Origin of the sequence: Nocardia sp. JMUB6875 (genome assembly GCF_041154655.1) — a bacterium.
Lineage (GTDB): Bacteria > Actinomycetota > Actinomycetes > Mycobacteriales > Mycobacteriaceae > Nocardia.
Window position 1 is genome coordinate 1 of the sequence record NZ_BAAFGR010000009.1, and the last position, 57,671, is coordinate 57,671.

General features: G+C 67.7%; 52 protein-coding genes, 1 tRNA gene and 1 pseudogene (1 of these 54 running past the window's edge). 37 read left to right on the plus strand and 17 right to left on the minus strand.

The window, feature by feature from the left end:
• Positions 1–763, plus strand: a 763-nt coding sequence (locus tag ACAM49_RS03810) for an SDR family NAD(P)-dependent oxidoreductase (protein WP_369634053.1), incomplete at its 5' end; no start/stop codon positions are given.
• A gap of 60 nt (positions 764–823) precedes the next feature.
• On the opposite strand, the gene ACAM49_RS03815 is transcribed toward ACAM49_RS03810, so the two are convergent.
• On the minus strand, positions 824–2,305 hold the full coding sequence (locus tag ACAM49_RS03815; RefSeq protein ID WP_369634054.1) for a trehalose-6-phosphate synthase: 1,482 nt from the start codon (positions 2,303–2,305) through the stop codon (positions 824–826).
• Positions 2,306–2,309: 4 nt separating this feature from the next.
• Positions 2,310–2,477, minus strand: coding sequence for a hypothetical protein (locus tag ACAM49_RS03820; protein WP_162958162.1), 168 nt, complete (start codon positions 2,475–2,477; stop codon positions 2,310–2,312).
• A gap of 190 nt (positions 2,478–2,667) precedes the next feature.
• Here ACAM49_RS03820 and ACAM49_RS03825 point away from each other — a divergent pair, with 190 nt between their 5' ends.
• The 5 genes from ACAM49_RS03825 to ACAM49_RS03845 all read left to right on the plus strand — a co-directional run bounded on the left by ACAM49_RS03825 (position 2,668) and on the right by ACAM49_RS03845 (position 6,436).
• Positions 2,668–3,501 carry an alpha/beta fold hydrolase gene (locus ACAM49_RS03825; protein WP_369634055.1) on the plus strand — a complete coding sequence of 278 codons (834 nt, stop codon included), beginning with the start codon at positions 2,668–2,670 and terminating at the stop codon, positions 3,499–3,501.
• Positions 3,502–3,654: 153 nt separating this feature from the next.
• The gene (locus tag ACAM49_RS03830) at positions 3,655–3,897 is read left to right on the plus strand and encodes an MbtH family protein (protein ID WP_019931522.1); all 243 of its coding nucleotides are present in this window, start codon (positions 3,655–3,657) and stop codon (positions 3,895–3,897) included.
• A gap of 167 nt (positions 3,898–4,064) precedes the next feature.
• Positions 4,065–4,136 (plus strand) — tRNA-Thr (locus tag ACAM49_RS03835).
• A 117-nt stretch (positions 4,137–4,253) separates the two neighbouring features.
• Positions 4,254–4,991: a response regulator transcription factor gene (locus tag ACAM49_RS03840; RefSeq protein ID WP_369634056.1), complete on the plus strand. Its 738-nt coding sequence runs from the start codon at positions 4,254–4,256 to the stop codon at positions 4,989–4,991.
• A complete protein-coding gene (locus tag ACAM49_RS03845; RefSeq protein ID WP_369634057.1) occupies positions 4,988–6,436 on the plus strand; it encodes a sensor histidine kinase in 1,449 nt (482 codons plus the stop codon). Before ACAM49_RS03840 ends, ACAM49_RS03845 begins: the two co-directional genes overlap by 4 nt.
• A 47-nt stretch (positions 6,437–6,483) precedes the next feature.
• Here ACAM49_RS03845 and ACAM49_RS03850 read toward each other — a convergent pair whose 3' ends face one another.
• On the minus strand, positions 6,484–6,909 hold the full coding sequence (locus tag ACAM49_RS03850; RefSeq protein WP_040803202.1) for an HIT family protein: 426 nt from the start codon (positions 6,907–6,909) through the stop codon (positions 6,484–6,486).
• A 92-nt stretch (positions 6,910–7,001) separates the two neighbouring features.
• On the opposite strand from ACAM49_RS03850, the gene purD reads away from it, so the two are divergent.
• Complete coding sequence (gene purD, locus ACAM49_RS03855; RefSeq protein WP_369634058.1) at positions 7,002–8,282, plus strand: phosphoribosylamine--glycine ligase; 1,281 nt, start codon at positions 7,002–7,004, stop codon at positions 8,280–8,282.
• Between the two features lie 166 nt (positions 8,283–8,448).
• On the opposite strand, the gene ACAM49_RS03860 is transcribed toward purD, so the two are convergent.
• Positions 8,449–9,513: a M23 family metallopeptidase gene (locus ACAM49_RS03860; RefSeq protein WP_369634059.1), complete on the minus strand. Its 1,065-nt coding sequence runs from the start codon at positions 9,511–9,513 to the stop codon at positions 8,449–8,451.
• Positions 9,514–9,584: 71 nt separating this feature from the next.
• Here ACAM49_RS03860 and ACAM49_RS03865 point away from each other — a divergent pair, with 71 nt between their 5' ends.
• From ACAM49_RS03865 to ACAM49_RS03885, 5 genes are all read left to right on the plus strand, one after another.
• Entirely contained in the window at positions 9,585–10,742 is a 1,158-nt protein-coding gene (locus ACAM49_RS03865; protein WP_369634060.1) for a pyridoxal phosphate-dependent aminotransferase, read from the plus strand.
• Positions 10,743–10,811: 69 nt separating this feature from the next.
• Positions 10,812–11,417 (plus strand): TetR/AcrR family transcriptional regulator, encoded by a 606-nt coding sequence (locus ACAM49_RS03870; RefSeq protein WP_369634061.1) that lies wholly within the window; start codon positions 10,812–10,814, stop codon positions 11,415–11,417.
• A gap of 32 nt (positions 11,418–11,449) precedes the next feature.
• The gene (gene purB / locus ACAM49_RS03875; RefSeq protein WP_369634062.1) at positions 11,450–12,871 is read left to right on the plus strand and encodes an adenylosuccinate lyase; all 1,422 of its coding nucleotides are present in this window, start codon (positions 11,450–11,452) and stop codon (positions 12,869–12,871) included.
• Between the two features lie 90 nt (positions 12,872–12,961).
• Positions 12,962–13,399: an HIT family protein gene (locus tag ACAM49_RS03880; RefSeq protein WP_369634063.1), complete on the plus strand. Its 438-nt coding sequence runs from the start codon at positions 12,962–12,964 to the stop codon at positions 13,397–13,399.
• A 128-nt stretch (positions 13,400–13,527) separates the two neighbouring features.
• Positions 13,528–14,487, plus strand: a complete 960-nt coding sequence (locus tag ACAM49_RS03885; RefSeq protein WP_369634064.1) for an alpha/beta hydrolase — start codon at positions 13,528–13,530, stop codon at positions 14,485–14,487.
• A 93-nt stretch (positions 14,488–14,580) separates the two neighbouring features.
• Here the strand turns inward: ACAM49_RS03885 and ACAM49_RS03890 are convergent, their stop codons facing one another.
• Entirely contained in the window at positions 14,581–14,796 is a 216-nt protein-coding gene (locus tag ACAM49_RS03890) for a DUF397 domain-containing protein (protein WP_040803226.1), read from the minus strand.
• A 215-nt stretch (positions 14,797–15,011) separates the two neighbouring features.
• Between ACAM49_RS03890 and ACAM49_RS03895 the strand changes: the two genes are divergently transcribed.
• Positions 15,012–15,167 carry a hypothetical protein gene (locus tag ACAM49_RS03895; protein WP_369634065.1) on the plus strand — a complete coding sequence of 52 codons (156 nt, stop codon included), beginning with the start codon at positions 15,012–15,014 and terminating at the stop codon, positions 15,165–15,167.
• A gap of 15 nt (positions 15,168–15,182) precedes the next feature.
• On the opposite strand, the pseudogene ACAM49_RS03900 reads toward ACAM49_RS03895, so the two are convergent.
• A pseudogene (locus ACAM49_RS03900) lies at positions 15,183–15,941 on the minus strand (DUF2330 domain-containing protein); the annotation flags it as partial.
• Positions 15,942–16,049: 108 nt separating this feature from the next.
• Here ACAM49_RS03900 and ACAM49_RS03905 point away from each other — a divergent pair.
• Together ACAM49_RS03905 and ACAM49_RS03910 are read left to right on the plus strand one after the other, a co-directional pair.
• Positions 16,050–18,206, plus strand: coding sequence for a S9 family peptidase (locus ACAM49_RS03905; protein ID WP_369634066.1), 2,157 nt, complete (start codon positions 16,050–16,052; stop codon positions 18,204–18,206).
• Positions 18,207–18,208: 2 nt separating this feature from the next.
• Positions 18,209–18,913, plus strand: coding sequence for a Type 1 glutamine amidotransferase-like domain-containing protein (locus tag ACAM49_RS03910; protein WP_369634067.1), 705 nt, complete (start codon positions 18,209–18,211; stop codon positions 18,911–18,913).
• A 52-nt stretch (positions 18,914–18,965) separates the two neighbouring features.
• Here the strand turns inward: ACAM49_RS03910 and ACAM49_RS03915 are convergent, their stop codons facing one another.
• Complete coding sequence (locus tag ACAM49_RS03915) at positions 18,966–20,534, minus strand: amino acid permease (protein ID WP_369634068.1); 1,569 nt, start codon at positions 20,532–20,534, stop codon at positions 18,966–18,968.
• Positions 20,531–22,021 carry a glutamate decarboxylase gene (locus ACAM49_RS03920; protein WP_369634069.1) on the minus strand — a complete coding sequence of 497 codons (1,491 nt, stop codon included), beginning with the start codon at positions 22,019–22,021 and terminating at the stop codon, positions 20,531–20,533. Before ACAM49_RS03920 ends, ACAM49_RS03915 begins: the two co-directional genes overlap by 4 nt.
• Before the next feature lie 131 nt (positions 22,022–22,152).
• Between ACAM49_RS03920 and ACAM49_RS03925 the strand changes: the two genes are divergently transcribed.
• The 7 genes from ACAM49_RS03925 (at position 22,153) to ACAM49_RS03955 (ending at position 31,127) form a co-directional block, all read left to right on the plus strand.
• Positions 22,153–23,064 carry a glutaminase gene (locus ACAM49_RS03925; protein ID WP_369634070.1) on the plus strand — a complete coding sequence of 304 codons (912 nt, stop codon included), beginning with the start codon at positions 22,153–22,155 and terminating at the stop codon, positions 23,062–23,064.
• Between the two features lie 17 nt (positions 23,065–23,081).
• Positions 23,082–24,506 (plus strand): APC family permease, encoded by a 1,425-nt coding sequence (locus ACAM49_RS03930; protein ID WP_369634071.1) that lies wholly within the window; start codon positions 23,082–23,084, stop codon positions 24,504–24,506.
• Complete coding sequence (locus tag ACAM49_RS03935) at positions 24,503–24,967, plus strand: hypothetical protein (RefSeq protein WP_369634072.1); 465 nt, start codon at positions 24,503–24,505, stop codon at positions 24,965–24,967. The genes ACAM49_RS03930 and ACAM49_RS03935 overlap by 4 nt, the downstream gene beginning before the upstream one ends.
• Before the next feature lie 13 nt (positions 24,968–24,980).
• On the plus strand, positions 24,981–26,366 hold the full coding sequence (locus ACAM49_RS03940; RefSeq protein ID WP_369634073.1) for a dipeptidase: 1,386 nt from the start codon (positions 24,981–24,983) through the stop codon (positions 26,364–26,366).
• 230 nt (positions 26,367–26,596) lie between these two features.
• Positions 26,597–28,906, plus strand: coding sequence for an MMPL family transporter (locus ACAM49_RS03945; RefSeq protein WP_369634074.1), 2,310 nt, complete (start codon positions 26,597–26,599; stop codon positions 28,904–28,906).
• Positions 28,907–28,964: 58 nt separating this feature from the next.
• On the plus strand, positions 28,965–29,591 hold the full coding sequence (locus ACAM49_RS03950; protein WP_369634075.1) for a hypothetical protein: 627 nt from the start codon (positions 28,965–28,967) through the stop codon (positions 29,589–29,591).
• Positions 29,592–31,127, plus strand: coding sequence for a hypothetical protein (locus tag ACAM49_RS03955; protein WP_369634076.1), 1,536 nt, complete (start codon positions 29,592–29,594; stop codon positions 31,125–31,127).
• A gap of 10 nt (positions 31,128–31,137) precedes the next feature.
• On the opposite strand, the gene ACAM49_RS03960 is transcribed toward ACAM49_RS03955, so the two are convergent.
• Positions 31,138–31,782 (minus strand): MBL fold metallo-hydrolase, encoded by a 645-nt coding sequence (locus tag ACAM49_RS03960; protein WP_369634077.1) that lies wholly within the window; start codon positions 31,780–31,782, stop codon positions 31,138–31,140.
• Between the two features lie 190 nt (positions 31,783–31,972).
• On the opposite strand from ACAM49_RS03960, the gene purS reads away from it, so the two are divergent.
• Together purS and purQ are read left to right on the plus strand one after the other, a co-directional pair.
• A complete protein-coding gene (gene purS / locus ACAM49_RS03965) occupies positions 31,973–32,206 on the plus strand; it encodes a phosphoribosylformylglycinamidine synthase subunit PurS (RefSeq protein ID WP_040803258.1) in 234 nt (77 codons plus the stop codon).
• Positions 32,203–32,880, plus strand: coding sequence for a phosphoribosylformylglycinamidine synthase subunit PurQ (gene purQ, locus ACAM49_RS03970; protein ID WP_369634078.1), 678 nt, complete (start codon positions 32,203–32,205; stop codon positions 32,878–32,880). Before purS ends, purQ begins: the two co-directional genes overlap by 4 nt.
• Positions 32,881–32,889: 9 nt before the next feature.
• Here the strand turns inward: purQ and ACAM49_RS03975 are convergent, their stop codons facing one another.
• Positions 32,890–33,957, minus strand: a complete 1,068-nt coding sequence (locus ACAM49_RS03975; RefSeq protein ID WP_369634079.1) for a substrate-binding domain-containing protein — start codon at positions 33,955–33,957, stop codon at positions 32,890–32,892.
• Between the two features lie 47 nt (positions 33,958–34,004).
• Between ACAM49_RS03975 and ACAM49_RS03980 the strand changes: the two genes are divergently transcribed.
• Positions 34,005–34,442: a MarR family winged helix-turn-helix transcriptional regulator gene (locus ACAM49_RS03980; RefSeq protein WP_369634080.1), complete on the plus strand. Its 438-nt coding sequence runs from the start codon at positions 34,005–34,007 to the stop codon at positions 34,440–34,442.
• A 24-nt stretch (positions 34,443–34,466) separates the two neighbouring features.
• Positions 34,467–35,786, plus strand: a complete 1,320-nt coding sequence (locus ACAM49_RS03985; RefSeq protein WP_369634081.1) for a M18 family aminopeptidase — start codon at positions 34,467–34,469, stop codon at positions 35,784–35,786.
• Positions 35,787–35,822: 36 nt separating this feature from the next.
• On the opposite strand, the gene ACAM49_RS03990 is transcribed toward ACAM49_RS03985, so the two are convergent.
• Positions 35,823–37,079, minus strand: a complete 1,257-nt coding sequence (locus tag ACAM49_RS03990) for a glycosyltransferase 87 family protein (protein ID WP_369634082.1) — start codon at positions 37,077–37,079, stop codon at positions 35,823–35,825.
• A gap of 216 nt (positions 37,080–37,295) precedes the next feature.
• Here ACAM49_RS03990 and purL point away from each other — a divergent pair, with 216 nt between their 5' ends.
• Entirely contained in the window at positions 37,296–39,590 is a 2,295-nt protein-coding gene (gene purL / locus ACAM49_RS03995; protein WP_369634083.1) for a phosphoribosylformylglycinamidine synthase subunit PurL, read from the plus strand.
• A 98-nt stretch (positions 39,591–39,688) separates the two neighbouring features.
• On the opposite strand, the gene ACAM49_RS04000 is transcribed toward purL, so the two are convergent.
• A complete protein-coding gene (locus ACAM49_RS04000; RefSeq protein ID WP_369634084.1) occupies positions 39,689–39,976 on the minus strand; it encodes a YiaA/YiaB family inner membrane protein in 288 nt (95 codons plus the stop codon).
• A 151-nt stretch (positions 39,977–40,127) separates the two neighbouring features.
• On the opposite strand from ACAM49_RS04000, the gene ACAM49_RS04005 reads away from it, so the two are divergent.
• The 3 genes from ACAM49_RS04005 to ACAM49_RS04015 are packed head-to-tail and all read left to right on the plus strand — an operon-like array spanning position 40,128 to position 42,961.
• A complete protein-coding gene (locus ACAM49_RS04005; RefSeq protein ID WP_369634085.1) occupies positions 40,128–41,930 on the plus strand; it encodes an alpha/beta hydrolase in 1,803 nt (600 codons plus the stop codon).
• Between the two features lie 8 nt (positions 41,931–41,938).
• Positions 41,939–42,565 carry a CPBP family glutamic-type intramembrane protease gene (locus ACAM49_RS04010; protein ID WP_369634086.1) on the plus strand — a complete coding sequence of 209 codons (627 nt, stop codon included), beginning with the start codon at positions 41,939–41,941 and terminating at the stop codon, positions 42,563–42,565.
• 9 nt (positions 42,566–42,574) lie between these two features.
• On the plus strand, positions 42,575–42,961 hold the full coding sequence (locus tag ACAM49_RS04015) for a sterol carrier family protein (protein ID WP_369634087.1): 387 nt from the start codon (positions 42,575–42,577) through the stop codon (positions 42,959–42,961).
• A 1-nt stretch (position 42,962) separates the two neighbouring features.
• On the opposite strand, the gene ACAM49_RS04020 is transcribed toward ACAM49_RS04015, so the two are convergent.
• The gene (locus tag ACAM49_RS04020) at positions 42,963–44,327 is read right to left on the minus strand and encodes a YhgE/Pip domain-containing protein (protein ID WP_369634088.1); all 1,365 of its coding nucleotides are present in this window, start codon (positions 44,325–44,327) and stop codon (positions 42,963–42,965) included.
• A 113-nt stretch (positions 44,328–44,440) separates the two neighbouring features.
• On the opposite strand from ACAM49_RS04020, the gene purF reads away from it, so the two are divergent.
• The 7 genes from purF (at position 44,441) to purM (ending at position 54,740) form a co-directional block, all read left to right on the plus strand.
• Positions 44,441–46,006: an amidophosphoribosyltransferase gene (purF, locus tag ACAM49_RS04025; protein ID WP_369634089.1), complete on the plus strand. Its 1,566-nt coding sequence runs from the start codon at positions 44,441–44,443 to the stop codon at positions 46,004–46,006.
• Between the two features lie 257 nt (positions 46,007–46,263).
• A complete protein-coding gene (locus ACAM49_RS04030; protein WP_369634090.1) occupies positions 46,264–47,847 on the plus strand; it encodes an ABC transporter substrate-binding protein in 1,584 nt (527 codons plus the stop codon).
• A gap of 265 nt (positions 47,848–48,112) precedes the next feature.
• On the plus strand, positions 48,113–49,711 hold the full coding sequence (locus ACAM49_RS04035; protein WP_369634091.1) for an ABC transporter substrate-binding protein: 1,599 nt from the start codon (positions 48,113–48,115) through the stop codon (positions 49,709–49,711).
• An 86-nt stretch (positions 49,712–49,797) separates the two neighbouring features.
• Positions 49,798–50,808: an ABC transporter permease gene (locus ACAM49_RS04040; protein WP_369634116.1), complete on the plus strand. Its 1,011-nt coding sequence runs from the start codon at positions 49,798–49,800 to the stop codon at positions 50,806–50,808.
• Positions 50,808–51,845, plus strand: a complete 1,038-nt coding sequence (locus tag ACAM49_RS04045) for an ABC transporter permease (RefSeq protein ID WP_369634092.1) — start codon at positions 50,808–50,810, stop codon at positions 51,843–51,845. Before ACAM49_RS04040 ends, ACAM49_RS04045 begins: the two co-directional genes overlap by 1 nt.
• On the plus strand, positions 51,838–53,562 hold the full coding sequence (locus ACAM49_RS04050; protein ID WP_369634093.1) for an ABC transporter ATP-binding protein: 1,725 nt from the start codon (positions 51,838–51,840) through the stop codon (positions 53,560–53,562). The genes ACAM49_RS04045 and ACAM49_RS04050 overlap by 8 nt, the downstream gene beginning before the upstream one ends.
• A 98-nt stretch (positions 53,563–53,660) precedes the next feature.
• Positions 53,661–54,740, plus strand: a complete 1,080-nt coding sequence (purM, locus tag ACAM49_RS04055; protein ID WP_040803287.1) for a phosphoribosylformylglycinamidine cyclo-ligase — start codon at positions 53,661–53,663, stop codon at positions 54,738–54,740.
• Positions 54,741–54,978: 238 nt separating this feature from the next.
• On the opposite strand, the gene ACAM49_RS04060 is transcribed toward purM, so the two are convergent.
• From ACAM49_RS04060 to ACAM49_RS04075, 4 genes are all read right to left on the minus strand, one after another.
• Positions 54,979–55,191, minus strand: a complete 213-nt coding sequence (locus ACAM49_RS04060; RefSeq protein WP_083913120.1) for a DUF3073 domain-containing protein — start codon at positions 55,189–55,191, stop codon at positions 54,979–54,981.
• A gap of 187 nt (positions 55,192–55,378) precedes the next feature.
• A complete protein-coding gene (locus tag ACAM49_RS04065; RefSeq protein WP_369634117.1) occupies positions 55,379–56,341 on the minus strand; it encodes an asparaginase in 963 nt (320 codons plus the stop codon).
• A 29-nt stretch (positions 56,342–56,370) separates the two neighbouring features.
• On the minus strand, positions 56,371–57,063 hold the full coding sequence (locus ACAM49_RS04070; protein WP_369634094.1) for an MOSC domain-containing protein: 693 nt from the start codon (positions 57,061–57,063) through the stop codon (positions 56,371–56,373).
• Positions 57,060–57,671 carry the 3' portion of a folate-binding protein YgfZ gene (locus tag ACAM49_RS04075; RefSeq protein ID WP_369634095.1) on the minus strand. 504 nt of this gene lie beyond the right edge of the window, so the window shows 612 of its 1,116 coding nt (coding positions 505–1,116); its start codon lies beyond the right edge, outside the window; its stop codon occupies positions 57,060–57,062. The genes ACAM49_RS04070 and ACAM49_RS04075 overlap by 4 nt, the downstream gene beginning before the upstream one ends.

Sequence of the window (57,671 nt, forward strand, 5' to 3'; positions counted from 1 at the left end):
GATTCGGGCGGGGGTGCCGGGGGCCGAATTGCCGTTCGTGGAGCTGGATTTGGCTTCGATGGAGTCGGTGCGGAAGGCCGCGGTGCGGGTGCACGACGAGTTCGAGTCGATCGATCTGCTGGTGAACAATGCGGGGACGTTCTCGCGGACGCGGAGTGTGACCGGGGACGGGTTCGAAACCGTTTTCGGCACAAACCATCTCGGGCCGTTCGCGTTCACGGGGCTGGTGCTGGATCTGCTGCGGGCCGCGCCGCGGGGGCGGGTGGTGGCGGTGACCACCGGGTTCGCCTCGAAGAAGGAGGTGGAGCTCGAGCTCGACGACCTGTTCTTCGAGCGTAGGCCGTACAAGGGATTCGGGGCGTACGGGCAGTCCAAGCTGGCGAACGCGCTGTTCGCGCTCGAGCTGCAGCGGCGGCTCAATGGGACAGGTACGGAACTGATTTCGGTGGTGGCACATCCGGGGGCCGCCGAGTCGGACTTCGCGCAGAACCTCGGTCCCGCCATCGCCTTCCTGGCGCGGCCCTCGCTGCGCTGGATGTTCCGGATGTTCATGCAGACCGTCGAGATGGGTGCGCTCCCGATGCTGCGGGCGGGCACCGATCCGGCGGTGCGCGGCGGAGACTTCTTCGGGCCCAGCGGGTTCAGCAAGGGGTATCCGGTCCCGAACGAATTCAGCGAGCAGGCGCGCGATCCCGAGCTGGCGGGGAAGCTATGGGTGGAGTCGGAGCGGCTCACCGGCGTCACCTATCGATTCGACGACTGACAGCCCCGGAAAACGAAAACGCCCCCGGCGGAAAATGCCGGGGGCGTTCACGTTTCGCGATCAGCGGCTCAGGTCCGGATCCACATCGTCGTCGCTGAGCAGTGCGCTGCCCGCGACCCGGTCGGTGGCCAGGGCGTCGAGGAAGGCGCGCGCCCACCGGTCGACGTCGTGGGTCAGCACCTGGCGGCGCAGGGAGCGCATGCGGCGGCGACGGGTGTCGCGGTCATCGTCGATGGCGCCGATCAGGGCGTCCTTGACGCTGTCGAGGTCGTGCGGGTTGCACAGGTAGGCCTGTCGCAATTCCGCTGCCGCACCGGTGAATTCGGACAGCACCAGCGCGCCGTTGAGGCCGCCCTGGCAGGCCACGTACTCCTTGGCCACCAGGTTCATGCCGTCGCGCAGCGGGGTCACCACCATGACGTCGGCGGCCACGAAGAACGAGATCAGCTCGTCACGCGGGATCGGGCGGTGCAGGTAGTGCACCACCGGGTAGCCCACCCGCGAGTACTCGCCGTTGATCCGCCCCACCTGGCGTTCGATATCGCCGCGCATCTGCTTGTAGGACTCGACCCGCTCCCGGCTCGGCGTCGCCAGCTGCACCATGACGGTGTCGGCCGGATCGACGCGGCCCTCGTGCAGCAGCTCCTCGAGCGCGGCCAGGCGGATATCGATGCCCTTGGTGTAGTCCAGGCGGTCCACACCGAGCAGGATCGTCTTCGGATTGCCAAGCTCCGCACGGATTTTCGCGGCCCGCTCCCGCACCCCGCGGCGGCGCGAGTACTCGTCCAGCTCCGTGGAGGTGATGGAGATCGGGAACGCGCCCACCCGCACGGTGCGGAAACCCACCTGCACCACACCGAGTTTCGAGCGCACGCCCACATTGCCGCGCGAAGTCGGCTGTCCGGCAAGACGTCTGGCCAGATACAGGAAGTTCTGCGCGCCGCCGGGCAGGTGGAAGCCGATCAGGTCGGCGCCCAGCAGGCCCTCGACGATCTCGGTGCGCCACGGCATCTGCATGAACAGTTCCACCGGCGGGAACGGAATGTGCAGGAAGAAGCCGATGGTCAGATCCGGGCGCAGCATGCGCAGCATCTTGGGCACCAGCTGCAGCTGGTAGTCCTGCACCCACACCGTCGCGCCCTCGGCCGCCACCTTCGCGGTGTACTCGGCGAAGCGGCGGTTCACCTGCACGTACGCCTGCCACCACTGGCGGTCGTAGACCGGCCGCACGATCACGTCGTGATACAGCGGCCACAGCGTCGCGTTGGAGAAGCCCTCGTAGTAGTCGGAGACCTCGTCACTGGTCAGCGGCACCGGATGCAACTCCAGGCCGTCCTCGACGATCGGATCCAGGTCCACGTCCGGCACACCGGCCCAGCCGACCCACGCCCCCTTGTTATTGCGCAGCACCGGCTCCAGCGCGGTCACCAGGCCGCCGGGGCTGCGCTTCCAACGGGTGGTGCCATCGGGTAGTCGCTCCAGGTCGACCGGGAGCCGGTTCGCGACGACGACAAAACCGGAACCGGAACTGTCCGGCTGCACGGTCTTATTCGCCTCGCGTCGGACCGATGCCCAGCATCGACAGCAGCATGCGGCATTCGTCCGCGTCGGTGGCGTAGGCGGCCACGACGCGCTGGGCCTGACGAGCGGTTTCGTCGGCGAGGGGTTCCAGGTCGTCGTCCGCGATGTCGTTCGCGCCGGTCTTCGCGGCCATATCGGTGTCCTCTCGGGGAAAGTCAACTCTCTGCGAGGAGTCCATCGTATCTGCCAGAAAAGTCGGGCCTGATCGCTGCGTGCATTGCGAACCCGAACCGCAATGGTGAAGGGCCGAAACGTTCCGGTCTCCGATACCTATACGGTGGACGAAAGCACGAGTCGAAACACCTGATGAAGGGGTCGCAAGCATGCCGTTGGCGACGGTGAACGGAATCTCGTTGAACTACCAGGTCAAGGGAGACCGATCCAAGGGCACCGACGTGAAGGGCTCGGCGCCGCTGGTCGTCATGATCATGGGCACCGGCAGCGGCGGCCGGGTGTGGGAACTGCACCAGGTGCCCGCGCTGGTCGCGGCCGGCTACCGGGTCTGCACCTTCGACAATCGCGGCATCGCACCGTCCTTCGAATCCCCGGACGGGATCACCATCGAGGACCTGGTGCGCGACACCGCCGCCCTCATCGAATTCCTCGGCGAGGGACCGGCCCTGGTGGTCGGCCAGTCCATGGGCTCGCGGGTGGCGCAGGAACTCGCGCTGACCCGCCCCGACCTGGTGCGCAAGGCCGTGTTCATGGCCGGACACGCCCGGCTCGACCAGTTCCAGAAGACGCTGTCGCTCGGCGAGCACGAACTCGACGCCGCGGGGACCAAGCTGCCGGCCAAGTACGAGGCCGCCTTGACCGCCGTCATGAACCTGAGCCCCGCGACCATGGCCGACCCGCACGCCGCGCGCGACTGGCTCGACCTCTTCGAATTCACCGGCGGCCCGGTCACACCCGGCATCCGGGCGCAGCGGCGCATGGACCACGACTTCGACCGCACCGCGGCCTACAAGGCCATCAGCGTGCCGTGCCTGTCGATCGGTTTCGCCGATGATCGGCTGATTCCGGCCTATCTTTCCCGCGAGGTCGCCGATATCATTCCGGGAGCCCGATACCAGGAGGTTCCCGACGCCGGGCACTTCGGCTACCTGGAGCAGCCGGAGGCCGTCAACAAGATCCTGCTCGAATTCTTCGCGGCCTGAACACTGACCGTTCAAGGAAGTGCAGGTAACCGCCCAGCGGTAACACCTGCCTTGCTAGGGTCGAATCAACGTCGGGGGCTCGTTCCATCACTGCGGTGATCGGATGATCCGTCTACGTACTCCGTACACAGCGCCAGTATCCAGTGAGGTGAAATGAGCACCAATCCCTTCGATGACGAAGACGGCCGGTTCTTCGTCCTGGTCAACGATGAGGAACAGCACTCCCTGTGGCCCGCCTTCGCCGAGGTTCCGGCGGGTTGGCGAGTCGTATTCGGCGAGGACAGCCGCGCCGCGTGCGTCGAGTATGTCGAGAAGAACTGGACGGATATGCGTCCGAAGAGCCTGCGCGACGCCATGGCGGCGGACGACGCGGCACGTCAGGCGGCTCAGTCCTGACACACTGCGGTTAGTCCGATACTGCGCGAACGGCTTCCGAACGCGGCCGGGTGACGCCACAAGCACCCACCCGGCCGTGCTCCGGTCTTCCCGCGGCATCGTTCCGACCGGGACGTCGGCTTTTCCGCGCAGCCGACGACCCCGGTTATGATGGGCACCGCATTTCCGCCTCCTTAGCTCAGTGGTAGAGCACCGCTCTTGTAAAGCGAAGGTCGTCAGTTCAATCCTGACAGGGGGCTCGTGGACGTAGGGCCGAGGGAAACCTCGGCCCTACGTCTTTTCGCGGGGTGACCGTTCCCAGGAAACTCCCAGGGAAGGGCCAGGTTGTTCGCGGGGCGGGCGCAGAATATGAGGCCATGACAGGTGTGCCCGCACAGACGCGTGAACCCGAGGCCAGGGTTTTGGTCGTCGACGATGAGCCGATGATCGTGGAGCTGCTGTCGGTGAGCCTGCGGTATCAGGGGTTCGAGGTGTCCACCGCGGCGAGCGGCACCGAGGGGCTGGACAAGGCCAAGACGTTCCGGCCGGACGCGCTGATCATCGACGTGATGATGCCGGGGATGGACGGGTTCGGACTGTTGCGGCGGCTGCGGGCCGACGGGATCGATGCGCCGGTGCTGTTCCTGACGGCCCGGGACGATGTGGACGACAAGATCACCGGATTGACCCTCGGGGCCGACGATTACGTCACCAAGCCGTTCAGCCTCGAGGAAGTGGTGGCCCGGTTACGGGTGATTCTGCGCCGGGCCGGGCGGGCCGCGCCGGAGACGAAATCCTCGCGGCTGCGCTTCGCCGATATCGAGCTCGACGACGATACGCACGAGGTGTGGAAGGCGGGGGAGCCGGTTTCATTGTCGCCCACCGAGTTCACGCTGCTGCGGTACTTCCTGGTCAACGCGGGCACGGTGCTCAGCAAGCCGCGGATTCTGGATCATGTGTGGCGCTACGACTTCGGCGGTGAGGTCGGGGTGGTCGAGACCTATGTGTCGTATCTGCGCAAGAAGGTGGACACCGGGCCGGATCGGCTCATCCACACGCTGCGCGGGGTCGGATACGTGATGCGGGAGCCGCGCGGTAAAACGGCGGCCACGTGAGCACCAGCCTGCGGGGGCGGGTCGCCGATCGGCTCGCGGCGGTGCCACTGCGCACCACGCTGGTGCTGGCCCTGGTCTCGCTGGTGGGATTCGGGCTGCTGGTCTCCGGCGTCGCGGTCACCTCGCTCATGCGGAATGTGCTGGTGGAGCGCATCGATCGGCAGCTCTACGATGCCGCGCACAGCTGGGCCGCGCCCGGCGCGCAACGACCCGAGCCGCTGCCCACCGTGCGCGGGCGGGAACGTCCGCCGCATCTGTACTGGGTGCAGGTGCAGGACCCCAACGGCCAGATCACGCTGAGGCTCACCGCGGGCGTGCAGCAGCCGGAGCTGCCAGCGGATCTGGGCACCCGGCCGCGAACCGTCGGCTCGGTCGGCGCGGCCACCGAGGAATGGCGGGTGCTGCGGACCGTCAACGAATACGGCACCAGCACCATCGCTTTGCGCATGGACGAGACCAATTCGCTGCTGGACAAGCTGATCGTGCTGCAGCTGGTGATCGGGGTGCTGGTGCTGGCCGCCCTGGCCGCGGTGGCGCGCATCGTGATCCGGCGCAGCCTGCGGCCGCTGCGGGAGGTCGAGCGCACCGCGGCCGCCATCGCGGGCGGGGATCTGCATCAGCGAGTTCCGGTGCGCGGCACCGACACCGAGGTCGATCACCTCTCGCAGTCGTTGAACACCATGCTGACCCAGATCCAGCAGGCCTTCGCCGCCACCGAGGCCTCCGAGGAGGCGGCGCGGCGCTCCGAGGCCAAGATGCGGCAGTTCGTCGCCGACGCCAGCCACGAACTGCGTACCCCGCTGACCAGTATCAAGGGCTTCTCCGAGCTGTACCGGCAGGGCGCGATCACCGATCCGGAGATGCTGATGGATCGCATCGAACGCGAATCCAAGCGAATGGGACTGCTGGTCGAGGATCTGCTCATGCTGGCCCGGCTGGATGCCCAGCGGCCGGTCGAGCGGCGGCCGGTGGATCTGCTCATGCTGGCCAGCGATGCCGTGCACAGCGCCCGCGCGCTGGCGGCGGCCGAGCGGGTGGACGGGCCCGAACGGCGGATCGATCTGGAGATCCGGCCCGGGCCCGGCACGCTCGAGATGCTCGGCGACGAGGCGCGGCTGCGGCAGGTGCTGGCCAATCTGCTCAACAACGCGCTGGTGCACACGCCCGCCGAGGCCGAGGTGACGGTGCGGCTCACGCCCGCCGAGGACGAGGTGCGCATCGAGATCGCCGACACCGGGCCGGGATTGGAGCCCGAGCAGGCCGAGCGGGTGTTCGAGCGCTTCTATCGCGCCGACGCCTCCCGCAGTCGGGTCAGCGGTGGTACGGGGCTGGGGCTTTCGATCGTGCAGGCGCTGGTCACCGCGCACGGCGGCACGGTGTCGGTGGCCAGCGCGCCGGGGGAGGGCACCACGTTCACGGTGCGGCTGCCGCGCGATTCACGCTGAGACCCGGGCCGCGCCTTGTACAGGCGCGGCCTCGGTGCTCGGCTTCGTCAGTCGGGGACGTTCGCGCCGTAACCCAGATCGCGCAGCGCCTGCTTGATCTTGGCGTGGGCCTCGTCGAGGGATTCCTTGCTGGGTTCCGGGTCCGCGCCGGTGATGTCGAAGTTGCCCAGTTCGAAGGCCGGGAACACGTGCATGTGCAGGTGCGGCACCTCGAGGCCCGCGATGAGCAGGCCCGCGCGCGGGGCATCCCACGCCGCCCGCACGGCCTTGCCGATCTTCTGGGCCACGCCATTCATGCGCGCGAAGGTGCCGGGATCGATGTCCTGCCACTGATCGATCTCCTGGCGCGGCACCACCAGCGTGTGCCCCTGCGTGACCGGGGCAATCGTCAGGAAAGCGACGAATTCCTCGTCCTCCCAGACGAACCGGCCCGGCAGCTGACCGTTGATGATTGCGGAGAAAACAGAAGCCATGCTCGGGACATTACGCGGGGAAGGTCAACCCTGCGCGAACGCACGACAGACCGCTACCTGTTGCGGCAGACCTGCCCTCTAAGCTGTTCGCCGTGCGCGTACTCGTCATCGGTTCCGGAGCCCGTGAACATGCCCTCGTCCTGGCGCTGCGGAAGGACCCGGCGGTGACCGCGGTCTACGCCGCGCCCGGGAATGCGGGGATCGCCCAGCATGCCGAGGTGCGGGCGGTGGATGCGACCTCCGGTGAGGAGGTGGCGGCGCTGGCGCAGGAGTTGAATGCCGATCTGGTCGTGGTCGGGCCCGAGGTGCCGCTGGTGCTCGGGGTGGCCGATGCGGTGCGGGCGGTCGGGATTCCGACCTTCGGGCCGTCGGCGGCGGCCGCGAGGATCGAGGGGTCGAAGGCGTTCGCCAAGGACGTCATGAATGCCGCCGGGGTGCGGACCGCGCACAGCGAGATCGTCGATCACCCGGGCGAATTGGATGCCGCGCTGGATCGTTTCGGGCCGACCTGGGTGGTCAAGGACGACGGGCTGGCCGCCGGTAAGGGCGTGGTGGTGACCGCGGACCGGTCGGTCGCCCGCGAGCACGGCGCGGAACTGCTGGAGCAGGGACATCCGGTGCTGCTGGAGTCCTTCCTCGACGGACCCGAGGTATCGCTGTTCTGCCTCGTCGACGGTGAGACCGTGGTGCCGCTGCTGCCCGCCCAGGACCACAAGCGCGTCGGCGACGGCGACACCGGGCCGAACACCGGCGGCATGGGCGCGTACACGCCGCTGCCGTGGCTGCCGGAAGAGACTTTGCGGGCCATCGTCGACGATGTCGTGAAACCCGTTGCGGCCGAGATGGTTCGCCGCGGCGTGCCGTTCAGCGGCCTGCTCTACGCCGGCCTCGCCGTCGGCCAGGCCGGACCGGCCGTGGTCGAATTCAACTGCCGCTTCGGCGATCCCGAGACCCAGGCCGTGCTGGCCATGCTGGACAGCCCGCTCGGCGAGCTGCTGTACGCCACCGCCACCGGCACCCTCGACCAGGTGGCCGCGCCGCGCTGGAAGGACGGCTCGGCCGTCACCGTGGTGCTGGCCGCCGAGAACTACCCGGCCCGCCCGCGCAGCGGCGATGTCATCACCGGCGCCGAATCCACCGGCACCGGAATCGAATCCGAGGTGCTGCACGCCGGCACCGCGCAGCGTGAGGACGGCGCGCTCGTCTCCGCCGGCGGCCGCGTGCTCGCCGTTGTCGGCCAGGGTGCGGATCTCGCCGAGGCGCGCAAGAACGCCTACGACCGCCTCGCCACCATCAAGCTGCCGGGCGGCCACTTCCGCACCGACATCGGCCTGGCCGCCGAAGAGGGACGCATCAGCATCCCGACCGCCTGACTGGCCCGCCTCCCCGGGACTTCAGCGCACGGCTGAGAGCCGTTAACTGTCGGGCACGCGTGCCGGCGGTTCGGGAGCGACGCGATTTTGGGGATACCCGGGGAGTTACCCCGGTCGGCACGAAATCAGTTGTCGCGCTGGCATTCGAATCCCCGGCGGCGGGTACCTAGCCCAGGACGATGCCGTGCTGGGCCAGCCAGGACTGGGGATCGACGTGCTGGCCGCCGATGACGATCTCGAAATGCAGGTGCGGGCCGGTGGAGTCGCCGCGGTTGCCGATGCGGGCGATCTGCAGGCCCGCCGGGACGCGCTCGCCGACCGAGACCGAGAAGTCGTACATGTGCCCGTACACCGAGATGGTGCCGTCGTCGTGGCGGATGCGCACCCACAGCCCGAAGCCCTGCGCCGGTCCCGCGTCGATCACCGTGCCCGCCGCCACCGCATAGATCGGTGAACCCAGCGGCGCGGCGATGTCGATGCCCGCGTGGAAGGTGCCCCACCGCGCCCCGAACCCGGAGGTGAACACGCCCTTCGCGGGCAGCGCGAACCCGCCGACCCCGGGAATCACGAATCCCGGCGGCAGCGAACTGTCCGGCGACGGCGTCATCCACGGCTGCGGCTGCCCGGCCACCGCCGCCGCGGCCTCCGCCTTGGCCCGCTCCAGGGTCGCCGCCGCGGCCGCCGACACCACCGCCTGCTCCCGCAGATGCTCACCCTTGTTGATGGCGTCCAGATACCGCTTCGAGGTCTCCGGTGTCGCCTGCACCTGCAGCGGGTACTGCACCGGAACCCGCAGCGCCACACCGGGACTCACCGGCGCGTCGGTCGGAATCAACCCCAGCGCCCCGTCCGCGCTCGCGAACACCAGCACCGCGACCACGCCGCCGATCAACACCCGATGCCGGATCGACCAGGCCCGCACCACCGGCCACCGCCGCCGCCACAATTCCTCGGCCTCGGCCCGCGACCGCGGCCGCTGCCGCCACAGGGCCACGGCCCGGTCCCGGGCAATGGGTGCGTTGGCTTGCAGCCGGACCACGGCCTGTACGGCGAGCGCGGCCAGGAACCGCCCGAGCCGGGTCAGCGCCCGTTCGAATCGGTTCGGTTCCGGCTTGTCGAATGCGGAGCGGATCCCCGGCGTGAAGTGGTCCCCGGCCGCGATCCCGCCGGGTTCGGGTGGGTGCGTCTCGACCTCCGGGGTGTTCCCGGTGGTTGCTGATCCCCCCTGCACAGCGCCCTCCTCAGGCATTCGCGCGACCGTTCCCGGACAGCCGGGGGAGCGGGTGCTCTACCGTCTGTCGAGTGCGTATCGAATCTCGCCGGTCGACCATTCCACCTTTCTACGTGATGGACGTCTGGAAAGCAGCAGCTGAACGGGCCAGGACACACGGCGATGTGCTGGTTCTCGCGGCCGGGCAGCCGTCCACGCCCGCGCCGGAGGCGGTGCTGCGGGCGACGAAGGCGGCGATGGACAACGAATTGCTGGGATATACCGAGACATTCGGAATCCTGGCGCTGCGCGAGGCCATCGCCGAGCACCACCGGAGTACCTACGGGGTTCAGGTCGATGCGGATGACGTCGTGGTGACCACCGGATCGTCGGGTGCGTTCACGCTGATCTTCCTGGCGGCGTTCGATCTGGGCGACACCGTGGTGGTGGCGCGGCCGGGGTATCCGGCCTACCGGAACACGCTGACGGCGCTGGGCTGCAATGTGGTCGAGCTGGATTGCGGGCCCGAGACCCGCTTCCAGCCGACCGTCGCCATGCTCGAGGCGCTGCCCGGGCCGCCCGCGGGTCTGATCGTGGCGAGTCCGGCCAATCCGACCGGGACCATGATCGCGCCGGAGGAGCTGGCCGCGCTGGCCCGCTGGTGCGATGAGCACGGGACGCTGCTCATCTCGGACGAGATCTACCACGGCATTACTTACGCAGATACCGAGCCGACTTCCTCGGCCTGGGAGACCTCGCGCGAGTCGGTGGTCATCGGCTCGGTGTCGAAATACTTCTCCATGACCGGCTGGCGGCTGGGCTGGATGCTGGTCCCGCAATCGCTGCGGCCCGCACTGCAGCGCCTGGCCTCCAATATGACTGTGTGCCCACCGGCTATCTCCCAGTTCGCGGCGGTCCATGCCTTCGGCTCGGAGGCCAAAGCCGAACTGGACGGTCATGTTCAACGCTATGCGGCAAACCGTCAGCTTCTGCTGTCCGGCCTGCCCAAGCTCGGCATCACCGATCTGGCCCCCGCCGACGGCGCGTTCTACGCCTACGCGGATATCGCGCATTTGACGGATGATTCGATGCGCTGGTGCACCGATGTGCTCGACCACACCGGCGTGGCGCTGGCGCCCGGCATCGACTTCGACACCCGCAACGGCCACCACACCGTTCGCTTCTCGTTCGCCGGAGCGAGCGCGGACATCGAAGAGGCACTCGACCGGTTGGAACGATATTTGGCCTGATCTGCCAAGCGGATTGAACGCGGTGGGCAAAATGCACACAGCATCACCGATGACTGGCACGATTGCACCGTGACCACTGCGACGACTCCGAAAGGCGAACGGCGTCGCCAAGCGTTGGTTTGTGCCGCCGCCGAGCTACTGCTCGAGGGCGGCTTCGAGGCGGTCCGGCACCGCTCGGTGGCGACCAGGGCGGATCTGCCGCTCGCGTCGACCACGTACTACTTCGAATCGCTCGAGGATCTGATCGCCCGCGCGGTCGAATTCTCCGGCAATGCCGAACTCGACGCCATGCGCCGCCGCGTCGGCGAGGTGACCCACCGCCGCCGCGGCGCCGAGGCCACCGTCGAACTGGTGCTGGATCTGTTGGTGGGGCCCGACTTTCAGAACGAGGACGCCCGCGGCCAGCTCATCGCCCGCTACGAGCGCTCGGTGGCCTCGGCCCGCCATCCCGAACTCCGCGAAGTCCAATTACGACTACGCGCCCAGCTCGACGAGCTACTCGCCGATGTCCTACGCCGCTCGGATCGGATCGTCCGCGCGGAACAGGTCCGCCGCCTCGTCGCGGTGGTCGATGGGGCGGTGGTGACCGCGCTCGGTGAACTCGACCCGCAACCGCGCCGCATGGCCCGGGGTGCGCTGCTCGAGATCATCGACATCGTCGCCCCACCGGCTTAAGCCGCAGCACACGGCCGGTAAACTGGCACAACGTGACCCTTGTGCCTAACGTCCTCGCCACCCGCTACGCCAGTCCGCAGTTGGTTCAACTGTGGTCGCCCGAGAACAAGATCGTGCTCGAGCGGCGGCTGTGGCTGGAGGTGCTGCGGGCGCAGGCCGAACTGGGGGTGGATGTTCCGGCGGGGGTCGTCGAGGACTACGAGCGGGTCATCGATCAGGTGGATCTGCGGTCGATCGCCGAGCGGGAGCGGGTCACCCGGCACGACGTGAAGGCGCGGATCGAGGAGTTCAACGCGCTCGCCGGGCACGAGCACGTGCACAAGGGGATGACCTCTCGGGACCTCACCGAGAATGTGGAGCAGCTGCAGATCCGGCTCTCGCTCGAGCATGTCTACGCGCACGGCGTCGCGATCGCCGCCCGGCTGGCCGAGCGGGCCGCGCAGTATCAGCCGACCGTGATGGCGGGGCGCTCGCACAACGTGGCGGCGCAGGCCACCACGCTCGGTAAGCGATTCGCTTCCGCCGCAGACGAATTGCTGGTCGCGCTGACCCGGCTCCGGGAGCTGATCGACCGCTACCCGCTGCGCGGCATCAAGGGCCCGATGGGCACCGCCCAGGACATGCTGGACCTGCTCGACGGCGACGCCGGCAAGCTGGCGCAGCTGGAGCAGAAGGTGGCCGGGCACCTCGGCTTCGCCAACGTCTTCACCAGCGTCGGCCAGATCTACCCGCGCTCGCTGGACCACGATGTGCTCTCCACCCTGGTGCAGGTCGGCGCGGGCCCGTCCTCGTTCGCGCACACCATTCGCCTGATGGCGGGCCACGAGCTGGTCACCGAGGGCTTCCAGCCCGGCCAGGTGGGCTCCTCGGCCATGCCGCACAAGATGAACACCCGCTCCTGCGAGCGCGTCAACGGCCTGCAGGTGGTGCTGCGCGGCTACGCCTCCATGGCGGCCGAGCTGGCCGGCGCGCAGTGGAACGAGGGCGACGTGTTCTGCTCGGTGGTGCGCCGGGTCGCGCTGCCGGACGCCTTCTTCGCCATCGACGGCATGATGGAGACCTTCCTGACCGTGCTGGCCGAATTCGGCGCGTACCCGGCCGTCATCGACCGCGAGCTCAACCGCTACCTGCCGTTCCTGGCCACCACCCGCATCCTGATGGCGGCCGTGCGCGCGGGCGTGGGCCGCGAGACCGCCCACGAGGTCATCAAGGAGCACGCGGTGGCGGTGGCGCTGGCCATGCGCGAGCAGGGCCGCGAGCCCGATCTGCTGGATCGCCTGGCCGCCGACGACCGGATGCCGCTGGACCGCGCCGCCCTCGACGCCGCGCTGGCCGACCGCTCCGCCTTCATCGGCGCGGCCGAGGCGCAGACCGCCGATGTGATCGCCCAGGTCCAGAAGCTGGTCGACGCCAACCCGGAGGCGGCGCGGTACACGCCGTCGCCGATTCTGTAGCGCCGCAAGCACTCTGAGATTCGCCCCCGGCGTCCGTACGGAGCCGGGGGCGAATGCGTTCGGGGAGAGCGGACTCCTAGGCTGCGGGGCATGAATCCTTACACGATTTTCTCCGACATCGTTGCCGGGCGGGCGCCCTCGTCCAAGGTGTACGAGGACGAGGATGTGCTGGCGTTCATGGATATTCGGCCGGTGACGCCGGGGCATGTGCTGGTGGTGCCGAAGGTGCCGGCGCGGAGTCTGGCGGAGCTGGATCCGGCATTGGGGGGCAAGCTGTTTCAGGTGGGGCAGCGGATCGCGGCGGGGCTGCGGGAGTCGGAGGTGGGCTGCGACGGGGTGAACTTCTTCCTGGCCGACGGCGTCACCGCGGGGCAGGAGGTGTTCCATGTGCATCTGCACGTGATTCCGCGCACCCCGGGGGACGGGTTCGGGCTGCGGGCGCGGCCGACCTCGCCGCAGCGGGCGGACCTGGATTACCTGGCGGGATCTATCCGTGGCGCGTTGACCCGAATCGCCTCGCATTCATAGCCGCACGGCATTACCATATCCGAACCGTCTGGTTTGCCAACGACACGCCAAAACCGCATTCCTGCGCGTCACACCTGTCACTCGAGTTACGTTTGAATGCGATTGTGGTGGGCTGATGGAGGTGGGGCGTGCGTAGAAGAGTCGTTGCCGCAGCTGTTTTGGCGATCGCTGCTGGTTTGCTGTATCCGGTGGCCGCGCCACCGGCAATCGCCGGGGCGGCCCAGGTGGTCCGCGTGGATCAGCTGAGCGCCACCCGCTCGGCGATCTTCATCGAATCCGCGGCCATGGGCCGCACCATTCAGGTCCAGGTCCTACATCCCGCGGGCGGCGGGGACCGGCCGACCTACTACCTGCTCGACGGCCTCGACCCGGGCGCGACCCAGAGCACCTGGACCAATGCCACCGATGCCGAACCCTTCTTCCAGGGCAAGAACGTCAATGTGGTGCTGCCGATCGGCGGCCAGGCCAGCTACTACACCGACTGGGCGGCCGACGATCCGCGCTTCGGCCGGTACAAGTGGGAAACCTTTCTGACACAAGAACTTCCGCCGATCATCGACGGGTATTTCGCCGGTAACGGGGTGAACGCCATCGGTGGTCTGTCGATGGGCGGCACCGCAGCCTTCGTACTGGCGGTGCGGCATCCGGAGTTGTACCGGGCGGTGGCCGGCTACAGCGCCTGCCCGGACACCACCATCGCTCAGGCCGCCATCATGTTCTCGGTGGCCAATCGCGGCGGCAATCCGCTGAACATGTGGGGCGGGCCCGGCAGCGCGGCGTGGACCGAGCACAATCCGGCGGTGCTGACCGAGGCGCTGCGCGGCAAGACGCTGTTCCTGTCCACGGGCACCGGCATTCCCGGCCCGCACGAGCTGGAGATCAAACCGCAACTGCCGGAGAACATCTTCTTCGGCGGGCCCATCGAATTCGGCGTCGACGCCTGCGTCACCGCGTTCGAGCAGCGGCTGCGTTCGATGAATATCCCGGCGCGGGTGGAGCATTCGCCGGTGGGCACGCATTCCTGGTCGTACTGGCAGGACACGCTGCACGAATCCTGGCCGACCATCGGGGGCGCGCTCGGCGCCTGAGGACCGTTCGTCGATACGGACAAAGCGGGCGGAGTCAAGCCCGCTGAACGAATTCCCGTGAGCCCGGCTCGATATGAGCCGGGCTCACGCGAATCAGGCTCCGGGCCGGTTGAATTCGCCGTCCTTGGCCCCCGCGACGAAGGCTTCCCACTCGCCGGGGGTGAAAATCAGGACGGGTCCGTCCGGATTGCGGGAATCCCGCAATCCGATGTTTCCACTGGCCAGAAAGGCGATTTCGACCCCGTCGGCATTGTCGTCGCCGCGTCGCCACACCGCGTCGGTGTCGATTGCGCGGTTTTTCGCTTCCACTGTCGGCCTCCCCTGTGCGGCACCAGCGAGTACTGGTCGGTGATGTAGATCGCACTCATAATGCCAGGGTTTGTGAGGGGTTCGGATCGGATATTCCATCTTCTGTCAGCGGAAGGAGGTATGTGGTGCGCACGCCATGGTCTGCACAGCGAGCGTGGTCATCGCAGCGGGCTTGGTCCCCGCAACGGGCGGCCCCCATCTCCGACAGCTGTGAGATGGTCCCCGAGCGCTTCACGGTGGACCTGGCTCACAGCATCTTGCGGATTCACCGAAGTTGCCCGACCGACCAGTGTGCTCGTCGCAAGGCCGCCGTCTTCTTCCTCTACGAGCAGCGCCAGCCCGCCCAGGCCCGCCAGCGCCGCGCCCGCTGAGGAGCGGACAACGGCCTACGCGCCCGCCCGCGCAGCACTCGCCACACGACGACGAGGATGCCGAGTGCCGGGCCGATGAGCAGTCCCGCCAGCAGGATCGCGAAACCGGCCGGTATGCCCAGGAACTGGACATACTCCACCCGGCGCTCCTGCTCCCGGAACGGGACGTCCGCCGCTGACCGGATGAACAGGAAGTCGGACATAGACCCTGACCTTCTGCGGATGGGCGGCCGCGCGGGACATGCGCATCGGATAGACCAGCCGGTCGGAAGCGAAGGCGAGTCGCACCGGATCCAGCGCGCCGTTCAGCGTGGCCGAGGTGGTGAGCCGCAGGGCGACGAAGGACCAGCCCTCGTCCAGATACGGCGGCATGGTCGCGAGCACCTCCTCGCGCATCTCGTATCCGTTGTGCGACAACCACTCCCGGATGCCGGTCAGATCACCGCCGGTGAAGGTGGTGGCCTCCACCGGACCCAGCCGGACCCGGTCCAGCACCGTCGGCGCGCCGCCGCCGGGCATCGCGCCCGCGCCGTCCGCCGCCGAACCCCAGCCCAGCCGGAAGTCGCCGAACCATTTCCGCACGGTCACCACCTGCGGCGCGGTGAGCCGCTCGAGCTCGGTGAAGGTGGCCGGATTCCCGGCCGTCACGGTGGCCGGGGCGGGCGTCGGCACCAGCAGCGCGGCCCCCTGCCCGGAGCTCCGCAGGTCCAACCGCATCTCGATGGTCTCGCGCTGCCCGTCCCAGGCCACCAGCGCGGTCTCGTTCGCGACCTGCCCGCTGGTCCCGGCGGGCCAGCCGGGTCCGCCGCGCCCGGACCCGCGAGTTTCCGGCTCCGCCGGGTCGTGGGTTCGCGGCGCGGGCTCGCTACTAACGTGGTGTCCATGGCTTTGGACAGTGGGAGCGCGACCTCAGTAAGCGGCGCGGTGGTGGCGCCGATCGCCAAGCGGGTGCCGAAGGAGCGCGTGCACCACGGGGATGTGTTCGTCGACGAGTACGAGTGGCTGCGGGACAAGGAGAACCCCGAGGTCATCGCGTACCTGGAGGCGGAGAACGCCTATACCGAGGCGCAGACCGCGAAGCTGGGCCCGCTGCGGGAGAAGATCTTCGAGGAGATCAAGGGCCGTACCCAGGAGACCGACCTGTCGCTGCCGACCCGGATGGGCGAGTACTGGTACTACTCGCGCACCTTCGAGGGCAAGCAGCACGGCGTGCACTGCCGCTGCCCGATCGCCGATCCCGACGACTGGACCCCGCCCAAGCTGGAGGCCGACGTCGAGATTCCGGGCGAGGAGATCGTGCTGGACTCCAACGAGCTCGCCGAGGGGCACGACTTCTTCGCGCTGGGCGCGTACTCGCTGAGCCACGCCGGGGACATGCTGGCCTACTCGGTCGACACCCTCGGCAACGAGCGCTACACGCTGCGGGTCAAGAACCTGCGCACCGGTGAGCTGCTCGCCGACGAGATCCCGGATATCGCCCCGGGCGCGACCTGGTCGCTGGACGGGACGCACCTCTTCTACCAGACCCTCGACGAGTCGTGGCGGCCCGACAGCGTGTGGCGGCACCGCCTGGGCACCGAGCGGTCGGCCGACGTGCGCGTCTTCCACGAGCCGGACGAGAGCTTCTGGGTCAGCATCGGTGCGACCCGCTCCGAGAAGTTCCTGGTCATCATGACCGGCTCCAAGATCACCAGCGAGAACTGGATCCTGGAGGCCGACAACCCGGAGGGCGAGTTCCGGGTGCTGCTGCCGCGCCGCGAGGGCATCGAGTACTCCGCCGAGCACGCCGTCATCGGCGGCGAGGACAAGCTGCTCATCCTGCACAACGATGTGGTGGACGGGGTGAAGGCGGTCAACTTCGTGCTGGCCGAGGCCCCGCTGGCCGATCCGTCGGACATGACCATCCTGATCCCGCACCGCGACGATGTGCGGCTCGAGGACATCGATGCCTTCTCCGACAAGCTGGTGCTCAGCTACCGCCGGGAGGCGCTGCCGCGAGTCGCGGTGTGGCCGTTGACTTCCGAGGGCTACGGCGAGCTGAAGGACATCGAATTCGATCTGGCGCTGTTCTCGGCCGGACTGAGCGCGAACCCCGAATGGGAGCAGCCCATGCTGCGCATGGGGCTCACCTCCTTCATCACCCCGACCCAGATCTTCGACTACGTGCCCGAGACCGGTGAGCTGCTGCTGCGCAAGGAGCAGGTGGTGCTGGGCGGCTACGACGCCGACGAGTATGTGCAGCAACGGGATTGGGCCGTGGCCGCCGACGGCACCCGGGTGCCGATCTCTTTGGTGATGCGCCGCGACGCCATCGCGGGCCCGAAGCCGTTGCTGCTCTACGGATACGGTTCCTACGAGGCCGCCATCGATCCGTACTTCTCGGTGGCGCGGCTGTCGCTGCTGGACCGCGGCATGGTGTTCGCGGTCGCGCACGTGCGCGGCGGCGGCGAGATGGGCCGCCTGTGGTACGAGCACGGCAAGACGCTCACCAAGAAGAACACCTTCACCGACTTCGTCTCCGTCGCACAGCATCTGGTGGATTCGGGCGTGACCGCGCCCGATCGCATGGTGGCCGACGGCGGCAGCGCGGGCGGCCTGCTCATGGGTGCGGTGGCCAATATGGCGCCGGGCCTGTTCGCGGGCATCCTGTCCAATGTCCCGTTCGTGGACCCGCTGACCTCCATCCTGGATCCGTCCCTGCCGCTCACCGTCACCGAGTGGGACGAGTGGGGTAATCCCTTGGAAGACAAGGAAGTCTACGACTACATGAAGTCCTACTCGCCCTACGAGAACGTGACGGCGCAGGACTACCCAGCCATGCTGGCCATCACCGGCCTCAATGACACCCGCGTGCTGTACGTCGAACCCGCCAAGTGGGTCGCCAAGCTGCGCGCCACCAAGACCGGTCACCAGCAGCTGCTGCTCAAGACCGAGATGAGCGCCGGCCACGGCGGTGTCAGCGGCCGCTATGAGAAGTGGAAGGAAGTGGCGTTCGAATTCGCCTGGGTCCTCGACACCGTCGGTCTCGGGGACCGGTAGTCATGGCCGGTCACGTGGTCGCCACGGGGGCGGGTCAGCGGATGATGGGGCGTGCGGCGGATCCGCTGCACGACTTCATCCTCGGGCTGACCGGTAAGCCGCAGCCGCGAGTGCTGTTCCTGGGCACCGCGACCGGCGACGATCCGGGCTATATCGTCAGCTTCTACGAGACCTACAACTCCGACCGGTGCCGGCCGTTCCACCTGCGGTTGTTCGACCGCAGCATCACCGATCTGCGTTCGTTCATCCTGAGCATGGACGTCGTGCACGTCGGCGGCGGCAATACCGCGAACATGCTGGACGTCTGGCGGCGGCAGGGCGTCGACGCGATCCTGCGCGAGGCGTGGGAGAACGGCGCGGTCATGACCGGCGGCAGCGCCGGGGCCATCTGCTGGTTCGAGGGCGGCACCACCGACTCCTTCGGCCCGACGCTCCAGATCCTCCCGGAGGGACTGGGATTCGTGGCGGGCAGCTGCTGCCCGCACTACGACGCGGAGGATCAGCGGCAGCCGCTGTTCCATCGCGCGATCCAAAAGGGTGAGCTGCCAGCGGGTTACGCGATTGATGATCTGGTATCGCTGCACTTCCACGGCGCCCAGCTGGTCGAGGCGGTGAGTTCGCAGGCCGACGGCAAGGCGTACCGGGTGGCGGCCGCCGGTGACGAGGTCGTCGAGACCCCGATCCCGGTCCGGCACCTGAAGGGCTGAAATACGAAGCGGCGGCGGGAATCCCGCCGCCGCTTCGTTGTATCCGAGACTGTCAGAGCCGCAGTTTCAGCCGCTCCCGCAGCTCGCTGCTCGGACCGTGCGATTTCACCTTCTCGTGATCCGGTGCGGCCCAATCGGGTTTCCGCAACCGCTCCACCACGATCGGGATCAGGCAGAAGAACACGGTGCCACCGGCGACCAGCAGAATGTAGGTCGTCGGATTGCCGATCGGCAGCTGCGAGGGCGGCACGAAGGCCGTGATCAACGCGAAAACCATGGCCAGGAAACCGATTCCGGCGAAGCCCCACATGCCCGCCTTGCCGCCGGGCACCTGGAACGGGCGCGGCAGCTCCGGCTGGGTGTAGCGCAGGCGGATGGCGGCGGCGTACATGAACAGGTAGATGATGATGTAGATGCCCACCGCCATGGCCGTGATGAGGAAGAACGCGCTGCTCACATCGGTCATGAAGAAGTACGGCGCGCACAGCACCGTCACCGCCAGACCCTGCACGATCAGGATGTTCACCTGCACGCCACGGGCATTCACCTTCTGCAGCACCGGCGGCAGCATGCCGTCGTGCGCGGTCGCGAGCACACCGCGGCTGGGGCCGGTGACCCAGGCGAGGGTGCCGGCCAGCGCGCCGTAGGCGATCATGGCCGCCAGGATGAGCACCGGCCAGCCGATGTCCATCAGGGTGCTGAATCCCGAACGCATGGCGTCGAATACGCCGGAGTTCAGGTTGATCTGGTCGTAGGGCAGGATGCCCGCGACGGCCAGCGCGCCCAGGGTGAAGATGCCCGCCGAGGTCACCGCGGCGATGGCGATGGCCACCGGGTACTCCCGGCCCGGGTTCTTCAGCTCGGTGGCGTGCACCGCCTGCGACTCGATGCCGGTGAAGTTCTCCAGGATGTTCCCGAGGAACGCCAGCGAGGACAGCCCGGCGATATAGGGCATGAAGCGCGGCGCGTCGTGGCCGTCACGGCTCACGGTCACCGCGGGATCGGTGGTGTGGTCCCAGCCGATCGAGTGGCCGCCGATCACCCACCACACGAACAGGCCCACCAGGATCAGCCCGGGAATGGCGGTGCCGAGCACGAATCCGGCCTGGGTCACCTTGGCCGCGAACTGGTTTCCCATCAGCGCCACGGCCGTGCACAGCCAGTAGGCGATGACGGAGAAGACGCCCACGTACCAATGGTTCTGCGCCAGATCGGGTTTGTCGATGGCGAAGGCGATGCCCGCCGCCGCGAAGCTCAGGCCGGTCGGATAGAACACCATGGCCTGCAGCCAGGACAGGAAGATCGCCCAGAACCCGACCTTCTTGCCGAACGCGCCGCTGATCCAGGCGTAGAGGCCGCCGGCCTGCTTGCCGTAGGCGCTGCCGAGTTCGGCCGACACCAGTCCGGCGGGAATCAGGAAGAGGATCACCGAGAACGCGATGTAGAAGAACATCGTCAGTTCTTCCTTGCCCATGGCGGGCAGTCCGCGCAGGCTGGTGACGATGGCGGCCGCGGTGGTGAAGCCGAGAGCTACGGTGCTGAGATACTTCGTGGTCCCGGCGCTTTTCGTCGAGTCGGTGGTGGAAGTGCCTGTCGCGGAAGAACTCTCGGCTGGGGTCATTTCTTTCCCGTCTTGGACTTGGCGGCCTTGGTCTTCTTGGCCGCAGTCTTGGAATCGGCTGCCTTACCGTTGGTTTCGGGCTTTCCGGTCCGGCGCACGGGCTTCGTCTTGGGCGTCGGCACCACCGCGTGGGCGTTGTGCGGGAAGCCGCCCGCCTCCTCCTGCGTGAGCGGGACCTTCATCGGGTGCTTGCAGAGCACCTTCAGGCTGCGGTCCAGATCGGCGAGCAGCAGGTCGGCCATGTCGATGGTGAAGCCGTGGCGCAGCACCGCGCGCATGATGACCTCGTCCTCGCGGTCGGCGGGCAGCGGATAGGCGGCGATCAACCAGCCTCGGGTGCGCAGCCGGTCGGACAGGTCGTAGAGGTTGAAGTCCTGGCCCTTGGCCAGTTTCCACGAGACGGCGGTGATGCCGCGGCGCGGATCGGCGTCGTGAATCATCTCGAAGCGCCCGGTCTCGGCGATGCCCTTGGCCAGATGCTGGCTGGCGACGTAGATGGCGGCCTGCACATTGTGGTAGCCGGGTCGACCGAGCCGGATGAACTCGTAGTACTGGGTGACGGCCTGCCCGCCGGGCCGCGAGAAGTTCAGGTTGAACGTCGGCATATTGCCGCCGAGGTAGTCCACATTGAAGATGAGGTCCTCGGGCAGATCCTCCTTGGTGCGCCAGATCGCCCAGCCCGCGCCGAGCGGGGCCAGGCCGGTCTTGTGGCCGGAGGCATTGATCGACTTCACGCGCGGAAGCCGGAAATCCCAGCAGATCTCGGGCGCGCAGAAGGGTGCGAGGAATGCGCCGCTGGCCCCGTCGACGTGGATCGGAATGTCCAGGCCGGTCTTGGCCTGGAGATCGTCGAGCGCCTTGCTGATGCCCTCGACGTCCTCGAACAGTCCGGTGAAGGTCTGACCGAAGGTGGGCACCACCATGATGGTGTTCTCGTCGCAGTAGGCCGCGACATCGTCGGGATGCATGGTGTAGCGCTCGCCGCGCAACGGGATCTGGCGGATCTCCACGTCGAAGTAGCGCGCGAACTTCTCCCAGCACACCTGCACCGGACCGCACACGAAGTTGGGGACGCCCTTGCCGCCCTTCTTGCGCCAGCGGAACTTCGCGGCCAGCCCGCCCAGCATGGCGGCCTCGCTGGAACCGGTGGTGGAGGTGCCGAGGGTGCGCAGCGGTTCGGGGGAGTTCCACAGGTCGGCGAGCATGTGCACGCAGCGCTGCTCGAGTTCGGCGGTCTGCGGGTACTCGTCCTTGTCGACGATGTTCTTGTCGAGGCATTCGTTCATCAGCCGCCGCGCCTGGTCGTCGACCCAGGTGGTGCAGAAGGTCGCCAGGTTCATGCGGGAGACGCCGTCGAGCATCAGCTCGTCGTGCACGATCTGGTAGGCGACCTGGGGGAAGATCTCGCGGTCCGGGAAGCCCCGGTGCGGTGCGGCGCGTTTGATGCTGGGCATCGCGAAGACGTCGTCGGGTTCCACGTCGGTCATTCGGCCTCCGATCGCAGTTCGGCAGGTGTTTGCCGAGGTGATGGTAGCCAGCTATCCACGATCGAAACTGGTTCTGCAAGCTACCGTTTCGTAATCAAGAGATAGTTGCTGAACGGTTACTATTCAGCCTTATGGACTATCAGCATGTCATAGAGCAGGTGATGTCCGCCACGAAGCCACACCTGGGGGAGGGTGCGGTCGCCGATTACATTCCCGGCCTGGCCAAGGTCGATCCCAATCAGTTCGGATTCGCGATCGCGACCGTCGACGGGCAGCTCTACACCGGCGGCGACGTGGATGTTCCCTTCGCCATCGAGAGCATCTCCAAGGCGTTCGCCCTCGCTCTGGTGCTGAGCCGCAAGGACTCCGACGTGTGGAAGCGGGTCCGGCGCGAGCCGTCCGGGCTGGCCTTCAACGACCTCATCGAATTGCAATTGGAGAACGGGATTCCGCGCAATCCGTTCATCAATGCCGGGGCCATCGTGGTCGCCGATCAACTGCTGGCCGATACCGGCGACGCCGTCAGCGCGCTGCGGGACCTGCTGCGCGCCGAGACCGGCAATCCGACGCTCGAGGTGGACAGCGTGATCGCCGAATCGGAACTGCGCACCGGCGATCGCAACCGCGCCATCTCGTATCTCATGTCGAGTTTCGGGAACATGCGCAACAGCGTGGATCTCGCGCTGGACCACTACTTCCGGCAGTGCTCGTTCAATATCACCTGCGCCGAACTGGCCAGGGCGGGTCTGCTCATCGCCCGGCACGGACTGCGTGCCGACGGCAGCCGCCTGCTCGCCCGCGAGGACGCGCGCCACATCACCGCGCTGATGACCATGTGCGGAACCTATGACGGCGCAGGCGAATACGCGTATCGCGTCGGCCTGCCCACCAAGTCCGGGGTGGGCGGCGGACTGCTGGCCGTCGTGCCCGACAAATGCTCGGTGGCGGCATGGGGGCCCGGGCTCGACGCCAAGGGCAATTCGGCCGCGGGCGGTTTCGCGCTCGAGGCCTTCGCGCGGGCTGGCAAGTTCTCGGTCTTCTGAGCGAAAGGGATTCGGTGATGACCGGCACGGTGACCAAGGCGGCCACGGCCACCAAATACATGTCGTGGGTGACGCTGGCGCTCATGACCACCAGTTCGGTGGCCAGCCTGCGGGCCGCGCCGACCATGGCGGTCTACGGCCTGGCCTGCGTGTTCCTCTATCTGCTGCCCGCGCTGCTGTTCCTGCTGCCGACCGCGTTCGTGGCCGCCGAGCTGGCCTCGGGCTGGACCGGCGGCGTGTACAAGTGGGTGGGCGAGGGGCTGTCGCAGCCGATGGGCTTCCTGGCGGTGTGGTGCCAGTTCGCCATGACCATCTTCTACTACCCGAGCCTATTGGCCTATGTGGCAAGCACTTTCGCCTACATCATCAATCCGTCGCTGGCCGCCAACGGCGTGTACGTGGCCATCGTCATCATCACCATCTACTGGGTGGCGGTGTTCGTGTCCTCGCAGGGCACCAAAACCGTTGCGGGACTGTCGAGTATGGGGTTGATCATCGGAACCCTGATTCCGGGCGCGCTGCTGGTGGTGCTCGGGTTCGTGTTCCTGGCCCAGGGCAATCCGTCGGCCGCTCCGATGGATGCCGATCACCTGTTCCCGGCCTGGACCGGCCTGGCCAGCCTGGTGCTGATCGTCAACAACTTCCTGTCCTATGCGGGCATGGAGATGAACGCCGTGCACGTGTCCTCGCTGAAGGATCCGGGCAAGGAGTACCCGAAGGCCATGGCGCTGGCGGTCGGGCTGGTGCTGGCCATCTTCATCATTCCGGCCGTGGTGATCTCGTGGGTGGTGCCGTCGAAGAACCTGAGCCTCACCGCCGGTGTCATGCAGGCCTTCGACGGGTTCTTCAACCATTTCGACATCGGCTTCCTGACCCCCGTGCTGGGCATCATGCTGGTGGCCGCCGCGTTGGGCGGCATGCTCACCTGGCTGGCCGGGCCGTCCAAGGGGCTGCTGCTGATCGGGCGCAAGGAAGGCTATCTGCCGCCCATCCTCACCCGCGTGAACAAGCATGGCGTGCAACAGAACATGCTGGTCGCGCAGGGCGTCGTGACCACGCTGCTGGCGCTGCTCTACGCGTTCATCCCGGACGTCTCGAGCGCCTACTGGATCCTGTCGGTGATCACCACGCAGGTGTATCTGATCATGTACGTGCTCATGTTCCTGGCCGCGGTCCGCCTGCGCCGCAACGAGCCCGACCATCCGCGCGGCTACAAGGCGCCGGCGCTGGTCGCGCTGTGCGGGCTCGGCACCGCGGCCTCGATCGCGGCCTTCCTCATCGGCTTCGTCCCGCCCTCGCAGTACGGCAGCGGCAATGCCTGGAGCTATGTGCTGCTCATCGGCGCCGGCATGGGCATCGTCGGGCTGCTGATCCCGTATCTGTTCCTCCGATTCCGCAAGCCCGGCTGGAAGATCGACACTCCGCAGGAGGCGCTGGCATGAGCGACGGACTCGACTTCGGCGGCGCGCCCGAGCGGCAGCGCCGGCTGGTGTACCTCTCGGTGGCGGTGGTGCTGGTGGCGCTCGCCGTCGCCGGGGCCATCATCTTCAACCGCGAGCACTCCAGCGATGAGGCGCTGCGCAAGGCGGAGGTGCTGCAATCGCGTTTGGTGGCAGCCGGTTTCGACGCACCCGAGCCGCAGGTGATCGCCGATTCGCTGGGTGAGGACGGCGGGCTGGTGTGCTCGGATCCCTCGAACCCGCTCATCAAGGCCCGCTACGAGGCCGCCATCAGCAATGGCGCGAGCGGACCGGGCAACCGGCCGGTCATCGCCGACACCGATGTCTTCACCGCCACCTCGCTGGCCATCGAAACCTATTGCCCGGACAAGCTCGCCGCCTACTTGGAAACCACGGGTCATTTGAAGAAAGCTGACACCGTGAAACCCGATACCGCCAAGTGATCAGGAGAATCACATGACCACAACCGCAGGGGCGCGCGAGGATTCGAAGGTGGCCGCCCTGCGCGCCGCCGTCAAGGAACTCATGCCGCGCGCGAAAAGCGATCTGGAGCAGCTCGTTTCGTTCAAGTCGGTGTACGACGCCCGGCAGTTCCCGATCGAGGAGTGCGAGAAGACCGCGCGGTGGGTGGCCGACGCGTTCCAGGCCGAGGGGCTCACCGACGTCGGACTGCACAAGACGCCCGACGGCAGTAATGCGGTGGTGGCGCGCAGCAAGACCCCGGCCGGGAAGCCGACGGTCATGCTGTACTGCCACTACGACGTGCAGCCGCCGCTCGATGACGCCGCCTGGAAGACACCGGTCTGGCAGCTCACCGAGAAGGACGGCCGCTGGTACGGGCGCGGCGCGGCCGACTGCAAGGGCAATATCGTCATGCACCTGACCGCGCTGCGGGCGCTGCGCAAGGTGTACGGCGACGAATTCCCGGTCGGGCTGGTGCTGGTGTCGGAGGGCTCCGAGGAACAGGGCACCGGCGGGCTCGAGGAATTCGTGCCCGGCAATGCGGACCTGCTGCGCGCCGACACCCTGTTGATCTGCGACTGCGGCAATTTCGCGGTCGGCGTCCCCACCTTCACCCAGACCCTGCGCGGCAATGTGAATGTGGTCGTCACCGTCGAAACCCTCGCCGGGCCCATGCATTCCGGCATGTTCGGCGGTCCCGCCCCCGACGCCCTGGCCGCCATGATCCACCTGCTCGGCACGCTGCGCGACGCCGACGGCAACACCACCGTGGACGGCCTGCGCAACGATCAGGTGTGGGACGGCCACGAGTACCCCGTCGACCAATTCCGTTCCGACGCGGGTGTTCTCGACGGCGTCGACCTGGTCGGCAGCGGCAAGGTGGCCGACATGCTCTGGGCCCGACCGGCTCTCACCGTCCTGGGCATGGACGTCCCCGCCGTGGTCGGCTCCTCGGCGGCCATCCAGCCCAAGACCCGCGCCCGCCTCAACCTGCGCATCCCGCCCGGCACCAAGCCGGACGAGGCCCTGAAAGCCCTGACGGCACATCTGAAGTCGCACACCCCCTGGAACGCGAAGGTGACCATCGAGACCGAGGCCACCGGCTCCCCGTTCGTCGGCAGCACCGACGGCCCGGCCCGAACCGCCATGGCCCAGGCCATGGAGGCCGCCTACGGCCGCCCCGCCACCACCGAGGGCCAGGGCGGCTCCATCCCTCTCTGCAACGTCTTCGCCGACACCTACCCGAACGCGGAGATCATGCTCATGGGCGTCGAGGAACCCAAATGCCTCATCCACGCCCCCAACGAGAGCGTCGACCCCACCGAGATCGAGAACATGGCCCTCGCCGAGGCGCTCTTCCTGGCTTCGTATCGAAGCTGACGACCACATCACGATCCGGCCAATCATCGACCCGGCGGCAATTGAAGAGCTATCGTTCCGGATGGTTCCCCTTTGCTCGCGCCGCCGGGCGGTGCCTCGTCCTGCCCGGCGGTGCGGCGTCAATCCTGTCCGTTTCGACGGGATCGCTTGATCCGATGGCAATTAGGTAGCAAACTCAACAATCGGTAGTACGAAGACCACAGCACGCCCGGCGACCGCTAGGAGAGCTCGTGTCCGTCTATCTGTATCGGTGGGGCAGGTTCGCGTATCGGCGCAAGTGGATCGTGCTGCCGATCTGGCTGATCCTGTTCGCGGCGCTCGGCGGGCTCGGGGCCAAGTTGCAGGAGCCGATGAGCAATTCGTTCGACATCCCGAATCTGCCGTCGGAGCGGGCGAACCACATTCTGGACGAGCACTTTCCGGGCATGTCACAGGCATACAAGTTCGACGCGGTCACCGGTGTGTACGTGATCGGCGCGCCCGCGGGCACCCGGCTCACCGATCCGGCCAACAAGGCGGCCGTCGACGGGTTGGTGCAGAAGATCGACGAGTTGGGGATCGTCGATCATGCCAAGCCCCTCGTCGACCCGATCGCGGCAGCCGAACAGATGGGCTGCCTCACCGGCGACCGCGCCTCCCGTGAGTTCGTGAACAAGTGCAGCAACGCCCCATTGAACGTGCTCAACCCCAAGGAGCCCGATACCGTCGCGGTGCTCAGCGTGCCGTTCACCATCAAGGATTTCGGCGCCATCACCGCCGACGACCGCAAGGCCGCCTACGACGTGGCCGACGCCGCCCGCAATGCCGGGCTCACCGTGGAGCTCTCGGGCACCATCGCCATGGAACAGCAGCAGCCCAGCGGTAAATCCGAAATGGTCGGCATGGCCTTCGCGCTGGTGGTCATGATCGTGTCGTTCGGCGCGATCGTGGCGGCCTTCGTGCCGATCATCACCGCCATCGTCGGGCTCGGCGCCGCGACCTCGCTGATCTTCCTGGGCACCTCGGTGATGGAGGTGCCCAGCTTCACCACCTTCCTGGCCTCCATGATCGGCATCGCGCTGTCCATCGACTACGCACTGTTCATCGTGTCCCGCTACAAACACGAACTGTCGGTGCAGGATTCGCCCGCCGAAGCCGCGGGCGTGGCGTTGGGCACCGCGGGCTCGGCCGTGGTGTTCGCCGGTCTGACCGTGATCATCGCCTTGGTCGGGCTGAGCATCGTGGGGGTGCGGTTCCTGACCTTCATGGGCCTGGGTGGCGCGGTGGCGGCCGGATTCGCGGTGCTGGTCGCGCTGACCCTGATGCCCGCGCTGCTCGGCGCGTTCGGCCGCTTCCTGTTCAAGCCGAAGCTGCCGCTCGTCGCCCAGCACGATCCCGAGGACGACACCCAGGTCACCGTCGGCATGCGCGTCGCGCAGCTGATCGGCCGGGTGCCCGTGCTCACCCTGATCCTGAGCATCGTGGTGCTGGGCCTGCTCGCCGCGCCCGCCGCCCACCTGCAGCTCGGTCTGCCGGGCGAGGACAGCCTGCCCAATACCTCCACCGTCCGCAAGGCCTACGAGCTGCGCACCAACGGTTTCGGTGAGGGCAGCAATGGCGTGCTGCAGATCGCGGTCGATCTGTCGAAGGTCGCGCCCGACCAGCGGCAGGCCGCGGTGGACGCGCTGCGCGACAAGCTCGCCGGGTACCCGGACATGAACTACGTGACCGATCCGATCTTCAGCCAGGACGGGGCGGGCGCCCGGCTCGAGGGCGTACCCAAGACCGGGCCCAACAACCAGGACACCAAGGACCTGGTGCGCGATGCCCGCGACGCCGAGTCGCAGTTCCGGGACCGGTACGGCATGGCATACGGAATCACCGGCACCACAGCCATTTACGCGGATATCGACCACGTGCTGCTCGGCAAGATCGTGCCCTATCTGGCCATCGTGGCCGGGGCGGCGTTCCTGCTGCTGATCGCCGTATTCCGTTCCATCCTGGTGCCTTTGACGGCGGCGCTGGGATTCCTGCTGTCCATGGCCGCCACCTTCGGCGCGACGGTGGCGATCTTCCAGGACGGCAAACTCGGCATCGTCGACGAACCGCGGCCGATCATCAGCTTCATGCCGATCATGTTGATCGGCCTGGTCTTCGGGCTCGCCATGGACTACCAGGTGTTCCTGGTGACCCGCATGCGCGAGGAATACGTGCACGGCGAGGAACCCAAGCAGGCCATGATCAAGGGCTACCACCACGGCGCGCGCGTGGTCACCTCCGCGGCCATCATCATGATCTTCGTGTTCGGCTCCTTCATGATGGAACCGGACGTCAGCGCCAAGTCCATGGGCTTCGCGCTCGCGGCGGGCGTCTTCTTCGACGCCTTCCTGGTCCGCATGGTGCTCATCCCGTCGCTGCTGGTGCTCATGGGCAAGTGGGCGTGGTGGATACCGGCCTGGCTGAGCAAGATCGTGCCCGACATCGACGTGGAGGGCGCCCGCCTGCGGGAGATCCAGGAGCGGGAGGCCGCCGCGGGCAAGGAAGAAGTGTTTACAGGTTGACAATGGGAGTTGATTTGTAAAGACTCTGGGCGTTCACGGTCAGGAGAGAGGTGCGCCGATGACCGATCACGCCCGCGTGGCACTCGAGCTGCTGCGCGACAGCAGCCAATTCAAGTGGTACATCATCCCGCTCCTGCTGGTCGTCATCTACGTCTACGCCACCGAGGTCGAGCGCCGGAACTGGAACGTCCTGTTCGCCGGGCTCGCGCTGTGGGGCATGGACCTGTTCAACGAGATCTGGAACTCGCTGGTCTTCCACGCCACCGACCGCGCACCGGTCTGGGGCGCGACCGGGCCGACCGCCTACCAGCTGCTCATCGGCCTGAATATCGAGATCTGCTTCATGTTCGCCATCATGGGTGTGGTGGCCGCGAAGATGTTGCCGCCCAAGGAAACCCGCATCTTCGGACTGCCCAATCGGCCGGTACTGATCGCGGCGAACTCGGCGGCCGCCGTGGGCGTCGAGGTGCTGCTCAACAAGGCCGGTGTGCTGACCTGGGACTGGTCCTGGTGGCAGGCGGACTTCCCGTACCTGATCTGGCTGATCGGCTACGTGCCGTTCTTCGTCGCCTGCTTCTGGGTCCACGACCTGCCGACGGTGCGCTCGAAAGCCCTTGCCGTGGGCGCGATTCTGGGCATCGACGCCCTCGCCGTGATCATTTTCGGAACTCTCGGCTGGTTGTGAATGCGCTATCGATCCACCCGCCGCGGCGTGCTCGCCGCGGTCGCGGGACTCGTCCTGTCCGGTCTCACCCTGAATCCCGTGGCCGCGGCCGATCCGCCGGTCCCGTGCGATCTGCTCGGCACGGTCGGCACGCCGGAACTCGGCGCTGACGACGGCACCGCCGGACTGGAGGCCTTCCCCGCCGCCACCGTCGCGCTGCCCGATCGGGTGTACTTCCGCACCACCGTCGAGACCTTCAACCGGCGCTGGTCCTTCGCGACGCGTGACGGCGCGATCTATGTGAAAGAGGCTGCCGCCCAGGGCGGTTGGCGTGCTCTGCCGCTGCCCGGCTGCCTCGCGGGCCGGATCGGCGGCGTCTCCGCCGATGACGACGAGCTCATGGCTATCGATCGCGACGGCCGGTTCTTCACCCTGGACCACATCCTCGGCGCGCCGCGGGACTGGAACTGGAGCAGCCGCTACGGCACGCCGCTGTGGACCGGATCCGGAAACACCCTGCCCGCGGGCACTCTCGACTGGACCTGGTCGGTGCTCTCGCCCAACGAGGACAAGTTCTGGCGGGACCGGGCGGGCCACGACCACAATGTCGGCGGCGCCAAGGTGTCCCACGTCTTCGCGCTGACCGACGACGGGCGCCGCATCCGCTACGTCGATCCGTGGCTGCCGCGGGATCACAGCTATGAGATGGCCACCCCGGCCGGGGGCCGCTTCCGCGCCGTCTCGCTGTCCACCAGCGGCTCGACCACCCTCGTGGTCAATCGGTCGGGCGATCTCTACACGCGCCTCTACGATTTCGACATCTCCGGCGCGGACAAGGTCTTCTTCCGCTACTCCTACGAGGATCAGCGCGGGCTGCCCGAGGCGCCCGACATGCTCTCCGAACGGATCGATACGCGGTACGCCGCAATTCAACTCCCGGCCCCGGACTGGGTGCGGCAGCCCAAGATTCCCGGCGCGATCACCGATCGCGTCACGGTCCTGAAGACCGGGATCGGCTCCGAGGCAAGGGAATTGCGGGTCGAAGGCAGCCGGGACGGCCGAAACGGTTATTGGACAAAGCGACTCGCGGACGAGCGGTGGGACTTCGTGCCCACCGATCAGCCATTGGCCGGGCGGCCGCTGGAGAACACGGCCGACGATCGTTCGGTGGACCCCACGGTCCCGGTGTCGCCGTACGACTATGGCGGGCAAGGCGATCACTGGTCCGCGACCATCACCGCCTTCGATCCGGCGGTCTCGCCGACACGGCTGGCCCTGGACTTCGGAGACGGCGTCCGGCTGGATCTGATCCTGCACACCGTCGACGGACTGCGGCAGACGCCGCAGGCGAACGGCATCAGCGCGCAGCCGCGCCATTTCGACGGCACCCTGGAGATACCGCCGGACGTGCTGAATTCCCTTGCCGCACAGCCTGCTTCGATTCGCGAATTCCTCACCGCCACCCTGGGCGGCAGGCGATTCACCGATACCGGCGTCACCGTGACCGACGGGGAATTCCGTATCGACGGCCTGGGCGTGTCGCTGAATCGCCTGTAGTGGAACGCTGTCAGAATTCGGCGTGGTCCTCAGGTTCGATGATCTTGAATTCGGTATTCGACGGACCCATTTCGTTCAGCCGACCGAAATAGATGCCCTGTGCCTCGGGGGTGATGATGCCGTAGTGGATGGGGACGGCGACCCGGGGATTCACCGCCCGCAGGTAATCCACCGCCTCGCTGATCCGCATCCACGGTGCGACCGCCGGAATGGCGAGCACGCCCACCGGGGTCGGCGGCACCCACAGGGAATCGCCGGGGTGCACGAGTTGTGCGGGATCGTCGGGGGTGCCGAGCTGGAAAACGGTGTTGTCGATGACCGGAAGATCGGGATGGATCACCGCGTGCCGGCCGCCGCCACCGGTCACCTGGATATCTCCGACTTTAAGGACATTTCCGGCATGGACGGCTTCCCAGGGCTCGCCCCGCTGCAGCGCGGTCTGCGGATCCGACAGCAGCCGGGCCTGCGGATTCGCCTCGATCAGCGCGGCGATCCGATTCGGGTCGATGTGATCGGGATGCTGATGGGTGACGGCGATGGCGTCCAATCCGGTGATGCCCTCGAAACCGTGCGAAAAGGTGCCGGGATCGAACAGAACCCGGACGCCGTTCATCTCCACGAGAATGCAGGAATGTCCGAAATGGGCTATGCGCATATGGCAACCGTAGCTCCGTCCAAGCCATTGTCGCCGGACTCTCGCCATCCTTGGAGGTTCCACTGTGTCCGGGGCCACAACGGCCTTGCCCCGGCGACGTGGGCCCGCGCCGCGCCAACTACGCTGAGCAGCACAACACGCCCGGCCGTCGCAGTCGCCGGGCGCCGCCCCACCAGCTGAGGAGCAACGCGTGGCACGTGTCGTGGTCGAGGTGATGCCGAAGGCCGAGATCCTGGATCCGCAGGGACAAGCCATTGTCGGCGCGCTGGGGCGTCTCGGGCACCCCGGGATCTCGGATGTGCGGCAGGGCAAGCGGTTCGAGCTCGATGTCGATGACAATGTCACCGACGCCGATCTCGAGCAGATCGCCGAATCGCTGCTGGCCAATGTCGTGATCGAGGACTGGAAGGTCGTCCGGCTGTGAGCGCCCGCATCGGTGTCATCACCTTCCCGGGCACGCTCGACGACGTCGACGCCGCCCGCGCGGTGAAACTGGCCGGAGCCGAAGCCGTTTCGCTGTGGCACGCCGATGCCGACATCAAGAATGTCGACGCGGTCGTCGTCCCCGGCGGCTTCTCCTACGGCGACTACCTGCGCGCCGGCGCCATCGCCTCGATGGCCCCGGTCATGGGCGAGGTCATCAAGGCCGCCGAGGGCGGCATGCCGATCCTGGGCATCTGCAACGGTTTCCAGATCCTGTGCGAGGCGGGCCTGCTGCCGGGCGCGCTGACCCGCAACGAGGGCCTGCACTTCGTCTGCCGCGATCAGTGGCTGACCGTCGAGCAGACCGATACCGCCTGGTCCTCGCGCTACGAGAAGGGCGCGCAGATCCTGGTTCCGGTCAAGAACGCCGAGGGCCGCTACCAGGCCTCCGCCCAGGTGCTCGACGAGCTCGAGGGCGAGGGCCGCGTGGTGTTCCGCTACGCCGGCGGCAACCCGAACGGTTCGCAGCGCGATATCGCGGGCATCACCTCGGCCAACCGCCGCGTGGTGGGCCTGATGCCGCATCCGGAGCACGCCACCGAGCCGCTCACCGGCCCCAGCGATGACGGCCTGGGCCTGTTCCTGTCCGTGCTGGACAGCCTGGTCTCCGCGTAACCCGGTAACTCAGATTCCGTCCAGAATCTCGAAGTCGACTCCGCCCGCCCTGGCCAGCCAGGTCGGGCGGATCGCTTGATTGCCCTCGAAACCGACCTCACCCCACGGGGTTTCGATGACCGGCCGGTCCGCGACCGCCCGCTGGATCTGCCGCACGTCCAATGATCCGGCCAGCTCGGCCATCCCGCGCAGCGTGTGAATGGCCTCGTAGCTGGTATTGCTGAAGTTGGTCAGCGTGGGCGCGAACCAGCCGTGCAGCTTGTGATAGCGGTCCAGCCGCTCTCGATCGTGCGGCCCGTTCACGAAGAATCCGGAGGGCACGAACAGATTGTGGTTCGCGCCGCCGCCCGCCGCCAGCAGCACGTTCTCGTCCACCGCCGGACTCACCCGCACCTGGTGATCCGACCGGCCGGTCCGCGAGAATTGCAGGTTGAAGCGCGCGACATCCGCGCCGACCAGCAGCACGATGATGCCGTCGGCCTGATCCAGCAGCGGGTCGTCGAGAAAACGCCGGAAATCGCGGGTGCCCATGGGTACGAACATCTCCAGCGGAATCAGCTCCGGATCCAGCAGCGTGGCCCGCACGGCCTGCGCGGTGCGCCGCGGCCAGACGTAGTCGTTGCCGATGATCGCCCAGCGCCGCGCCTCGAAGGATCGGTGCAGCCAGTCCAGCGCGGGCAGGATCTGGTGTTTCGGATCCGCGCCGATCATGAAAAGCCCGTCCGGAGCGGACTCCAGGCCCTCGTGGTCGGTGGCGAAGAGATACGGCACCCGACCGGCCGTCACCTGTTCCACCGCCCGCCGCACCGCCGAGGTGTGCCAACCCGTCACCGCGTGCACCATGCCCGTGGCCAGCAGCGCGGCGACTTCCCCCGCCACCACGCCGGGTTCCCGCCCGCCGTCAATGTGCGTGACGCGCAATTCTCTTCCCAGAATTCCGGAACCGGAGTTGATTTCTTCCAACGCCAGAGAAATGGCCGCCTCACAGGACGGTGCGAAGATACCGCCGGGCCCCTGCTGCGGCACTATGTTGATGATCTCGATAGTGTTCTCGGGATTCCCGTCGAACGGGGACATGGGCTAACCTTCCCCTCGTTCAAGCGGTTTTCTGACGGGCGGGAAATATGGCGACAATTCTAGGTGGATTTTCCACCTTGCATGGAGCCCTCCGAGCGGCCGAGCGGAGTTGGCTTCGTCACCTGGACGCCGCACTGTGTGCCAGGCGGCTCACCGCCGACCAATGGTGCATGCTCACCAATCTATCCGCTGACGTCGGCATCACCATGAGTGAACTGGCCACCCGCGCCCAGCTGCCCCCGTCCTCGGCCACCCGCCACGCCGACCATCTCGCCGAGCGCGGGCTGATCTTCCGGGTCGCCGCCGCCGACGACCGCCGCCGCATTCTGATCGGCCTGAGCCGCCGCGGCGAGGAGCTGGTCGCCGAGGTGCGCTGCGAGGAGGCGCGGGCCGAGGCCGAGCTGCGCCGCAGCCTCGGCAGCGACGATTATCTGGAACTGGTGCGCCTGCTGGGCCGGGTTGCCGGAGCGCCGCTGCCCGACTGAAGCGTGGTTGCTTAGGATCGGGGCATGCCCGTTGCCGAGACCACCGCGACCGCCGCCGGCCTGTGTGAATTCATCGACGCGTCGCCGTCGCCCTTCCATGTCTGCCGCACTGTCGCAGCGGAACTCGACGATCACGGTTTCACCCGGCTCTCCGAATCGGCCCCGTGGCCGTCCAGTAGCGCGGGCCGCTATTACGTGGTGCGCGGCGGGTCCTTGGTGGCGTGGGCCGATGGCGGGCCGGGCGCGCCGACCGGATTCCGGGTCGGGCAGGCCACGCCCTTCCGGGTCGTCGGGGCCCACACCGACAGCCCCAATCTGCGCGTGAAGCAGCATCCGGACCTGGCCGTGGCGGGCTGGCAGCTGGTCGGGCTGGAACCCTACGGCGGCGCCTGGCTGAACTCGTGGCTGGATCGGGATCTGGGCATCTCCGGGCGGCTGTCGCTGCGCGACGGAAACGTGGTGCGGGAGCGGCTGATTCGCATCGACGAGCCGATCCTGCGGGTGCCGCAGCTGGCCATCCATCTGTCCGAGGATCGACGCGGGGTGCAGCTGGATCCGCAGCGGCACGTGAACGCGGTGTGGGGGATCGGCGGCGAGCCGCGCTCGTTCATGGCCTTCATCGCCGAACGCTCCGGCATCGAACCCGACGCGGTGCTCGGCTGGGAGCTGATGACCCATGATCTGGTGCCGTCCAAGCTGATCGGGCGCGAACTGGATCTGATCAGCGCGCCCCGGCTCGACAATCAGGGCACCTGCTACGCGGGCCTGCGCGCCTTCCTCGCCGCCATCACCGAACCCGGCGCGGCGGTGCCGGTGCTGGCCATGTTCGACCACGAGGAGGTCGGCAGCCAGTCCGACCGCGGCGCCCAATCCGGGCTGCTGCCCACGGTTTTGGAGCGCATCGTGCTGACCCGGGGCGGCGGGCGCGCCGAATACCTGGCGGCGCTGGCGGGTTCGGTGTGCGCCTCGGGCGATATGGCGCACGCGACGCATCCGAACTACCCGGAGCGGCACGAGCCCGCGCACCGCATCGAGGTGAACGGCGGGCCGGTGCTCAAGGTCAATCAGAACCTGCGCTATGCCACCGACGCGACGGGCGCGGGTGCCTTCGCGCTGGCCTGCGCCCAGGCGAACGTGCCGCTGCAGCGCTACGTTCACCGGGCAGATCTGCCGTGCGGGTCCACCATCGGCCCGATGACCGCGGCCAATACCGGCATGCCGACGGTGGATGTCGGCGCGGCCCAGCTGGCCATGCACTCGGCGCGCGAAATGATGGGCGCGGCAGACGTTCCCGCCTACGCCGCGGCGCTGGCGGCGTTCCTGACGCCGGAGATCGTGCGCTGAATCGAGGGTGCGGGGCGACGCCGACGGGTGTGTGGGTCAAGCCCCCGCGACGTCTTGCTCTGCCGGGTCCTGATGCGGGTGATAGCTCAGTACGGCGACCACGAACAGGGCGAAGGTGAACAGCACATAGCTATTGCCCAGGAGTTGCTGCCACCAGTTCCAGGTGAGTTCGCGGTCCGCGTTGTGGGGGAGCAGCCACATCGGGCCGACGGCGAACATGACCACCGCGAAACCCACCGCGCCCAGGAACCACGGATTGCGGCGGCCCCGGGCGATCGCGTCGGCGGCCACCAGCAGCGCGGGCGCCACCCACACCCAATGGTGCGACCACGAGACCGGCGAAACCAGCAGCACCGCAGCGGCATTCACCATCAGGGCGGCCGCCTGCGCGCCCTCGTCCAGCAGGCGCTTCATCCACACCGCGGCCAGGCCGACGGCGATCACCGACAGCACCAGCCACAGCAGCGTGGCGACCGAGGTGGAGAAGCCCAGCCGGAACACGAAACCCTTGATCGACTGATTGCCCGCGTACCAGGGCGGACCGATGCGGCCGGTGTCGGCGAGAGTGTGGAACCAGTACTGCGGCGAATCGTGCGGGAAGATCACGAAACCCACGGCCACCGCGCCGATGGCGGACAGCACCAGGGTGATCGCGCCCTTCCAGTCCTTGCGCAGCAGGAAGTAGAGCAGGTAGCCGCCGGGGGTCAGCTTCACCGACACCGCGATGCCGATCAGCATGCCGCGCGGCCAGAAGGTCTTGCGCGCCAGGCAATCCAGCGCCACCGCCGCCATCAGGACCAGGTTGATCTGCCCGAATCCGTAGGTCTCGCGGATCGGCTCCAGCAGCTGGGTCAGCGCCACCGCGCCGATGACCAGCGCGATCCGGGTCTGCCAGGCCAGGCTCGGGCGCAGCAGCTCCAGCACCAGCCACAGCGTCACGCCGAGCGAGGCGATGGACACGATGAGCACCGCCCATTCGGCGACCGCCAGCGGCATGACGGCCAGCGGCGCGAAGAACAGCGCGGCCAGCGGGGGATAGGTGAACGGCAGCCCGATCCCGTAGACCGCGGGCATCGGCCCGTACAGGTCCTTGTCGTCCAGCCAGGCCCGCGCACCGTTCCGATACACCTGTAGATCGATGTATCCGTGCCACTTGGTCACCAGGCTGACCACCGCCGACACCGCGAACAGCGCAATCGCCAGAGCCAGCAGTTCCTTCTGCCGTCGCGTCAGCCCTCCAGGAGTGGACACTGGCTTCTCGGTCTGATCCGCGACACCGGATCGATCGTTCACCGCCACAGAGTAGCTCCCGGACCTGCCCGCGCCCTCAACGCACGGCCGGGGCGCCGCCGCCGGTCACGCGCACGGTCAGTGGCCTCTACCACACCGGGAGGCGGGGTAAAGAGTTGAAATCGCTGGCAATTAGACTCCCTTCATATATTTCGCCGACATCCAGCAACGCGGGCAATCGCTTCCGACCTGCCCGGCCGAAAGGACTCTGGTATTCCCGTGACCAGCCACGTCGATACCGTCAGCAACGCCGCGGCCACCTCGGACCACCCGCAGCCCTACAAGGAACTCGGCCTCAAGGATGACGAGTACGCCCGGATCAAGGAGATCCTCGGGCGGCGTCCCACCGACGCCGAGCTCGCCATGTACTCGGTGATGTGGTCGGAGCACTGCTCGTACAAGTCGTCCAAGGTGCACCTGCGCTACTTCGGTGAGACCACCACCGAGGAGATGAAGAAGTCGATGCTGGCGGGCATCGGCGAGAACGCGGGTGTGGTGGACATCGGCGGCGGCTGGGCGGTCACCTTCAAGGTCGAATCGCACAACCACCCCTCGTATGTCGAGCCCTACCAGGGTGCGGCCACCGGCGTCGGCGGCATCGTCCGCGACATCATGGCGATGGGCGCGCGCCCGATCGCGGTCATGGACCAGCTGCGCTTCGGCGCGGCCGACCACCCGGACACCCGGCGCGTGGTCGACGGTGTGGTGCGCGGCGTCGGCGGCTACGGCAATTCGCTGGGCCTGCCCAATGTCGGCGGCGAGACCGTGTTCGACCCGTCCTACCAGGGCAATCCGCTCGTCAACGCGCTCTGCGCGGGCGTCATGCGGGTCGAGGACCTGCACCTGGCCTTCGCCTCCGGCCAGGGCAACAAGATCATTCTGTTCGGCGCGCGCACCGGCCTCGACGGCATCGGCGGCGTGTCCGTGCTCGCCTCGGACACCTTCTCCGGCGACGAATCCGGTTCCGGCCGTAAGAAGCTCCCGAGCGTCCAGGTCGGCGACCCGTTCGCCGAGAAGGTCCTCATCGAGTGCTGTCTCGAGCTGTACCACGCCGGACTGGTGGTGGGCATCCAGGACCTCGGCGGCGCCGGACTGTCGTGCGCCACTTCCGAACTCGCCGCGGCCGGTGACGGCGGCATGCTCATCGACCTGGACCAGGTCCCGCTGCGCGCCGCGAACATGACTGCCGCCGAGATCCTTTCGAGCGAGTCGCAGGAGCGCATGTGCGCGGTCGTCACGCCCGAGAACGTGGACGCCTTCATGGCGGTCTGCGAGAAGTGGGACGTCAACGCCAATGTCATCGGTGAGGTCACCGACGGCGATCGCCTGGTCATCACCTGGCACGGCGAGACGGTCGTGGACGTGCCGCCGCGAACCGTCGCCCACCAGGGCCCGGTCTACGAGCGGCCGGTCGAGCGGCCCGCGGATCAGGATGCGCTGAACGCGGATTCGGCCGCCCGCCTGAACCGTCCCAAGACCGGTGACGAACTGCGCGCCACCCTGCTGAAGATGCTGGCCAGCCCGCAGCTGTGCTCGCGCAAGTGGATTACCGAGCAGTACGACCGCTACGTGCGCGGCAACACCGTGCTGGCCGAGAACGCCGACGCCGGTGTCATCCGCATCGACGAGGAGACCGGCCGCGGCATCGCGCTGGCCACCGACGCCTCGGGCCGCTACACCAAGCTCGACCCGTACACGGGCGCGCAGCTGGCGCTGGCCGAGGCCTTCCGCAATGTCGCCGTCACCGGCGCCACCCCGAAGGCCGTCACCAACTGCCTGAACTTCGGCTCGCCGGAGGATCCGGGCGTCATGTGGCAGTTCCAGCAGGCCGTGCGCGGTCTCGCGGACGGCTGTGCGGCGCTGGGCATTCCGGTCACCGGCGGCAACGTCTCCTTCTACAACCAGACCGGCCAGACCGCCATCCTGCCCACTCCGGTGGTCGGCGTGCTGGGCGTCATCGACGATGTGCACCGCCGCATCCCGACCGGCCTGGGCACCGAGCCGGGCGAGACCCTCATCCTGCTCGGCGAGACCCGCGACGAGCTGGACGGCTCCATCTGGTCGCAGGTCGAGCACGACCACCTCGGCGGCCTGCCGCCCAAGGTCGACTTCGCCCGCGAGCAGCTGATCGCCGAGATCCTGGTCTCCGGTTCGCGCGACGGCATGGTCTCCGCCGCCCACGACATCTCCGAGGGCGGCCTCATCCAGACCGTCGTGGAGGCCGCGCTGGCCGGCGAAACCGCCTGCCGCATCATCCTTCCCGAGGGCGCCGACCCGTTCGTCACCCTCTTCTCCGAGTCCGCCGGCCGCGTCCTGGTGGCCGTGCCGCGCTCGGAGGAGACCCGCTTCACCAAGATGTGCGACGCCCGCGGCCTGCCGTGGGTCCGCATCGGCGTGGTCGACGACGGCTCGGATTCGGTCGAGGTGCAGGGCCAGTTCAGCGTGCAGCTGGACGAGCTGCGCGCCGCCCACGAGGGCACCCTCCCCGCCCTCTTCGGAAACTCCGACCACTGAACCGCTTCGGCCGATAGGCCGTGGACATAACGAGAGCCCGCCGGACCCCTCGATCCGGCGGGCTCTCGTCGTCTCCGCGGTATGGCTCGCGGGACAGGTCAGTTGATTTTGAACGGGTCGTGTTCGGCCATCAGCTTTTCCATGCGGGCCTCGTCGATGCGGCTGTGCACCTTCGAGGATTCGTGTTGATCGCGAATCACTTTGGCGAGGGTGAAGCTGCTGCTGACCAGGAAAAGGGTTGCCATCAGCAGGAATCCGCGCTGCCAGATGTCGAGGGGGAGGTAGATGATGCCGATGACCAAGGAGGCGAAGCTGATTCCGAAGGCGATCATGGCCTGAGCCAGAAACGCGGTGGTGCTCTTGGTTTGTGCGCTCGGGGTGCTCATGGGTACCGAGTCTCGTGGCGGCGTGGCGAAATCGACCGGGTACAACTACTCGAGTGCGGTGGGTAGATGTCGTCGGCGACGCGCCGGGGTGATGGCCCCTGTCACAGACGGGGGTCCCCGGATTCCGGCCGGTTGCGTCCATACTTGACGGGTGCTGGACACCGCCGAGGCTATGACACGGTTGCGCACTCGCGGCACCGTGCTCTACGCGCACGGCGTGGTGGCCTTTCGGAAGCTGTTCCGGCGCGGCTGGGGTCGCAAGATCGCGGTGTTCGCGCGTCGGGTCGAGGACGTCATCGATCTCAATCACACCGGGCTGGTGGTGGCGACCATCTTCTTCGCGTGGTCGGTGACGCCGTCACTGGTGCCGCGCGACTGGCTGTTCCAAGGTCTGATCTCCGGCATCAACGCGGCCATCGGATACGGCGTCGGATGTGTGCTGCAGTGGCTGTTCCGCAAGTGGATTCGGCCGCGGATCAAGCTCGGGTCGCCGCCGGAATGGGCGCGGTACCTGGTGAAGGTCATCGTCGTGGTGGGGTGCATCCTGGTCGCGGGCCGCATGCTGGTGCTGTCCGCCGACTGGCAGCGGGAGATCACCGGCCTCATGGGCATGGAGGGCACCACCCGCGCCGCGTATCTGCGTACGGGCGGGCTGAGTTTCGTGGTCGGTGCGCTGGTGGTGGCCGTCTTCCGGACGCTGCGGTCGGCCGTGCGGTTCCTGGCGTGGCTGCTCAGCCGCTGGGTGAAGGTGCCGCCGACGTTCGCGCCCGCCGCCGGGGCGCTGGTGCTGACCGTGCTCATCGTGACCCTGTTCAACGGTGTCGCCACCCGGGCCTTCTTCGCGGTCGCCAACTCGGCGTTCAGTGTGCGCAACGACAAGATGACCGAATACGCCGTGCAGCCGACGAAACCCGAACGCTCGGGCAGTCCGGCCTCGCTGGCGAGATGGGAGACGCTCGGTTCCGAAGGGCGCTGGTTCGTTTCGCACGGGCCCGATCCGATGCTGATCAGCGCCGTCACCAAAAAGCCCGCGCGCGAACCGATCCGGGTGTACGTGGGGCTGCAGTCGGCGACCGCGGACACGACCGAGGAGGAGTTGGCGGTCGCCGAGCTCGAGCGCACCGGGGCCTTCGATCGGAAGGTGCTGGTGCTGGCCACCACCACCGGGACCGGATGGGTGAACGGGGAGGCGGCCGCCGCGCTCGAATACATGTGGGGCGGGGATACCGCGATCGTGGCCTCGCAGTACTCGTATCTGCCCAGCGTGCTGTCGTTTCTGGCGGACCGTCAGAAGGTCGCGATCAACGGTAAGAAGATGTTCGACGCCGTGTACGCGCACTGGGTGCAGCGGCCGCCCGAGCATCGGCCGAAGTTGCTGGTGTACGGCGAATCCCTGGGGTCGCAGGGCTCCGAATCGGCCTTCGACGGGCTGGCCGATCTGCGGTCGAAGGTGGACGGCGCGCTGTGGGTGGGGCCGCCCAACTCGAATCGGCTGTGGCAGCAGTTCGTTCAGCGCCGGGATCCGGGGACGCGGGAGGTGGATCCCATCTATGCCGACGGGCTGGTGGTTCGATTCGCGGCCACCGCATCGGATTTGGGCAGGCCGTCGGCTGATTGGCGCAAGCCGCGCATCGCGTACCTGCAGCATCCTTCCGATCCGATCGTCTGGTGGTCCTCGGATCTCATCTTCTCGCAACCGGATTGGCTGTCCGAGCCGCGCGGTGCGGACGTCTCGCCGCAGATGCGGTGGTGGCCGTTCGTGACGTTCTGGCAGGTGGTCGCGGATCTGACCAATGCTCAGGGCGTCAGCGATGGGCACGGACACCGGTACGGGTCGCTGGTACTCGACGGCTGGGCCGCCATTGCCGCGCCGCCGGATTGGGATCAGGATCTGGCCGAGCGCATCCGGACCCAGATCGAGCTCGCGGAGGCCTACGAGCGGGCGGTCAAGTAGTGGTTCGCGTGGCGGTGAAAGCGCTGGTGGCCGCAGTCCTTCCGCCGCTGTGGAGCAATCGCGTCCTGCCCGCGCTCGGGCTCGATATCCGCGGCCGCACCGCGGCCAATACCGGCTTCGCCGCGGCGTACACGCTCGTGTTCCGGGGAGCGCCGAACTGGTTGTCGCCGCGTGGGTTACGGGCCGGGGCGATCGCGGCGGGACTGGTGGTCTCCGGATACGCTGCGGCGCTGGCCGTTCCGGCCACCCGGCGCCACCTGGCCGGACTCGACGATCGCGGTCCGGCCGTGCATACCGTCGAATGGACCGCGCTGCACATTCCCGGCGGCACGGTACTCACCGAGGAACTGGTCTACCGGTCGACGCTGACCCCGTTGCTGGAGCAGGCCGCCGGTGCGGCCGGAACCGGTCTGGGCGCCTTCGTCTTCGGCCTCTCCCACATCCAACCCGCCCGCGCCGCAGCCGATCCCATTGCCGCGACGGTCGCCATCACCGGCATCGCGGGGCTGGTCTTCGACCGCCTGCGCCGCGACACCGGCAGCGCCACCGCCCCGGCCCTGCTGCACCTGGCCCTGAATGCCGGTGGCGCGCTGGCTCCGCGCCTGGCCCGCCGTCTCGTCGGTGGGCGGCGGTAGCCTCGCGGCATGGCGCGACGAGGTGCGGTGGATCCGGCGGAGGTGCGGGCGGCGGTGGCCGCGGTGGGGGAGTGGTTGCGGGATGACACCGTGGCGAAGCCCGCGCGGGCCGAGGTCGCGGCGGCGGTGCGGGGAACCGTGCGGGCGTTGGCGGCGGATGCGCCGGGGCATTCGGTGGAGGTGCGGGTGCCGCCGTTCGTGGCCGTGCAGTGCATCGAGGGGCCGCGGCATACGCGGGGGACGCCGCCGAATGTGGTCGAGACCGATGCGCGGACCTGGCTGTTGCTGGCCACGGGGCTGCTCGGGTTCGAGGACGCGGTGGAGTCCGGGGCGTTGAGCGCCTCCGGCAGCCGCGCGGGTGAGGTCGCGCGCTGGCTGCCGGTCGTGCCGCTGTGAGCTAGGCGTCGGTGGGCTTGGCGTGCTTGCCGGTGTCGGCGGTCTCGACCGGCTTGCGCTCCAAGCCCTTCCGGTCGTAGAAGCGGGTGATCCCAAGCCCGAACACCACGCCGATCGCCAGCCCGAGGACCGCCATCCAGACGCCGCGGGTCAGGCCCGCCTGGCCGTTGCCGTAGAAGTACAGGATCGAGCGGGTGCCCAGGAACACCTGGTGCATGGGCTCGAATCGGGCCAGCCAGCCGAAGTACTTGGGGGTGGCCTCGATCGGGATGGTGCCGCCCGAGGAGGGCAGGCCCAGGATGATGAAGACGATCAGGTTGATGATCAGGCCGGCGGTACCGATCGCGGCCAGGGTCGCGGTGCAGGTGAAGCCGACGGCGATCATGACGAGCGCGCCGTAGAGGAACAGCAACAGCGGCTTGTCGATAGGCATGCCCAGCGCCGCGCCGATGCCCTCCAGCGCGCCGGAGACCACGATCGACATGACCACGACGGCAGACCATTTGATGAGCAGCGTCTTGGTGCGCGAGATCGACGCGCGCGGATAGTGCACGTACCAGGGACCCCACTCGGTCGGCAGGAAGCCCAGCGCCGAGTCGATGAGCTGATGGATGATCATCGCGCCGACCATGCCGACCAGCAGGAGCAGCAGACTGTAGAAGAAAGCGGTCAGGCCCTCGCCGGAACCGCCGGGCAGCGGCCGGAATTCGGCCGTCACGATGTTCAGCGGCTGGGCCAGCACCAGGCGGGTGGCCGCGGAGAGTTCGGTCGGGGGCGCGCCGGGCGGCGGCGTCAGCTGCTTCTTCACCGTCTCGGTCAGCTGCTGCCCGACCTGCGCGTTCACCTGGGTGAGCGCTTTATCGCCGAACTTCTGCACCACCGCGGTCGCGAACGCGCCGGTGCGCGGATTGGTCTGGAGGGTGATCTCCGGCTTGGCGATGTCGCCGGGCACCACGCTGCCGACGCCGAGAATGCCCAGGCGCTTGGAGAAGTCGCTGGGAATGATGATGGTGCCGTACACCCGTGCCGACTGCATCTGCAGCTGCGCCTCGTTGATGCCGAGCACCCGCAGATCGATCTGATCCGACGGCACGGCCTTGCGCAGTCCCTCGGTGACCTGATCGCCGAAGTTGACGTGCTGGACCTGATCGCCGTTCTTGATGTCGTCGCCGACATCCTGGTTCACCAGCGCGATCGGGAAATCGTGCAGGTTCTTCTCCGGATCGACCACGTAGTCGAGGTACATGACGCCCAGCAACGAGGCCAGCAGGGTGACCACGACGATCGGGAAAGCCCACCTGAACGGGCTCAGATGCCTACGTCGCGGACTCGATTCCGCACCGGGGGTGCTTTCCGTGGTCGCCACGGTCGAACGCTAACAGCAAACCCCCTGCCATCCCGGTTATCCCAACGGTGGGTTGCCTTGCGGTTACCCGTAGAATGGCTCACGCCCCCCGCCCGCCGAACAGGGAGCAAACGGTGTCTCTCCCCTCCGCTGCCACCACCCACGACCAGGACGAGAACGAACCGCGCGAAGAGTGCGGTGTGTTCGGTGTCTGGGCCCCGGGCGAGGATGTGGCCAAGCTCACGTACTACGGACTCTACGCATTGCAGCACCGCGGTCAGGAGGCGGCGGGCATCGCCGTCGCCGACGGCTCGCAGGTGCTGGTCTTCAAGGATCTGGGCCTGGTGAGCCAGGTCTTCGACGAGCAGACCCTGGCCGCCATGCCCGGGCACGTCGCCGTCGGCCACTGCCGCTACTCCACCACCGGGTCCACCACCTGGGAGAACGCCCAGCCGATCTTCCGCACCACCGCGGTCGGTACCGGACTCGCGTTGGGCCACAATGGAAATCTGGTCAATACCGCCGAATTGAGCGCTCGGGCACGGGAACTCGGACTGGTCACCGGCCGCCTCGCGGGCACCGTGGCCGCGACCTCCGACTCCGACGTGATCACCGCGCTGCTCGCGCACGCGGCCGCCGACAAGAGCATCGAGCAGGCGGCCATGGAGCTGCTGCCGACGCTGCGCGGCGCGTTCTGTCTCACCTTCATGGACGAGCACACGCTGTACGCGGCGCGCGATCCGCACGGGGTGCGCCCACTATGCCTGGGCCGCCTGGATCGCGGCTGGGTGGTTGCCAGTGAGACCGCCGCCCTCGACATCGTCGGCGCGTCCTTCGTGCGCGAGATCGAGCCGGGCGAACTGCTGGCGATCGACGCCGACGGGGTGCGCTCGCTGCGCTTCGCCAACCCGACCCCCAAGGGCTGCGTCTTCGAGTACGTCTACCTGGCCCGCCCCGACTCCACCATCTCCGGCCGCTCGGTGCACGCCACCCGCGTCGAGATCGGCCGCCGCCTGGCCGCCGAGCACCCGATCGAGGCCGATCTGGTCATCCCGGTGCCCGAGTCCGGTACCCCGGCCGCGGTCGGCTACGCCCAGGGTTCGGGCGTGCCCTACGGCCAGGGCCTGATGAAGAACGCCTACGTGGGCCGCACCTTCATCCAGCCCAGCCAGACCATCCGCCAGCTCGGAATCCGGTTGAAGCTCAACCCGCTTCGCGAGGTCATCCGCGGCAAGCGGCTGATCGTGGTGGACGACTCCATCGTGCGCGGCAATACTCAGCGCGCCCTGATCCGCATGCTGCGGGAGGCGGGCGCGCTGGAGATCCACGTGCGGATCGCCTCCCCGCCGGTCAAGTGGCCCTGCTTCTACGGCATCGACTTCGCCTCGCGCGCGGAGTTGATCGCCAATGGCGCGGGCCCCGACGGCATCGCGGGCGAGAGCCTCGACGACATGGTGGAGGGCGTGCGCCGCTCCATCGGCGCGGACAGCCTCGGCTACATCTCCCTCGACAGCATGATCGCCGCCACCGAGCAGCCCCGCTCGCGCCTGTGCTGCGCCTGCTTCGACGGCGACTACCCGATCGCGCTGCCCGTGGAGACGGCCATCGGCAAGAACGTGCTCGAGGGCATGCTCACCGGCGCCACCGAGTCGGAGCTGCTGGCGGATAATGCCAATGCCTCGGCCCTGAGCCGCCCGTAGCCGCAAGAACTTTCAGTGCCCGTCCGCGTAATCGCGGGCGGGCACTGCGCTTTTCCCGGTCATTTGCGGGAAATATGTTGGCGCAGTTGCGCCATCGGCGTGTGCGCGCGAATGGCGCAATTTATGTACCGATTGTCCAGAAACGCAACGCGGCGGTTATAACCGGTCGATACTGTGCCCAGCCAAAGGATGTCCACCGCGGCGCGGCCGGCCAGTGACCCGGCGGCTCGCGCTGCGTTTCGAGAGCAGGGCAGTACATGCGCGCGAAAAGAGTTGCGGCAGTCGGGTTCGCCGGACTGGCCGTGTTTGCGATAGCCGGATGCGGTTCCGGTAAGACGGGCGGCGGCGGGGGAGGCGGGATCCTGGTCGGCACCACCGACAAGGTCACCTCGCTGGATCCCGCCAAGGCCTACGACAATGGTTCACTGCTGGCCGAGACCCAGGTCTACCAGTTCCTGCTGAACTTCCCCGCCGGCGACGCCACCCCGAAGCCCGACGCGGCCGAGAAGTGCGCGTTCACCTCGCCGACCGTCTACTCCTGCACGCTCAAGCCGGGCCTGAAGTTCGTCAACGGCGATCCGCTGACCGCCAAGAGCGTGAAGTTCTCCTTCGACCGCATGGTGAAGATCGACGACCCGCAGGGCCCGAAGGCGCTGCTGGACAACCTCGATCACACCGACGCCCCCGACGACAAGACCGTCAACTTCACCCTCAAACAGGCCAACGACCAGACCTTCCCGGCGATCCTGCCCACCCAGGCGGCGGCCATCGTCGACGAGAAGGTGTTCCCGGCCGACAAGATCATGGCCGACGAGGACATCGTCAAGGCCAAGCCGTTCTCCGGCCCGTACACCATCTCCAGCTACGACAAGAACAAGCTGGTCGAGTACAAGGCCAACCCGGACTACAACGGCCTCTACGGCAAGCCCAAGACCGACACCGTCACGACGAAGTACTACGCCGAGGCGTCGAACATGAAACTCGATGTCCAGCAGGGCAATATCGACGTGGCCTGGCGCACCCTCAGCCCGACCGACCTGGAGTCGCTGAAGAACAACGACAAGGTCACCGTGCACCAGGCGCCCGGCGGCGACACCCGCTACATCGTGTTCAACCTGAACACCCAGCCCGGCGGCAATCCCGCGCAGAAGCTGGCCATTCGCAAGGCCGTCTCCACGTCCATCGATCGGGAGGCCCTGTCCACCGGTGTCTTCAAGGGCACCTGGTCGCCGCTGTATTCGCCGGTGCCCAAGGGTCTTCCGGGCGCGACCGAGCCGATCAAGGACATCTACGGGACCAAGCCGAACAAGGACGCGGCCGCCAAGTTCCTGGCCGAGGCGGGGGTGGCCACGCCGGTCGAGCTGAACCTCCAGTACACGACCGAGCACTACGGCCCGTCCAGCTCGGAGGAGTACAGCGCGATCAAGAGCCAGCTGGAATCCACCGGCCTGTTCAAGGTGAATCTGCAATCCACCGAATGGGTCGCGTACCAGAAGGCGCGGTCCTCCGACGGCTACCCGCTGTTCCAGTTCGGCTGGTTCCCCGACTATCCGGACGCCGACGACTATCTGCGCCCGTTCTTCGTCGAGGACAACTTCCTGCGCAACCACTTCGGCGATCCGAAGATCACCGCGGAGTTGAACGCCCAACTGACCGAAGGGGATCCGGCCAAGCGGGCCGCCGCGCTGGCGACGGTGCAGCACGACCTGATGGCCGATTTCATGCCCATCGTGCCGTTGCTGACCGGTAACCAGATCGCGGTCGCGGCCAAGAACATCCAGGGCGTGGATTCGACCCTGGATCCGTCCTCGAAGTTCCGGTTCTGTGTGCTGAGCAAATAACTGGTTTCGGAGGCCCGTTCGGCGAGCGGGCGGGCCTTCGATCACTAGTTATGCATTCTCGCTGGAATTTATCCATCTGAGAAGAAAGTTCACCGGAGTTTTGGCTGGTTATAACCAATATTTGTGACCAGCGTTTTATTCATCGATACCCCGGCAACAAGACGGCAACAAACCGTTACTACGGTGCGCCGAGACACATCAAGCTGTGGCGGTGTGATGTCCGCGATCCGGACTTCCACCGCCCGAAGTTCGAGAGTTGAGCACTATGGGTTCGAAGACGAACCGGGCGAGGACCTTCGCCGCGGTCGGCATGGCAGGCATCGCACTCGTGGCCGCGGGCTGCGGGTCTGGACGCACCGGGGACGGAGGAAGTGGCGCGGGCATCACCGTCGGCACCACGGACAAGATCTTCTCCCTGGATCCCGCCCTCGCCTATGACAACGGCTCGCTGCAGGCCGAGACGCAGATCTATCAGACCCTGCTGAACTTCGCGCCGGGCAAGTCCGTCCCCGAGCCGGACGCCGCCGAGAAGTGCGGGTTCAGCTCGCCGACGGTCTACAGCTGCACGGTCAAGCCCGGCCTGAAATTCGCGAACGGGAACCCGCTCACCGCCAAGAGCGTGAAGTTCTCCTTCGACCGCATCCTGAAGATCAACGACCCCAACGGTCCCGCCTCGCTGCTGGGCAATCTGGACCACACCGACGCCGTCGACGACAAGACCGTGAACTTCACGCTCAAGGTCGCCAACGATCAGACCTTCGCATCGGTGCTGCCCAGCCAGGCCGGAATCATCATCGACGAGAAGAGCTTCCCGGCCGACAAGGTTCTCAGCGATGAGGACGTGGTCAAGACCAAGGCCTTCTCGGGGCCGTACACCATCTCCAGCTACGAGAAGAACAAGCTCGTCGACTACAAGGCCAACCCGGACTACAACGGCCTGTTCGGCAAGCCCAAGAACGACGGCGTCTCGGTGAAGTACTACGCCGAGATGGCCAACCTGAAGCTCGATGTGCAGAACGGCAATGTCGATGTCGCCTACCGGAGCCTGAGCCCCACCGACATCGATTCGCTGCGTAACGACAGCAAGGTCACCGTGCATGAGGGGCCCGGTGGCGAGCTGCGCTACATCGTCTTCAACCTGAACGCCATGCCCGGCGGCACCCCGGCCCAGAAGCTGGCCGTGCGCAAGGCGATCGCCAGCAGCGTCGACCGCGACGCCCTGGCGACCAACGTGTACAAGGGCACCTACAAGCCCGCGTACTCGTCGGTGGTGCCCGGCGCGACCGGCGCGACCGAACCGTACAAGGAGATCTACGGGGCCAAGCCGAACAAGGACGCGGCCGCCAAGTTCCTCTCCGACGCCGGTGTCGCCGCGCCCGTCACGCTGAACCTGCAGTACAACTCGGATCACTACGGCGGCTCCAGCTCCGAGGAGTACGCGGCCATCAAGAACCAGCTCGAGGCCACCGGGCTGTTCAAGGTGAATCTGCAGTCCACCGAATGGGTTTCGTATCAGGATGAACGGGTGAAGGACTCCTACCCGCTCTACCAGTTCGGCTGGTTCCCGGACTTCCCGGACGCCGACAACTACCTGACCCCGTTCTTCGCACCGAACAACACGCTGCAGAACCACTTCGAGGATCCGCAGATCAACGCGCTGCTCACCGCGGAGACCACCGAACCCGATCCGGCCAAGCGCGCCGCTGTCCTCAAGCAGGTGCAGTTCTCGCTGGCCAATGACCATCTGCCGATGCTGCCGCTGCTGGCCGGAACCAATATCGCGGTCGCGGGCAAGAACGTCCAGGGCGTCGCCGACACCCTCGACCCGACCTTCAAGTTCCGCTTCGGTGTGCTGAGCAAGTGACCGCCATCGAGAAGGTGGGCGGGCCGGTCGATCCGGCCCGCCCCGCGGGAAAGCGATCGCGCGGCAGCAATTCCCGCTACAGTGCGCTGCTGCGTTACCTGGGGGTGCGAGCGCTGCTCATCATCCCGACCACCTGGATCCTGGTCACGCTGGTGTTCTTCCTGATGCGCGTGATCGGCGACCCGATCAGCGCGGCCATGGGCGGTCGCCTGAGCCCGCAGCAGATCCAGGAGCGCAAGGAGGCGGCCGGGCTCAACCGGCCCATCCTCACCCAGTACTGGGAGTACCTGTCCGGGCTGCTGAAGGGCGATTTCGGCCGCTCCCAGGACAATCGGGCCATCAGCGACGTCATCGTCACCTATGGCGCGGCCACCCTGGAGCTGGTCTTCTGGTCGCTCATCGTGGCCTTCGCGGTCGGCGTGCCGCTGGGCAGATACGCGGCCACCAAACGGGATTCGGCCCGTGATGTGAGCCTGCGGCTGTTCGCCATCCTGGTGTACGCCGCGCCGGTGTTCTTCGTCGGCCTGCTGCTGAAACTGATCTTCTCGGTGAAGCTGGGGTGGCTGCCCGTTGCCGGACGGGCCAGCACCAATGTGGAACTGCAGTTGCAGCACGTGTCGCCGAAGACCAACATCATGATCGTCGACGCCATCCTCTACGGGGATACCTCCTACATGGTCGACGTGCTGAAACACGCTGTGCTGCCCGCGATCGCGCTGGGCCTGCTGACCGCGGGCGTGTTCCTGCGGCTGGTGCGGATCAACCTGATCCAGACCCTGCGCTCGGGTTACGTCGACGCCGCTCGCGCGCGCGGTCTCTCCGATCGCGTCGTCACCGGGCGGCACGCCTTCCGCAACGCCCTGATCCCGGTGGTGACCGTGATGGGCATGCAGATCGCCATGATGCTGGGTGGCGCGGTGCTCACCGAAACCACCTTCGAATGGAAGGGATTGGGCTACCAGCTCGCCTCCTACCTGCAGGCGCGTGACTTCGTGGCGGTGCAGGGCATCGTCGCGTTCATCGCCATCGTGGTGGCGGTCATGAGCTTCCTGGTGGACCTGATCGTGGCCATGATCGACCCGAGGGTGAGGTTCTGATGACGGTCATCGAAACGGGTGTCGAGGTCACCGTCCCGCCCACCCGGGCCAAGTTCCGGATTCCCGGAATGGCCCTGGTGCGCATGACCTCCGGGCTGCAGCGGTTCACGCTGCTGCTCGGGCTCGGACTGGTCGCGGGATTCATCCTGGTCGCCATCTTCGCGCCCCTGATCGCGCCCTACGGCTTCGCGCAGAGCACCGCCGACGGCGTGGAATTCGCACGCCAGCAGGCGCCCTCGGCGGCGCACTGGTTCGGCACCTCGGTGCGCGGCGAGGATGTGTTCTCCCGCGTCATCTTCGGTGCGCGGACGGCACTTTCGGTGATCGCGGTATCGCTGGTGCTGTCGCTGTTCGTGGGTGTGCCGCTGGGTCTGGTGTCCGGGTACCTCGGGCGCTGGGTGGACCGCGTCCTGGTGCTGTTCATGGACGCCATGTACGCATTCCCGTCGCTGCTGCTGGCCATCGTGGTGTCGATCGTGGTGTCGGGCGGGCAGTCGTCGAGCTTCGGCGGCATCCTGTCCGCGGCCATCGCGATCACCGTTATTTTTGTGCCGCAATACTTCCGGGTGGTGCGCAATGCCACCATCTCGGTGAAGCAGGAACCGTACGTGGACGCCGCGCGGGTCACCGGCGCGTCCACGGTGCGAATCCTGTACCGGCACATCCTGGCCAACGTGACGCAGTCGCTGCCGGTGCTCATCACGCTCAATGGCGCGGAGGCCATTCTGACCCTGGCGGGTCTGGGCTTCCTCGGCTTCGGCATCGAGCCGACGCAGGCCGCCGAATGGGGCTACGACCTCAACAAGGCGCTTTCCGATGTCTCCAACGGCATCTGGTGGACGGGCGTGTGGCCGGGTGTGGCCATCGTGCTCGTGGTGCTGGGCATGACGCTGGTCGGCGAGAGCCTCAACGAGGTGCTCAACCCGCTGCTGCGCACCCGCCGCGCCGCGACCGCACCCGCGCCCGACAGCGCCGCCGCCGAGACCGCCGGTGCCGCTGCCGTCACCGAGACCGCCAAGGAGGCAGACGATGCCTGAACCCGTCCTGTCCTTCGAGGGCCTCACCGTCTGCTTCGCCACCGACGCCGGATCGGTCACGGCCGTGAACGACGTGTCCTACCAGGTGTATCCGGGTGAGGTCCTGGCCGTGGTCGGCGAATCCGGCTCCGGCAAATCGGTGAGCTCCCGCACCGCCATGGGGCTGCTGCCGCCCACCGCCAGCGTGAGCGGCGCGGTCGTGCTGGGCACCAAGGCCGTCACCAAGATGAGCTCCAAGGAACTCACCGCCCTGCGCGGCGGGGCCGTCTCGATGGTCTTCCAGGAGCCCGGCGCGGCCCTGGACCCGCTGTTCACCGTCGGCTTCCAGATCTCCGAGGCGCTGCGCGCGCATTCGGGCATGAAGCGAAAAGAGGCGCGCGCCAAGGCGATCGAGCTGCTGCGCGCTGTCGGGCTGCCCGATCCGGAGGCGCGGGTGGACTACTACCCGCACCAGCTCTCCGGCGGGCAGAAGCAGCGCGTGGTGATCGCCATCGCCATCGCCTGCGAGCCCAAGGTGATCATCGCCGACGAGCCGACCACCGCGCTCGACGTGACCGTGCAGGCCGAAATCCTGGAACTGCTGCGGGATCTGCGTGATCGGATCGGCGCGGCCATCGTCCTCATCACCCACAATATGGGCGTCGTCGCCGACCTCGCCGATCGCGTGGTGGTGATGCGCGAGGGCCGCATCGTCGAAGAGGCCAAGGTCGACCAGCTCTTCGCCGACCCGCAACACGAGTACACCCGGGCGCTGCTGGCGGCCGTGCCGAAACTGCATGTGCTGCCGGACAACTGGGAAGCGGGCGAGGAGTCCGACAGTGCCTCCGTCGCCGGTGCGGCACTGGCGAAAACCATTGTCCGCGAGCCCATCCCGGCCGACGCCGAGACCGTGCTCGAGGTCTCGAATCTGGTCGTCGAGTTCCCGGCCCCGCTGGGCCGCCCGTCGTTCCGGGCGGTCGACGAGGTGACCCTGACCCTGCGCCGCGGCGAAACCCTCGGCCTGGTCGGCGAATCCGGTTCCGGCAAGTCCACCATCGGCCGCTGCGTGGCCGCCCTGCAACGCCCCACCGCGGGCAGCGTGCGGGTGCTCGGCACCGATATCGCCGGACTCTCCGAACGCAAGCTGCGGCCGCTGCGCCGCCGCTTCGGCTTCGTCTTCCAGGACCCGGCCACCTCGCTCAACCCGCGCCTCACCATCGGCGAGTGCGTGGCCGAACCGCTGCTGGTGCACAAGCAGGCGAAGGGCGCGGCCGCCCGCGACCGCGTCCGCCACCTGCTCGACGACGTGCAGCTGCCGGCGGGCGTGGAAAACCGGTATCCGCACGAGCTTTCCGGCGGCCAGCGCCAGCGCGTGAGTCTCGCGCGCGCCCTGGTGCTGAATCCGGACCTGCTGGTGGCCGACGAACCGACCAGCGCCCTGGACGTCTCCGTGCAGGCGAAGGTGCTCGAGCTGTTCGCCGAACTCCAGCGCGAGTGCGGCTGGGCGTGCCTGTTCATCAGTCACGATCTCGCCGTGGTGGATCAGCTCGCGGATCGAATCGTGGTGCTGCGCAACGGGGCTGTCGTCGAACAGGGCGACAATGACGACATTCTTCGCCGACCGCGCGAGGAGTACACCCGTCGCCTGGTGGCCGCCGTCCCCGTGCCCGATCCGGTGGAGCAGCGCCGCCGCCGCACCGAGACGGCCGCGCTGTTCGCCGAGGCAGGCACGCTATGACACCTCAGCGGCACCGTAGCGGTGTCAAGGTCGTTATCGCGTTCAGGTAGCGTGAGCAGGCATCTATCCGTCGATTCGGCTTGGAGCTCTCCCCGACAATGACTGAACAGACCCCCAGTGGTGCCGGTGCGTCGTACGCGGCCGCCGGTGTCGATATCGAAGCCGGTGACCGTGCGGTCGAGCTCTTCGCACCCCTGGCGAAGAAGGCCAGCCGCCCCGAGGTCCAGGGCGGACTCGGTGGCTTCGCAGGACTGTTCGCATTGAAGGGCGGCTACAAGGAGCCCCTGCTCGCCGCCTCCACCGACGGCGTCGGCACCAAGATCGCCGTGGCCCAGGCCCTCGACAAGCACGACACCGTCGGCCTGGACCTGGTCGCCATGGTCGTCGACGACCTGGTGGTCTGCGGCGCCGAACCGCTGTTCCTGCAGGACTACATCGCCGTCGGCAAGGTGGTCCCGGAACGGGTGGCGCAGATCGTGTCCGGCATCGCCGAGGGCTGTGTCATCGCGGGCTGCGCGCTGCTCGGCGGCGAGACCGCCGAGCACCCGGGCCTGATGGGCGCCGACGACTACGACCTGTCGGCCACCGGCGTCGGCGTGGTCGAGGCCGACGCCGTGCTCGGCCCGGACCGCGTCCGCCCCGGCGACGTGGTCATCGGCATGGGCTCCTCGGGCCTGCACTCCAACGGCTACTCGCTGGCCCGCAAGGTGCTGCTCGACATCGACCGCATGTCCCTCACCGGGCACGTGGAGGAATTCGGCCGCACCCTCGGCGAGGAACTGCTCGAGCCCACCAAGATCTACGCCAAGGATTGCCTGGCGCTGATCGCCGAAACCGATGTGCGCACCTTCTGCCACGTGACGGGCGGCGGCCTGGCCGCCAACCTGGCCCGCGTGCTCCCGGCCGGCCTGGTCGCCGAGCTCGATCGCGGCACCTGGAACCCGGCCCCGGTCTTCAAGATGATCGCCCAGCGCGGCCGCGTCGAGCGCGCCGAGATGGAGAAGACCTTCAACATGGGCGTCGGCATGGTCGCCGTCGTGGCCCCCGAGGACGCCGACCGCGCCCTCGCGGTCCTCACGGCCCGCCACATCGACTGCTGGACCCTCGGCACGGTGAAGAAGGCCAAGGACGCCGAGTCCGCCCGCGCGGTCCTCGTGGGCGACCACCCGCGCTTCTAGCCGCACAGCACTCGGCCCCGGTCACTCTGCAGTGACCGGGGCCGTTCTGTATGTCCGAATGATGCTGGGGCGCGGCCACTCCCGTGCCCTGGAGACACAAATGAACGTCCCGTCCTTGGTGAGGACGGGACGCTAGTGCTGCTGCTGGCGAACCCTCAGCGTCACATGATCTTCGGCGTAATTCGACGTGCTAAAGGGGAAGCCCACCGGCTCCCCCTGCAGTACGTAGAAATCCGAGTCAGCGACGCCAGTCGTCGTAGCTGTCTTCGTCGTCCCAGCGCGACGACGATTCGCTCGCGTCATGCTCTTCGGAAAGCACACCACTCCGCTGTGTGTCGGAGGGACTCCCCGACAGCTCTCGCTGAAGGCTCGAGAAGTCGGTCGACGGCGAGCTGTACTTGAGCTCCCGTGCAACCTTGGTCTGCTTTGCCTTAGCCCGGCCACGGCCCATGGCTGACCCCCTCGCGTCACTGCGGGGCGGCCTGGGGTGGGTTTGGCGGCCCCGTTCGAATTAATACTCTTCCTGACGAACACTTTAGCGTGTGTCCGGCGGTCGCGCTTCCAGGAGTGGGGGATAAACGTCGCGGGGCCGGGCGCGGGCGCTTGCCCGGCCCGGTGAAAGGCACGCCGACCGGCGGCTAAACCACGCCGGGAATGGCTCGGATGATGCCCACCCGGGCCCCTCCGCCGAGCACCGCGGGGGCGGCCAGCTCGGCGTGCTCGTCGGTCCATTCGATGCCCATACGCTGGAGAATGGCCAGCGTCAGGGGAAGTCGCGCGCGGTCGGCGCCGTCGTCGATCTTGTAGGCGAAGGCCGAACCGTCCGGCAACGCACCGGCGTGCACGCCGTCGGCGCCGATCTTGCAGACCAGTCCGGGGGTCGCTGTCATGACGCGGAAATCTGGTCCGTCCGTGCCGGAAATCACTCGCGGATGGCTGCGAATCGCGTCCGCGACACGGCGTTCCGGGGTACCTTCGGCGGCCGTCGCGAAGCTCGCGTAGGCGCGGGCCAGATTCACCAGCGAGACCGGCACGATGGGCAGGCCGCAGCCGTCGATGCCCAGATCGGTCTCCGGTTCACCGGTCACATCGGCGACCGTCTCCAGCACCGCCTGCTGCAGCGGGTGGCCGACCTCCAGGTATCCGCGGCTGGGCCAGCCGTTGATCTTGCAGGTGGCGAGCATGGCGGCATGTTTGCCGGAACAGTTCATGTAGATCCGGCGGGCGGCCTTGGCGCGATCGGCGCCGGCCAGCACCTGGGCGCGGGCCTGCTCCTCGAACGGCAGATCCGGCGGGCACTCCAGATCGTCCTCGGTGAATCCGAAGCGATCCAGCAGGCGCTGCACCAGCTCGACGTGGTCGGGCTCGCCGAAGTGCGAGGCGGTGGAGATGGCCAGTTCGGCCTCGTCGACCGGTTCGAAACCATTGCGCAGCAAGGTGAGTGCCTGCAGGGGCTTGTTGGTGGAGCGCGGGAAGATCGGGCCGTGCACCGCGCCGACCTCGACCAGCGGCTCACCGTCCGGGCGCAGGATCACCGCCGAACCGCGGTGCACGCACTCGCGGAATCCGGACCGGACCACCTCGACCAGATCGACGCTCAAAGCGGGGCTCCCTTCGGTAGTCATATCGGTCATGGGCGGGCCGCCCCCGCGTGGCGGCGGCGATGGCGGTCGATCTGCATGCGCACGTCATCGGAGATGCTCGGCTCGGATTCCAGCAGCAGCTCCAGCCGATCCGGGTGCGCGCCGGTGAACAGGTCGCGGACGGTGACGCCGTGCGCAGGGGTGTGCAGCACGCGGATCTCGTCGCCCGCGCCGATCGCGCCCTCGGTGAGCACGCGCAGGTAGGCGCCCGTATTCGCTTGCAGGGTGAAGCGTTTCACCCACTGCGGCTCGCCGGTGCGCCACTGGAAGGTCGAGCAGGGCACGCGCGGGGCGGAGACCTCGAGCAGGGTGTCGCCGACGGCCCAGCGTTCGCCGAGCACCGCGTCGCTGACGGGAAGGCCGGAGACGCGCAGGTTCTCGCCGAACCAGCCCGGGCCGAGCTCACGGCCCAGCTCGTCGGCCCAGCGGCGGGCGTCCTCCTCGGCGTAGGCGTAGACGGCCTGGTGCACGCCGCCGTGATTCTTGGTGTCGCACACGTGGTCGCCGTCCAGGCCGAGGGTCCGGACCGGAATCCGGTGCGGCACCGGACGTTTGTCGATGGCGGTGCGGCCCACCTTGGACGACTTGGCGGGCACCTCGAGTTCGGCGTGCACGACGCAGACCGCCAGCACGGTACCGACGGGCGTGCTGCGCACGGTGCCGCCGGGCAGAGCGCTCATCGACCGCGCAGCTTCTCGACGGCGAGCCGGCCGGCCTGCGGTTCGTCATGGGAGGGCATGGAATCCGCGTCGATGGCCGCCGCGCACGGGCCCGCGACGAGTTCGGTGTCGGCGGGGATGGTGCGCTTGATCAGTGCCAGGGCGATGGGGCCGAGCTCGTGGTGGTCGATCACGGTGCCCAGCACGCCGACGGCGCGGCCGCCCGCGGTCACCGGATCACCGGTCGCCGGACGGGAATCCGCGGCGCCGTCCAGGTGCAGCAGCACCAGGTGGCGGGGCGGCTTGCCGAGATTGTGGACCCGGGCCACGGTCTCCTGGCCGCGATAGCAACCCTTGTTCAGATGCACCGCACCGTATTCGGCGGGGCCGCCGATCCAGTTCACCTCGTGCGGGATGGTGCGCTCGTCGGTGTCGAGGCCGAGCCGGGGGCGCAGGGCCGCGACCCGCAGCGCCTCGAAGGCCCACATGCCCGCGGCGACCGCGCCCGCGTCGTGCAGCTTCGTCCACCAGGTGACCAGCTGGTCGCGGGGGACGATCAGGTCGAAGGAGTCGGCGGTGGGCCACGGCATGCGGCGCAGGAAGCCGCCGCCGGGCAGCGGGACCGCGCG

Coding starts and splice junctions, on each gene's coding strand:
- ACAM49_RS03820 (WP_162958162.1), bottom strand. CDS start 2,477: ATGGCCGCGAAGACCGGCGCGAACGACATCGCGGACGACGACCTGGAA.
- ACAM49_RS03825 (WP_369634055.1), top strand. CDS start 2,668: ATGCCGTTGGCGACGGTGAACGGAATCTCGTTGAACTACCAGGTCAAG.
- ACAM49_RS03830 (WP_019931522.1), top strand. CDS start 3,655: ATGAGCACCAATCCCTTCGATGACGAAGACGGCCGGTTCTTCGTCCTG.
- ACAM49_RS03840 (WP_369634056.1), top strand. CDS start 4,254: ATGACAGGTGTGCCCGCACAGACGCGTGAACCCGAGGCCAGGGTTTTG.
- ACAM49_RS03850 (WP_040803202.1), bottom strand. CDS start 6,909: ATGGCTTCTGTTTTCTCCGCAATCATCAACGGTCAGCTGCCGGGCCGG.
- ACAM49_RS03880 (WP_369634063.1), top strand. CDS start 12,962: ATGAATCCTTACACGATTTTCTCCGACATCGTTGCCGGGCGGGCGCCC.
- ACAM49_RS03895 (WP_369634065.1), top strand. CDS start 15,012: ATGGTCCCCGAGCGCTTCACGGTGGACCTGGCTCACAGCATCTTGCGG.
- ACAM49_RS03905 (WP_369634066.1), top strand. CDS start 16,050: ATGGCTTTGGACAGTGGGAGCGCGACCTCAGTAAGCGGCGCGGTGGTG.
- ACAM49_RS03910 (WP_369634067.1), top strand. CDS start 18,209: ATGGCCGGTCACGTGGTCGCCACGGGGGCGGGTCAGCGGATGATGGGG.
- ACAM49_RS03915 (WP_369634068.1), bottom strand. CDS start 20,534: ATGACCCCAGCCGAGAGTTCTTCCGCGACAGGCACTTCCACCACCGAC.
- ACAM49_RS03920 (WP_369634069.1), bottom strand. CDS start 22,021: ATGACCGACGTGGAACCCGACGACGTCTTCGCGATGCCCAGCATCAAA.
- ACAM49_RS03925 (WP_369634070.1), top strand. CDS start 22,153: ATGGACTATCAGCATGTCATAGAGCAGGTGATGTCCGCCACGAAGCCA.
- ACAM49_RS03930 (WP_369634071.1), top strand. CDS start 23,082: ATGACCGGCACGGTGACCAAGGCGGCCACGGCCACCAAATACATGTCG.
- ACAM49_RS03935 (WP_369634072.1), top strand. CDS start 24,503: ATGAGCGACGGACTCGACTTCGGCGGCGCGCCCGAGCGGCAGCGCCGG.
- ACAM49_RS03940 (WP_369634073.1), top strand. CDS start 24,981: ATGACCACAACCGCAGGGGCGCGCGAGGATTCGAAGGTGGCCGCCCTG.
- ACAM49_RS03950 (WP_369634075.1), top strand. CDS start 28,965: ATGACCGATCACGCCCGCGTGGCACTCGAGCTGCTGCGCGACAGCAGC.
- ACAM49_RS03955 (WP_369634076.1), top strand. CDS start 29,592: ATGCGCTATCGATCCACCCGCCGCGGCGTGCTCGCCGCGGTCGCGGGA.
- ACAM49_RS03960 (WP_369634077.1), bottom strand. CDS start 31,782: ATGCGCATAGCCCATTTCGGACATTCCTGCATTCTCGTGGAGATGAAC.
- ACAM49_RS03975 (WP_369634079.1), bottom strand. CDS start 33,957: ATGTCCCCGTTCGACGGGAATCCCGAGAACACTATCGAGATCATCAAC.
- ACAM49_RS03980 (WP_369634080.1), top strand. CDS start 34,005: ATGGCGACAATTCTAGGTGGATTTTCCACCTTGCATGGAGCCCTCCGA.
- ACAM49_RS03985 (WP_369634081.1), top strand. CDS start 34,467: ATGCCCGTTGCCGAGACCACCGCGACCGCCGCCGGCCTGTGTGAATTC.
- ACAM49_RS04000 (WP_369634084.1), bottom strand. CDS start 39,976: ATGAGCACCCCGAGCGCACAAACCAAGAGCACCACCGCGTTTCTGGCT.
- ACAM49_RS04015 (WP_369634087.1), top strand. CDS start 42,575: ATGGCGCGACGAGGTGCGGTGGATCCGGCGGAGGTGCGGGCGGCGGTG.
- ACAM49_RS04030 (WP_369634090.1), top strand. CDS start 46,264: ATGCGCGCGAAAAGAGTTGCGGCAGTCGGGTTCGCCGGACTGGCCGTG.
- ACAM49_RS04035 (WP_369634091.1), top strand. CDS start 48,113: ATGGGTTCGAAGACGAACCGGGCGAGGACCTTCGCCGCGGTCGGCATG.
- ACAM49_RS04045 (WP_369634092.1), top strand. CDS start 50,808: ATGACGGTCATCGAAACGGGTGTCGAGGTCACCGTCCCGCCCACCCGG.
- ACAM49_RS04050 (WP_369634093.1), top strand. CDS start 51,838: ATGCCTGAACCCGTCCTGTCCTTCGAGGGCCTCACCGTCTGCTTCGCC.
- purM (WP_040803287.1), top strand. CDS start 53,661: ATGACTGAACAGACCCCCAGTGGTGCCGGTGCGTCGTACGCGGCCGCC.
- ACAM49_RS04060 (WP_083913120.1), bottom strand. CDS start 55,191: ATGGGCCGTGGCCGGGCTAAGGCAAAGCAGACCAAGGTTGCACGGGAG.
- ACAM49_RS04070 (WP_369634094.1), bottom strand. CDS start 57,063: ATGAGCGCTCTGCCCGGCGGCACCGTGCGCAGCACGCCCGTCGGTACC.